This window comes from Actinomycetospora sp. TBRC 11914, from assembly GCF_012933465.1.
Taxonomy (GTDB): Bacteria; Actinomycetota; Actinomycetes; order Mycobacteriales; family Pseudonocardiaceae; genus Actinomycetospora.
The window spans coordinates 454461-511265 of record NZ_JABBND010000001.1; the positions used below are offsets into that span (position 1 = coordinate 454461).

The 56805-nt window shown below is 73.9% G+C and carries 55 protein-coding genes and 2 pseudogenes (1 of these 57 cut by a window edge); 24 read left to right on the plus strand and 33 right to left on the minus strand.

Going from position 1 to position 56805, the window contains the following annotated elements:
* Window positions 1–186, plus strand: partial view of a helix-turn-helix transcriptional regulator gene (locus tag HH311_RS02180; protein WP_169181926.1) — the 3' portion only. It extends 714 nt beyond the left edge of the window; only the last 186 of its 900 coding nucleotides appear in the window; its start codon lies off the left edge, out of view; the stop codon is at window positions 184–186.
* 276 nt (window positions 187–462) lie between these two features.
* On the opposite strand, the gene HH311_RS02185 is transcribed toward HH311_RS02180, so the two are convergent.
* Entirely contained in the window at window positions 463–924 is a 462-nt protein-coding gene (locus HH311_RS02185) for a nitroreductase family deazaflavin-dependent oxidoreductase (RefSeq protein ID WP_169181927.1), read from the minus strand.
* 182 nt (window positions 925–1106) lie between these two features.
* On the opposite strand from HH311_RS02185, the gene HH311_RS02190 reads away from it, so the two are divergent.
* From HH311_RS02190 to HH311_RS02220, 7 genes are all read left to right on the plus strand, one after another.
* On the plus strand, window positions 1107–1511 hold the full coding sequence (locus HH311_RS02190; protein ID WP_169181928.1) for a YciI family protein: 405 nt from the start codon (window positions 1107–1109) through the stop codon (window positions 1509–1511).
* Between the two features lie 11 nt (window positions 1512–1522).
* A complete protein-coding gene (locus HH311_RS02195; protein WP_169182605.1) occupies window positions 1523–2668 on the plus strand; it encodes an RNA polymerase sigma factor in 1146 nt (381 codons plus the stop codon).
* 61 nt (window positions 2669–2729) lie between these two features.
* Window positions 2730–4571: an HNH endonuclease signature motif containing protein gene (locus tag HH311_RS02200; RefSeq protein WP_169181929.1), complete on the plus strand. Its 1842-nt coding sequence runs from the start codon at window positions 2730–2732 to the stop codon at window positions 4569–4571.
* Between the two features lie 84 nt (window positions 4572–4655).
* Entirely contained in the window at window positions 4656–5897 is a 1242-nt protein-coding gene (locus HH311_RS02205) for a glycoside hydrolase family 1 protein (protein WP_169181930.1), read from the plus strand.
* Window positions 5898–5964: 67 nt separating this feature from the next.
* On the plus strand, window positions 5965–6753 hold the full coding sequence (locus tag HH311_RS02210) for an SDR family oxidoreductase (RefSeq protein ID WP_169181931.1): 789 nt from the start codon (window positions 5965–5967) through the stop codon (window positions 6751–6753).
* A gap of 15 nt (window positions 6754–6768) precedes the next feature.
* Entirely contained in the window at window positions 6769–7206 is a 438-nt protein-coding gene (locus HH311_RS02215) for an SRPBCC family protein (RefSeq protein WP_312029888.1), read from the plus strand.
* 94 nt (window positions 7207–7300) lie between these two features.
* Complete coding sequence (locus tag HH311_RS02220; RefSeq protein ID WP_169181933.1) at window positions 7301–8005, plus strand: RraA family protein; 705 nt, start codon at window positions 7301–7303, stop codon at window positions 8003–8005.
* An 18-nt stretch (window positions 8006–8023) separates the two neighbouring features.
* Here HH311_RS02220 and HH311_RS02225 read toward each other — a convergent pair whose 3' ends face one another.
* The 11 genes and pseudogenes from HH311_RS02225 to HH311_RS02275 form a co-directional block, all read right to left on the minus strand.
* Window positions 8024–8350, minus strand: coding sequence for a YrhK family protein (locus tag HH311_RS02225; protein WP_169181934.1), 327 nt, complete (start codon window positions 8348–8350; stop codon window positions 8024–8026).
* A 44-nt stretch (window positions 8351–8394) separates the two neighbouring features.
* Complete coding sequence (locus tag HH311_RS02230) at window positions 8395–8685, minus strand: gas vesicle protein K (RefSeq protein ID WP_211189471.1); 291 nt, start codon at window positions 8683–8685, stop codon at window positions 8395–8397.
* On the minus strand, window positions 8672–8893 hold the full coding sequence (locus HH311_RS02235) for a gas vesicle protein (RefSeq protein ID WP_211189578.1): 222 nt from the start codon (window positions 8891–8893) through the stop codon (window positions 8672–8674). Before HH311_RS02235 ends, HH311_RS02230 begins: the two co-directional genes overlap by 14 nt.
* 23 nt (window positions 8894–8916) lie before the next feature.
* Window positions 8917–9684, minus strand: coding sequence for a GvpL/GvpF family gas vesicle protein (locus tag HH311_RS02240; RefSeq protein WP_169181936.1), 768 nt, complete (start codon window positions 9682–9684; stop codon window positions 8917–8919).
* 194 nt (window positions 9685–9878) lie between these two features.
* Window positions 9879–10262 (minus strand): annotated as a pseudogene (locus tag HH311_RS31260) (gas vesicle protein); the annotation flags it as partial.
* Window positions 10263–10313: 51 nt separating this feature from the next.
* On the minus strand, window positions 10314–11561 hold the full coding sequence (gene gvpO, locus HH311_RS33050; protein WP_312029889.1) for a gas vesicle protein GvpO: 1248 nt from the start codon (window positions 11559–11561) through the stop codon (window positions 10314–10316).
* Entirely contained in the window at window positions 11558–11806 is a 249-nt protein-coding gene (locus tag HH311_RS02255) for a gas vesicle protein GvpG (protein ID WP_169181937.1), read from the minus strand. Before HH311_RS02255 ends, gvpO begins: the two co-directional genes overlap by 4 nt.
* A 2-nt stretch (window positions 11807–11808) precedes the next feature.
* Window positions 11809–12627 carry a GvpL/GvpF family gas vesicle protein gene (locus tag HH311_RS02260; RefSeq protein WP_169181938.1) on the minus strand — a complete coding sequence of 273 codons (819 nt, stop codon included), beginning with the start codon at window positions 12625–12627 and terminating at the stop codon, window positions 11809–11811.
* Window positions 12624–13007, minus strand: a complete 384-nt coding sequence (gene gvpJ, locus HH311_RS02265; RefSeq protein ID WP_169181939.1) for a gas vesicle protein GvpJ — start codon at window positions 13005–13007, stop codon at window positions 12624–12626. Before gvpJ ends, HH311_RS02260 begins: the two co-directional genes overlap by 4 nt.
* A gap of 68 nt (window positions 13008–13075) precedes the next feature.
* Window positions 13076–14299, minus strand: a complete 1224-nt coding sequence (locus tag HH311_RS02270; protein WP_169181940.1) for an SRPBCC family protein — start codon at window positions 14297–14299, stop codon at window positions 13076–13078.
* Window positions 14296–15360, minus strand: coding sequence for a hypothetical protein (locus tag HH311_RS02275; protein ID WP_169181941.1), 1065 nt, complete (start codon window positions 15358–15360; stop codon window positions 14296–14298). The genes HH311_RS02270 and HH311_RS02275 overlap by 4 nt, the downstream gene beginning before the upstream one ends.
* Window positions 15361–15813: 453 nt before the next feature.
* On the opposite strand from HH311_RS02275, the gene HH311_RS02280 reads away from it, so the two are divergent.
* A complete protein-coding gene (locus HH311_RS02280) occupies window positions 15814–16284 on the plus strand; it encodes a hypothetical protein (RefSeq protein WP_169181942.1) in 471 nt (156 codons plus the stop codon).
* 4 nt (window positions 16285–16288) lie between these two features.
* Here HH311_RS02280 and HH311_RS02285 read toward each other — a convergent pair.
* Window positions 16289–17086 (minus strand): annotated as a pseudogene (locus tag HH311_RS02285) (SDR family oxidoreductase).
* A 160-nt stretch (window positions 17087–17246) separates the two neighbouring features.
* Entirely contained in the window at window positions 17247–18092 is an 846-nt protein-coding gene (locus tag HH311_RS02290; protein WP_211189474.1) for an endonuclease/exonuclease/phosphatase family protein, read from the minus strand.
* 52 nt (window positions 18093–18144) lie between these two features.
* On the opposite strand from HH311_RS02290, the gene HH311_RS02295 reads away from it, so the two are divergent.
* Window positions 18145–18726: a nucleotidyltransferase gene (locus HH311_RS02295; RefSeq protein WP_169181944.1), complete on the plus strand. Its 582-nt coding sequence runs from the start codon at window positions 18145–18147 to the stop codon at window positions 18724–18726.
* On the opposite strand, the gene HH311_RS02300 is transcribed toward HH311_RS02295, so the two are convergent.
* The 4 genes from HH311_RS02300 to HH311_RS02315 all read right to left on the minus strand — a co-directional run bounded on the left by HH311_RS02300 (window position 18727) and on the right by HH311_RS02315 (window position 24080).
* Window positions 18727–19908, minus strand: a complete 1182-nt coding sequence (locus tag HH311_RS02300) for a zinc-dependent alcohol dehydrogenase (protein WP_169181945.1) — start codon at window positions 19906–19908, stop codon at window positions 18727–18729.
* 74 nt (window positions 19909–19982) lie between these two features.
* Window positions 19983–21002, minus strand: a complete 1020-nt coding sequence (locus HH311_RS02305; protein WP_169181946.1) for an NAD-dependent formate dehydrogenase — start codon at window positions 21000–21002, stop codon at window positions 19983–19985.
* Window positions 21003–21010: 8 nt separating this feature from the next.
* A complete protein-coding gene (locus HH311_RS02310) occupies window positions 21011–22267 on the minus strand; it encodes a hypothetical protein (RefSeq protein WP_211189475.1) in 1257 nt (418 codons plus the stop codon).
* A gap of 376 nt (window positions 22268–22643) precedes the next feature.
* Entirely contained in the window at window positions 22644–24080 is a 1437-nt protein-coding gene (locus HH311_RS02315) for a trehalose-6-phosphate synthase (protein WP_169181947.1), read from the minus strand.
* 109 nt (window positions 24081–24189) lie between these two features.
* Here HH311_RS02315 and HH311_RS02320 point away from each other — a divergent pair, with 109 nt between their 5' ends.
* The 3 genes from HH311_RS02320 (at window position 24190) to HH311_RS31265 (ending at window position 26042) form a co-directional block, all read left to right on the plus strand.
* On the plus strand, window positions 24190–24474 hold the full coding sequence (locus tag HH311_RS02320) for a hypothetical protein (protein WP_312029890.1): 285 nt from the start codon (window positions 24190–24192) through the stop codon (window positions 24472–24474).
* 150 nt (window positions 24475–24624) lie between these two features.
* Window positions 24625–25119, plus strand: a complete 495-nt coding sequence (locus HH311_RS02325) for a hypothetical protein (RefSeq protein WP_169181948.1) — start codon at window positions 24625–24627, stop codon at window positions 25117–25119.
* Between the two features lie 131 nt (window positions 25120–25250).
* Window positions 25251–26042, plus strand: coding sequence for a GAF and ANTAR domain-containing protein (locus HH311_RS31265; RefSeq protein ID WP_312029891.1), 792 nt, complete (start codon window positions 25251–25253; stop codon window positions 26040–26042).
* A gap of 34 nt (window positions 26043–26076) precedes the next feature.
* Here HH311_RS31265 and fdh read toward each other — a convergent pair whose 3' ends face one another.
* Entirely contained in the window at window positions 26077–29349 is a 3273-nt protein-coding gene (fdh, locus tag HH311_RS02335) for a formate dehydrogenase (protein WP_169182611.1), read from the minus strand.
* 318 nt (window positions 29350–29667) lie between these two features.
* Here fdh and HH311_RS02340 point away from each other — a divergent pair, with 318 nt between their 5' ends.
* On the plus strand, window positions 29668–30225 hold the full coding sequence (locus HH311_RS02340) for a hypothetical protein (protein WP_169181949.1): 558 nt from the start codon (window positions 29668–29670) through the stop codon (window positions 30223–30225).
* A 64-nt stretch (window positions 30226–30289) separates the two neighbouring features.
* Here the strand turns inward: HH311_RS02340 and HH311_RS02345 are convergent, their stop codons facing one another.
* Together HH311_RS02345 and HH311_RS02350 are read right to left on the minus strand one after the other, a co-directional pair.
* Window positions 30290–31177 (minus strand): oxidoreductase, encoded by an 888-nt coding sequence (locus HH311_RS02345; RefSeq protein WP_169181950.1) that lies wholly within the window; start codon window positions 31175–31177, stop codon window positions 30290–30292.
* 119 nt (window positions 31178–31296) lie between these two features.
* Window positions 31297–32259: an FAD-dependent oxidoreductase gene (locus HH311_RS02350; protein WP_169181951.1), complete on the minus strand. Its 963-nt coding sequence runs from the start codon at window positions 32257–32259 to the stop codon at window positions 31297–31299.
* 65 nt (window positions 32260–32324) lie between these two features.
* On the opposite strand from HH311_RS02350, the gene HH311_RS02355 reads away from it, so the two are divergent.
* Window positions 32325–32753 carry an SRPBCC family protein gene (locus HH311_RS02355; protein WP_169181952.1) on the plus strand — a complete coding sequence of 143 codons (429 nt, stop codon included), beginning with the start codon at window positions 32325–32327 and terminating at the stop codon, window positions 32751–32753.
* A 16-nt stretch (window positions 32754–32769) separates the two neighbouring features.
* On the opposite strand, the gene HH311_RS02360 is transcribed toward HH311_RS02355, so the two are convergent.
* Window positions 32770–33318, minus strand: coding sequence for a hypothetical protein (locus HH311_RS02360; RefSeq protein ID WP_169181565.1), 549 nt, complete (start codon window positions 33316–33318; stop codon window positions 32770–32772).
* A gap of 173 nt (window positions 33319–33491) precedes the next feature.
* Between HH311_RS02360 and HH311_RS02365 the strand changes: the two genes are divergently transcribed.
* From HH311_RS02365 to HH311_RS02390, 6 genes are all read left to right on the plus strand, one after another.
* Window positions 33492–34181 (plus strand): response regulator transcription factor, encoded by a 690-nt coding sequence (locus tag HH311_RS02365; protein WP_169181953.1) that lies wholly within the window; start codon window positions 33492–33494, stop codon window positions 34179–34181.
* The gene (locus HH311_RS33055) at window positions 34178–35656 is read left to right on the plus strand and encodes a cell wall metabolism sensor histidine kinase WalK (protein ID WP_169181954.1); all 1479 of its coding nucleotides are present in this window, start codon (window positions 34178–34180) and stop codon (window positions 35654–35656) included. Before HH311_RS02365 ends, HH311_RS33055 begins: the two co-directional genes overlap by 4 nt.
* Before the next feature lie 114 nt (window positions 35657–35770).
* A complete protein-coding gene (locus HH311_RS02375; protein ID WP_169181955.1) occupies window positions 35771–36433 on the plus strand; it encodes a PAS domain-containing protein in 663 nt (220 codons plus the stop codon).
* A gap of 108 nt (window positions 36434–36541) precedes the next feature.
* Complete coding sequence (locus HH311_RS02380; RefSeq protein ID WP_169181956.1) at window positions 36542–38515, plus strand: molybdopterin oxidoreductase family protein; 1974 nt, start codon at window positions 36542–36544, stop codon at window positions 38513–38515.
* A gap of 16 nt (window positions 38516–38531) precedes the next feature.
* The gene (locus HH311_RS02385) at window positions 38532–40373 is read left to right on the plus strand and encodes an NAD(P)H-dependent oxidoreductase subunit E (protein ID WP_169181957.1); all 1842 of its coding nucleotides are present in this window, start codon (window positions 38532–38534) and stop codon (window positions 40371–40373) included.
* Window positions 40370–41302, plus strand: coding sequence for a 2Fe-2S iron-sulfur cluster-binding protein (locus tag HH311_RS02390; protein WP_169181958.1), 933 nt, complete (start codon window positions 40370–40372; stop codon window positions 41300–41302). Before HH311_RS02385 ends, HH311_RS02390 begins: the two co-directional genes overlap by 4 nt.
* Before the next feature lie 397 nt (window positions 41303–41699).
* Here the strand turns inward: HH311_RS02390 and HH311_RS02395 are convergent, their stop codons facing one another.
* The 8 genes from HH311_RS02395 to HH311_RS02430 form a co-directional block, all read right to left on the minus strand.
* Window positions 41700–41921 carry a DUF397 domain-containing protein gene (locus HH311_RS02395; protein ID WP_169181959.1) on the minus strand — a complete coding sequence of 74 codons (222 nt, stop codon included), beginning with the start codon at window positions 41919–41921 and terminating at the stop codon, window positions 41700–41702.
* Between the two features lie 24 nt (window positions 41922–41945).
* A complete protein-coding gene (locus tag HH311_RS02400; RefSeq protein WP_169181960.1) occupies window positions 41946–42794 on the minus strand; it encodes a helix-turn-helix transcriptional regulator in 849 nt (282 codons plus the stop codon).
* A gap of 975 nt (window positions 42795–43769) precedes the next feature.
* On the minus strand, window positions 43770–43919 hold the full coding sequence (locus HH311_RS02405; protein ID WP_169181961.1) for a hypothetical protein: 150 nt from the start codon (window positions 43917–43919) through the stop codon (window positions 43770–43772).
* 656 nt (window positions 43920–44575) lie between these two features.
* Complete coding sequence (locus HH311_RS02410; protein ID WP_169181962.1) at window positions 44576–45172, minus strand: TetR/AcrR family transcriptional regulator; 597 nt, start codon at window positions 45170–45172, stop codon at window positions 44576–44578.
* Between the two features lie 9 nt (window positions 45173–45181).
* Window positions 45182–46237, minus strand: a complete 1056-nt coding sequence (locus HH311_RS02415) for a maleylacetate reductase (protein ID WP_169181963.1) — start codon at window positions 46235–46237, stop codon at window positions 45182–45184.
* Complete coding sequence (locus HH311_RS02420; protein ID WP_169181964.1) at window positions 46234–47112, minus strand: dioxygenase; 879 nt, start codon at window positions 47110–47112, stop codon at window positions 46234–46236. The genes HH311_RS02415 and HH311_RS02420 overlap by 4 nt, the downstream gene beginning before the upstream one ends.
* Window positions 47113–47165: 53 nt before the next feature.
* Entirely contained in the window at window positions 47166–48950 is a 1785-nt protein-coding gene (locus tag HH311_RS02425; RefSeq protein WP_169181965.1) for an FAD-dependent monooxygenase, read from the minus strand.
* A gap of 146 nt (window positions 48951–49096) precedes the next feature.
* Window positions 49097–49978 (minus strand): polysaccharide deacetylase, encoded by an 882-nt coding sequence (locus tag HH311_RS02430; protein ID WP_169181966.1) that lies wholly within the window; start codon window positions 49976–49978, stop codon window positions 49097–49099.
* A 366-nt stretch (window positions 49979–50344) separates the two neighbouring features.
* Between HH311_RS02430 and HH311_RS02435 the strand changes: the two genes are divergently transcribed.
* Entirely contained in the window at window positions 50345–51982 is a 1638-nt protein-coding gene (locus HH311_RS02435; protein ID WP_312029892.1) for an MFS transporter, read from the plus strand.
* A 21-nt stretch (window positions 51983–52003) separates the two neighbouring features.
* Window positions 52004–53206, plus strand: a complete 1203-nt coding sequence (locus tag HH311_RS02440) for a cytochrome P450 (protein ID WP_169181967.1) — start codon at window positions 52004–52006, stop codon at window positions 53204–53206.
* A 9-nt stretch (window positions 53207–53215) separates the two neighbouring features.
* On the opposite strand, the gene HH311_RS02445 is transcribed toward HH311_RS02440, so the two are convergent.
* The 3 genes from HH311_RS02445 to HH311_RS02455 form a co-directional block, all read right to left on the minus strand.
* Window positions 53216–53623, minus strand: a complete 408-nt coding sequence (locus HH311_RS02445) for a PPOX class F420-dependent oxidoreductase (protein ID WP_169181968.1) — start codon at window positions 53621–53623, stop codon at window positions 53216–53218.
* An 82-nt stretch (window positions 53624–53705) separates the two neighbouring features.
* A complete protein-coding gene (locus HH311_RS02450) occupies window positions 53706–54479 on the minus strand; it encodes an ABC transporter permease (RefSeq protein ID WP_169181969.1) in 774 nt (257 codons plus the stop codon).
* A complete protein-coding gene (locus HH311_RS02455; protein WP_312029893.1) occupies window positions 54476–55177 on the minus strand; it encodes an ATP-binding cassette domain-containing protein in 702 nt (233 codons plus the stop codon). Before HH311_RS02455 ends, HH311_RS02450 begins: the two co-directional genes overlap by 4 nt.
* A 162-nt stretch (window positions 55178–55339) precedes the next feature.
* Between HH311_RS02455 and HH311_RS02460 the strand changes: the two genes are divergently transcribed.
* Complete coding sequence (locus HH311_RS02460; protein WP_169181970.1) at window positions 55340–56710, plus strand: NAD(P)/FAD-dependent oxidoreductase; 1371 nt, start codon at window positions 55340–55342, stop codon at window positions 56708–56710.
* The last annotated feature ends 95 nt before the right edge of the window (window positions 56711–56805 follow it).

Sequence of the window (56805 nt, forward strand, 5' to 3'; positions counted from 1 at the left end):
ACCGTCGACGGCACTCAGGGACAGACCTTGTTCGTCACCACCGCGGCGCCCGGTAGCCCTGACGCGCACGCACTCGCCCGGCTGGCGTCGACCATCGACCACTTGGGCAACGGGATCGACCAGCAGAAAGGCGACGGGACATACCAACGCCGCCCGAACGGCAGGGGAAGCAGCCCGGGCGGATAGCGCGCGCTGATCCCTATTCACACGAAGACCGTTTCCTGAGTAGGCGGGTCGTCGGGAGCGCGTCACGCGTTGATCGGCGAGCGACTTCGCCGTCTTCCGTGGAGCGGGCCGATAGGACCGCGCCGGCGCCGAGTATGACGCCATCGGCGACCGAGATCAGGCCGGTCTCGGTGAGGCCAGCGCCGTCGTCGAAGATGCGGCGCCCGACCGTGGCGCCGAAGAGCCGGGTCAGTAGGAGGTTGGGGGAGAAGTAGGTGCCGCAGGCCGTGGTCGTCGTCAGGAAGCGACCTGCTGCTCCCGAGGCATGAGCAGGACGATCGGGATGACGCGGTCGGTCCGGCGCGCGTACTCGTCGTACAGCGGGAAGATCCGCGCCATCCGCGGCCAGAGCGCCTCGCGCTCGGCCGGGGACGCGACGCGGGCGCGGGCGGTGAACCGGCGGCTCCCGACCTGCACCCCGACGGTCGGCTCCGCCGCGAGGTTGGAGAACCAGTGCGGGTCGTCGTCGGCGCCACCCTTGGAGGCGACCACGACGAGGTCCTCGCCCCACGTGCCGTAGATCAGACAGGTCCGACGCGGCTGGCCGGTCCGGCGTCCGGTCGTGACGAGCACGAGCGTGGACACGCCGTCCGACTCGTGCCCCTCGGTCCCGCCGGACGCCAGGTACGTGCGGGTGTGCTCGGCGACCCAGTCCCAGCTCGAGTCGGTAGCGCGGTCGAGATCCTCGGCGACGGCCATGGCGGTGATCCTCTCCCTGCGGTGTGCGGTGCTTCGTGCGCCCGGGGGACGGAGCCGATGCTGGGTTCTCGACGTCGGGGTGGGTCGGCAGAATTCCTGCCCGTCGATGTCGAGGACGTCGGGGCGGCGCCGTCCCCGGGGTGCGAGCGGCCACGAGGGCCGCCCGAGAAGAGGAGGACCCCGTGAAGTACCTGCTGCTCAAGCACTACCGCGGCGCCCCGACGCCCGAGAACGACGTGCCGATGGACCGCTGGACCCCCGACGAGGTCGACGCGCACATGAGGTTCATGCGCGACTTCGGCGCCCGCCTCGAGGAGACCGGCGAGTTCGTCGACGCCCAGGCGCTGACCCCCAACGGCGCGTTCGTGCGCTACGACGGCCCGGGCCGCCCGCCGGTCACCGACGGCCCGTTCGCCGAGACCAAGGACCTCATCGCGGGCTGGTACGTCATCGACGTCGAGTCCTGGGACCGCGCCGTCGAACTGGCCGGGGAGCTCTCCGCGGCGCCCGGCGCCGGCGGACGGCCGATCCACGAGTGGCTCGAGGTCCGGCCCTTCCTCACCGGGGCGCCGGCGGAGCACGAGTGACCGAGGTCCCGGTGGACGTGTCGCTGCTGCGGGAGCTGGTGCCCGCGGTGATCGGCGTCCTCGTCCGGCGCGGAGCGGACTTCGCGTCGGCCGAGGACGCCGTGCAGGAGGCCTTGATCCGGGCGCTCGAGACCTGGCCGGACGACCCGCCGCGCGACCCCAAGGGGTGGCTGATCACCGTCGCGGGCCGCAAGTTCCTCGACGCCACGCGGGCGGAGACCTCGCGGCGGGGGCGGGAGCTCGCCGTCGACCTCGAGCCTCTCCCGGGCCCGGCACCCGCCACGGACGACACGCTGCGGCTGTACTTCCTGTGCGCGCACCCCACGTTACCGCCGGGCTCGGCCGTCGCCCTGACGCTGCGGGCGGTCGGAGGCCTGACGACGCGGCAGATCGCCACGGCGTACCTCGTGCCCGAGGCCACGATGGCGCAGCGGATCAGCCGGGCCAAGAAGCGCCTCGCGGGGCTGCCGCTCGACCGGCCGGGAGACCTGGCGACGGTGCTGCGCGTGCTCTACCTCGTCTTCAACGAGGGGTACGGCGGCGACGTCGACCTGGCGGCCGAGGCCGTGCGCCTCGTCCGCCAGCTCGCCGCGCTGACCGACGAGCCGGAGGTGGCGGGCCTGCTCGCGCTCATGCTGCTGCACCACGCGCGGCGCCCGTCCCGGACCGACCCCGACGGGCGTCTGATCCCGCTCGCGGAGCAGGACCGGTCGCGCTGGGACACCGGGCTGATCGCCGAGGGGGTCGGGATCCTGCAGTCCGCCCTGGCCCGCGACCGGCTGGGCGAGTACCAGGCCCAGGCCGCGATCGCCGCCCTGCACGCGGACGCGCCGAGCACCGCCGAGACGGACTGGGTGCAGATCGTGGAGTGGTACGACGAGCTGCTGCGCCTCACCGACAGCCCGGTGGTGCGGCTCAACCGCGTGGTGGCGGTCGGGGAGGCCGACGGACCGCGCGCCGGCCTCGCGGCGCTCGCCGAGGTGGACCCCGACCTGCCCCGGCACGCCGCGGTGGCCGCCTACCTGCACGAGCGCGCCGGCGACCTCGAGCACGCCGCCGACCTCTACGCCCGGGCCTCCCGTGCGGCCACCAGCGTGCCGGAGCGCGACCACCTCACCCGGGAGGCGGCGCGGGTGCGGCAGGCGCTGGGTCCGTGATGGACAAGGTTGCTCCGTTTGCCCGCTTCCGTGGTTCGAACATGTGTTCGATACTGGGTGCGTGGCCGCTCCTGCTGAGCCTCCCGGATGGGAGGACGACATCCCGGACTCGGTGCTCGACGCCGAGCTGGCGGCCTTCGACGCCTCGCTGCGCGGCCCGCTGCCCGAAGAGCAATGGGGCGGGTGGATCGACGACGAGCTCTCCGCGTTGATCGACGCCGAGCTCGACCGGTCCCAGGGCGCCGATCCCGGCTGGGCGGTGCCGGGGGTGTCTGCGGCCGACGACGATGACGGCGGGTTGTCGGCGGCGTCGCGGGCGGTGCTCGCCGAGCTCTCGGCGGCGTGGACGGCGCTGCGGCACGCGCACGCCCACTGCTACCGGGCCCTGGCGGCGTTGGCGGCGTCGGACGCGCTGGCCGAGTCCGGCTACCGGTACGCCTCCCGGCTGCTGGAGGACCAGCTGCGCATCGACCCCGCCGAAGCCACCCGCCTGGCCCGCCACGCCCGGGTCCTGACCGGCTCGGTGTCACCGTCCGGGGCGGTGGTGGCGGCGGAGCTGCCCGCGACCGCCGAACACGTGTGGGACGGGGTGATCGGTCCCGGCCACGTCGAGGTGATCCGCCGGAGCATGGACCGCCTCGGGCTCGTGCAACCCGCCCTGCCCGCCGAGGTGCTGGCCACCACCGAGGCCGAACTCGCTCAGCTGGCAGCCACCCACAGCCCCGCCGCGCTGGCCCAGGCCGCGACCGCGATCCTGGCGTTGCTCGACCCCGATGGCACCGCCCCCACCGACACCCCGGCCCCGGACAACGAGCTGCACTACCTGCGGCGGCGCAACGGCAGTCTGGTCGGCCGGTTCACCTACCGCGACCCCGCCGCCGCCGAAGCCCTGCACACCGCGCTGTCAGCGGCGACCCCACCACCGGACCAGGTCCCCGACGACCACCCCGCCCCCGACAGCGGTACCCGCGGCGGTATCGGCACGGGGCCGCGGGGCTACAGCGCCGACGAGGCCGCGCTGCACACCCTGCCCGCCCGCCGCGCCCACGCCCTGCTCGACCTCGCCACCGAAGCCCTCACCCGCGGCCTCAACATCAGCCCCACCGACGAGCCCAGCAACGGCGAGCCCAGCAGCGCCGAGCCCGGCACCGGTGAGCCGGAGGACACCACCGCCGCCGGCATCTTCCCCGACCTCGACGAGAACCCCGAAACCGACGCCGGGGCCGGTGCCGACGACGACGAGGACGAGGACGAGGACGAGGACGAGGACGAGGACGCCGCCGGGCACGCGGAAAACCCGGCCGACAGTCTCACCGACCCGCCATCCACGGCGCCGCCGCAGTGGACCCGCGCCGACGTCGAAGGCGGGGAACGGGTCGCGCTCACCCTCACCCTGAACTACCAAACCCTGCGCGCGGCGCTGTCGAGCCTGCCCGAGGCCACCACCAGCCCCGGCGACGGCCACACCGGCCGACTCGCCCTGCTCGGCGAGAACACCTGGATCCGCCCCGACACCGCCCGCCGACTGGCCTGCGACGCCGAACTGATCCCCCTCGTCCTCGGCACCCAGGGCGAACCCCTCGACCTCGGCCGCAGCCACCGCCTGGTCACCCGCGCCCTACGCCGCGCCGTGATCGCCCGCGACCGCCACTGCGCCCACCCCGGCTGCCGCCGCCGCGCCCGCCGCTGCCAGGTCCACCACATCCGCCACTGGGCCGACGACGGCGACACCAGCCTCGACAACTGTGTGCTGCTCTGCAGCTACCACCACAGCCTGATCCACCACTCCGGCTGGCACGTCCACACGGTCGACGGACTGCCGTGGTTCACCCCACCCACCTACATCGACCCCCAGCAAAGACCACGCCACAACCGCCCCTGGCACACCACCCCGGCCGCCTGACCCCCTGCTGGCGCGCCGGCGCCTCCCGACGGCAGGATCAGCGCATCCCGGACCGTCAGCGCGCCGGGCTGGGAGAGGAGCGCGATGCGGAGCTTCCCGGGCGACTTCCTGTGGGGCAGCAGCACCGCCGCCCACCAGGTCGAGGGAGGCAACCACCACAACGACTGGTGGGACTGGGAGCACGACCCCGCCTCCCCCGCCGTCGAGTCCTCCGGTGACGCGATCGACCACCTGCACCGGTACGACGAGGACTTCGCGCTGCTCGCGTCGCTGGGCCAGAACGCGCACCGGCTCTCGCTGGAGTGGTCGCGCATCGAGCCGGCGCCGGACGAGTTCTCGCAGGTCGCGCTCGACCACTACGCGCGGGTGCTGGACAGCCTCGCCGACCACGGGCTCACCGGGTTCGTCACGCTCTACCACTTCACCCTGCCCCGCTGGTTCGCCGCGCGGGGCGGGTGGCTGGCCGACGACGCCCTGGACGTCTTCGGGCGCTTCGTGGAGCGGGTGGCCGGGACGCTCGGCGACCGCATCCCCTACGCGTGCACGGTCAACGAGCCGCAGATCGTCGCGCTCGGGAGCTACCTCAACGGCGAGTTCCCGCCCGGCCACCGCGACGCCGGCGAGGCGATCGCGGTGAACGCGACGCTCGGGCAGGCGCACCGCACGGCCGTCGCCGCCCTGCGGGCCGGGCGCGGCACCCCGCGCATCGGGACCTGCCTGCACCTGCCCTACCTGGAGCCGCTGCGCCCGGGCGACGAGGCCGACGAGGCCGCCGCCGGGATGGCGCGCGCCGTGATGGTCGACCACCACCTCGACGACCTGCGGGCGGGTGGCGACGTCGGCGACTGGGTGGGGCTGCAGTACTACACGCGCACCCGCATGGACGCCTCCGGCGGCGCGCTCGACACGGCGCCACCACCGGAGGGCGCCGAGACCACGCTGATGGGCTGGGAGGTGTTCCCGGCCGGGCTCGGCACGATGTTGCGCCGGATCGCCGAGGCCGGGCTGCCCGTCGTCGTCACCGAGAACGGCATCGCCACCGCCGACGACGACCAGCGGGTGCGCTACCTCGAGAGCCACCTCGCCGAGCTCGCCCGGGTGCTGGCCGAGGGGGTGGACGTGCGCGGCTACCTCTACTGGTCCTCCTTCGACAACTTCGAGTGGGCCCGCGGGTACGCGCCGACGTTCGGCCTCGTCGGCGTGGACCGGGCCGACGGGTTCCGGCGGGTCCCGCGCCGCAGCGCGGAGCTGTTCGGCGAGGTGGCGCGCAGCGGGGACCTCGCAGCGCTGCGCGCGGCGAGCGGGACCACGCCCAGCCCCTCCTGAACCCCCGGACCCCACCCTGGCCAGGTTCGGTGTTTGGCGCCGGGCCGCCCGCCGGGTAGCTCCGGTCATGACTGACGACCGACCACTCGCCCTGGTCACGGGCGCCTCGCACGGGATCGGCGCCGAACTGGCGCGGGTGTTCGCCGAGCACGGGCACGACCTCGTGGTCACGGCCGAGGACACCGCCATCGGGGACGCCGCGGAGCGGCTGCGCCGCTACGGCACCGACGTGCAGGCCGTCCAGGCGGACCTCTCCGACCCGAAGGGGGTCGAGGAGGTCGACCACGCCGTCGTCGCGACCGGTCGCCCCCTGGAGGCGGCCGCGCTCAACGCGGGGGTGGGCAGCGGCGGCTCGTTCGTGGAGTCGAACCTCGTCGACGAGCTGCGCCTGGTCGACCTCAACGTGCGGTCCACCGTGCACCTCGCGCACCGGGTGCTCGGCCCGATGGTGACCCGCGGTCGCGGTCGGGTGCTGGTGACGTCGTCGATCGCCTCGACGATGCCCGGCTCGTACCAGGCCGTGTACAACGCCTCCAAGTCGTTCGTGCAGTCGTTCACCGAGGCGGTGAACGACGAGCTGCGCGGCACCGGGGTCACGATGACCTCGCTCATGCCCGGCCCCACGGCGACCGACTTCTTCCGCCGGGCCGGGAGCCTCTCCGAGAGCGTCATGGGTCGGATGCCCAAGGACGACCCGGCCAAGGTCGCCCGCCAGGGCTACGACGCCCTGATGGCCGGCCGGACCGCGGTCGTCGGCGGCTCGCCGCTCGTGCAGGCGCAGGCCGCGATCGCCGGGGTGCTCCCCGACCAGGTCAAGGCCGTCGCGCACCGGCTCGTCGCGCGGCCGCGGGGCTGAGCCGTGGAACCCGAGGTGGGACGGGACGTGCACACCGACGCCGGGTCGGTGTGGGAGGTGCTGGCCGACGGCTGGGCCTACCCGCTGTGGGTGGTCGGCGCGACGCACATGCGCGACGTCGACGACGACTGGCCATCGGTCGGCTCCCGCCTGCACCACAGCGTGGGCATGTGGCCGTTCCAGCTGAGCGACAACACCGAGGTCCTCGCGGTCGAGCCGGGCCGGCGCCTCGAGCTGCTGGCCCGGGCGTGGCCGGTGGGGTCGGCCCGGGTGCGGCTGACGATCGAGCCGCGCGGCCCCGAGGGCTGCCACGTGCGGATGTGGGAGGCGGCCGCCGACCCGCCGTGGCGGTGGGTGCCCGACTGGGCGCAGGCGCCCGGGCTGTTGCCGCGCAACACCGAGAGCCTCAGCCGGCTCGCGGACGTCGCCGAGCACCGCCACCGTCCCTGCTGACGCCGATCGCCCCGCGCCTGACCGGAGGAGGCGGACCCGGCCGCGCTACGGCAGGCTCGCGCGTGCCCTGCCCGCGGGAGAACCGGAGACGGCGATGAGCAAGTCGCACCCCCAGCAGTGGGAGATCGTGACCGACGACCACCGGCCGGACCCGTCGGCGGTCGCCGCGATCGCGGCCCTCCCCACGACCCAGCTGGCGGACTGCGGCGGACCGGTCGCGGTGGTCGGGCCCGGCATCGCCCGGGTCGCGGGCGGTGCCGAGTTCTGCGGTCCCGCGCTCACGGTGTGGACGAAGCCCGGCGACATCCTCTACGTGCTCAAGGCCCCCGACCTCGCCCGACCCGGCGACGTGCTCGTCGTCGACGGCGGCGGGCGCACCGACGCGGCCGTCCTCGGCGACATCGTCTCCGGGGTGCTGAGCCGGGCCGGCGTCGTCGGGACGGTCGTCGACGGGGCCGTCCGGGACGTCGAGGGCATCGACGAGGTCGGCACGCCCACGTTCGCGCGCGGCGCCCACCCCGCCACCGGCTCCAACGAGGGCCCCGGCGCGATCAACGTGACCGTGCAGGTCGGCGGCGTGACCGTGCACCCCGGCGACGTCGTACGCGGCGACGCCAGCGGCGTGGTCGTCGTGCCGCGCGAGCACCTCGACGAGGTCGCCGCCCTGAGCCGGGCCGTCGACCGGCGCGAGACCGCGTGGCTGGCCACGATCCGCGACGGCGCCACCCTCTCCGCCGCCACCGGCATCGACGAGGTCATCCGGCAGAAGCGGCAGGGTGCGGGGGTGGAGCTGCCCTGACGGGACCCGACCGCCGCGTCAGAAGTCGCGCGCGACCTCGGACGGCATGCCGCGCGTGACCCGTCGCAGCTGGACCCGCCGGGACAGCCGGATGGCGGGCCGGATGCCCAGCATCACGCTGCCGATCACGAACAGGGTGACGCCGAGGTTGAACAGCGACTCCCAGTAGAAGGCGACGCTGCCGACGGTGAAGAACACCGCGATCGCGATCTCGTTCGCGATGCTGATGATCTCGTAGCGCTGGCGCAGGACGATCTCGCGATCGCCCAGCTCCAGGGTGACCGCACCCCCGCCGCCTTCCTCGGGCCCGTCGTCCTGGTCGTCGGTGGTGGTCACCTCGCTCATGACGCGCCTGCTACCCGGAAACCGACGAACCGCACACCCCGACGTCAGCGGTCGCGCGGCAGGAGCGGTCCGAGCGGACCGAGGTCGAGGTTGAGGTCCTCCTGGGTGAGCCCGAACTGCTCGGTCAGCTCGTCCATCGCCTCCTGCAGGTGCATCAGCGCCATCCCGAGGTCCTCCTCCTGCTCCTCGGTCACGTCGCCGTTCTCGACGCGGCGGATGGCCTGGCGCTCCATCAGCTGCCGCAGCAGCTCGACGATGGTGAGGACGAGCTTCATCAGGTCGCGGCGCACCGCGTCCTTGTCGATCTCCACCCGTGACGGGTCACCGGAGGCCATCGCGCTCCTCGACCGCCAGCTCGCGCGGCCCCGGCGCCGGCGCGATCGAGGTGACGAGGGCCCGCAACGACACCCGCACCAGGTCGACACCGGCGAGCGAGATCGTGATGTCGCCGGTGAGGACCACCCCGCCCGCGAGGAGACGGTCGAGGATGTCGACCAGCGCGACCTCGCGGTCCCCGAACAACGACGTGGACCGGGGCTCCAGGACGGGCTCGAGCTCGGCACCCGTCACGACGTGCCCTCCAGCGCGGCGAAGGAGTACGGCACCCACGGCCCGGTGAGCTCGACCCGCACGCGGGGGTGCTCGGACCACGACCCGACCAGTGAGGTCAGCTGACCGGCCGCGCCGGCGTCGACGAGGTAGGCGCCGTTGAGGACCATCCGCTCGGACCGGCCCGTCAGCGACTGCTCCTGGGGGCGGTGGCGCCGCGACGCCACGGCCAGCGCCCGCACGGCCTCGTCGATCTCCTCGGCGTCGGCCTCGGCCCGCGCCACCGCCTGGTCGCCCTCGCGCAGCGCCTGCCGTCGGGACCGCAGGTACTCCGCGCCGGTCTTCGGACGCTCCGTGCCCGGCTGCTCGCGGCCGCCGCCGGAGCGCATCGAGACCTTCACGCCCCACTCGGCGCGACCCTCCAACCGATCGAGCACCGCGGTGAACGCGGCGGCGCCGTCGGTGAGCAGGGTGCGCACGCGGTCGTCGTCGAAGTAGACGGTCGCCAGCGAGAGCGGCGCGATCGTGCGGCGGCTGCCGATGGTGTCGACGACGTGGTGGTGGGCCCGCGCGGTCGCGGCGAGCCAGCCGAGGTCCTCGAGGCGGTCGTCGAGGGACAGGGCCTCGAACTCCTCGCGGGGCACGTCGCCGACGACGGCCTGCAGCCCGCCCGCGACGACGAGCCGGGGGTCGCCCTCGCCGACGCCGGCCCCGGCGAGACCCTCGAGGTCGGCGTCGCCGAGGTCCCGGCCGACCGCGTAGACGTAGCTCAGCGCGTCGCTCATCGCCGGCCCTCCGTGCGGCGGGCGGGACGACGCCGCGGGGCCGAGCGACGCGCACCGTTGCCACGGCGTGCGCGGGCCTCGTCCGGCTCGTCTTCCGCTTCGACTCCGTCGTCGGGCTCGTCGTCCGGTTCGTCGTCGGCGACCTCGGCGTCCTCGACCTCGTCGTCGGCCGGCTCGAGGGCGTCGTCGTCGACGGGCACGCCCTCGAGCTCGGCGTCGTCCTCGTCGCTCCCCGGGAGCCCGCGGCGCTCCAGGGTCTCGAGGCGCTCGCGCAGCCGGCGGTTCTCCTCCTCGAGCTCCTTGTGGCCGGAGGAGAGGGTGGGATCGCGCTCCCACCAGTCGATGCCCATCTCCTTCGCGCGGTCGACCGACGCCACGACGAGGCGCAGCTTGATCGTCAGCAGCTCGATGTCGAGCAGGTTGATCTGGATGTCGCCGGCGATGACGATGCCCTTGTCCAGGACCCGTTCGAGGATGTCGGCGAGGTCGGTGCCGCTGTTGCGCGGCTGCGGGCTCGCCGCCTGCTGCTGCTGGCGCGTCGCCGGCATCGAGCCGGTCCAGCGGACCGGGTCACTCATGGGTTCCCTCCGTCAGCCGGGGAGTGCGGGGAGCTCGGGAGGCGGGATGCGTCACTCGTCGTCGCCACGCCCGCGGTTGTAGCGCCGGGTCCGGCGGTAGCTGATGAGGTCGCCGTCGGCGTCCATCTCGACCTCGTAGCTCGCGAGCAGGTCCGTCGAGTCGGGGATGCGCCGGCTCTCCACGACCTCGAGCCCGACCGTCCAGCCGTCGGCCGACTTGTGCACCGACGTGACGCTCTCGCTCTCCTTGCCGGTCATCTCCATGACCTGCTCGGCGGCCATCCGGGCGACGGCACGGGCGGTGAGCTTCTTCGGCGGGGCCGGTTCGGGTTCCGGCTCGTCCTCGTACTCGTCGTCGTCGTACTCGTCGTCCAGGTCGTCGTCGTACTCGTCGTCCTCGGGCTCCGGTTCGGGCTCCGGCTCCCGACGACGGGTCCCGCGGCGGGACCGTCGCGACGTTCCTCCTCCGGAGTCCGCACGACGACGACGTGGCCGTTCCTGCTCGGGCTCCTCCGGCTCGTCGTCCTCGTCGTCCTCGTCGTCGAGGTCCTCGGGTTCGTCCTCGGGCTCGGGCTCGGGTTCCCGGCGGCGGGATCGGCGGCTGCGGGACGAGCCGTTGCTCGATGACGCGCGGCGGCGAGGCCGCTCCTGATCGGTGGCGGCGGGCTCGTCGTCCTCGTCGTCCAGGTCGTCATCGACGTCCTCGGGCTCCGGCTCCGTCCGACGGGACCGGCGACGGCGAGGCCGCTCCTGATCGGTAGCGGCCGGCTCGTCGTCCTCGTCGTCCAGGTCGTCGGGTTCGTCCTCGGGCTCCGGCCGACGGGACCGGCGACGGCGAGGCCGCTCCTGATCGGTGGCGGCCGGCTCGTCGTCCTCGTCGTCCAGGTCGTCGGGTTCGTCCTCGGGCTCGGGCTCCGGGCGGCGGGACCGGCGACTGCGGGACGAGCCGTTGCTCGATGACGCGCGGCGGCGAGGCCGCTCCTGATCGGTGGCGGCGGGCTCGTCGTCCTCGTCGTCGATGTCCTCGACGACGTCCGGTTCCGGCTCCCGCTCCGCCACGGCCGTGCGGGAGCCCCGCCGGCTGCGGCGGGACGAGCCCTCGCCCGACGCGGCGGCACGACGACGACGCGGCCGCTCCTGGGCCGCGTCGTCGCCGTCCGTCGCGCGGGAGCGCTCGTCGTCCGCCCCGTCCTCGGAGCGGTGCACGCCGTTGGTGCGCTGCGTGCCGTTCGTGCGGGAGCCGTGGCGACGCCGCCGGTCGGAGTCGGCCAGCGGGTCGCGGCGACCGGGTCGGGTCACGTCGGCCCTCCCCCACCGGACTCCCGCCCGGTGAGCCGCGCGAGGAGCTCGTCCTGCTGGGCGTCACGCTCCTCGGCGGAGATCTCTCCGCGCTCGTGCTGGGCGTCGAGGTCGTCGATCTGGGCGCGGATGACCCCCGGGTCGTTCATCTGGTGGTCGACCTGCTCCTCGATCTTCTCGGCCACCCACACCACGCCCCGGACCGGTGCCAGCGGCAGGAGCAGCAGTTCGCTGAAGAGCCCCACGCTCAGCCGCCCTCCTCGTCGGGTGCGTCGTACTCGGGCAGGAAGTCGAAGCACGCGGTCGGGCCGAGCAGACGCAGGTCGACCCGGCCGGACCATTCGTCACCGAGGTCGTCGACGGCGCGCTCGAAGTCGGTGCGGTGATCGCGCCGCACCAGGAACGCGACGTGCACCGCCCCGTTCTCGCCGCCGACCTCCTTGACGACGGTGGCCCGCGCGTACCGCTCGAGCGCGTCGAGCACGGCGTTCGCGTCGTTCTCGCGCAGCGTGTCCATCGCCTGGGAGATGGCTTCGCCGAGCTTGATGCGGTCGTAGTAGGACGCATCCTCGTCGACCCCGCGGATCCGCTCGCGCAGATCCTGGATCGCGGGGTTCTCCTCCACGATCCTGCCGATCACGACGTCTTCCTCGTAGTCGCCGCGCAGGGAGAACTGCACGTAGTCCGCGATCTCGTCGAGGGCCTGCACGAAGTAGTCCCGGTGCGGGTCGAGCAGTTCCTCCCGCACCGCGTCGTCGTCGCTGACGACCGCCCCGAACCGCATGGGCAGCACCGGGACCTCGGCCGCGATCGCGTTCAGCACCCGCTCGTGGGCGAGCAGGTCCTCCCGCCTGCCGAGCGGACGGTCCGTGGCGATGTCGCTGACCACCGCCGCGAGCGGTCCGGAGCTCACCAGCCCCAGCCCGTGCTCGGCGTCCTCGGCACCCGGTGGCACCGGGTCGAGGTCCTCCGGGATGCGCTGCCCGGAGCGCAGGATCCCGTAGACGTACGACCCGATGTTCTCCGGCTGGGTCTCCTCCGCCGACTCCTTCGTCTTCGCGCTCATCGCTCACTCTTCGAGGTCTGCCGCTCGGAGCGGATCTCGTCCCACTTCTCCTTGCCCGCGTCGAGCATGCCCTTCGTCTTGCCCTTGGCGCCGCCCTGCGTGGCGCCCTCGGTCATGCCGCCCACGACCTGACCGAGATCCTTGCCCCCCTTGGCGTGCAGGTCGAGCCGGTTGGTCGCCTCGGCGAACCGGAGATACGTGTCGACGCTGGCCACCACGATGCGGGCGTCGATGGTCAGGATCTCGATGCCGACCAGGGAGACCTTGACGAAGGCGTCGATGACGAGGCCCTTGTCGAGGATCAGGTCGAGCACCTCGGCCAGCCCACCTTGGGGAGCCTTCTGCACCCCGCCGCCGCCCTGCCGTTGACTGACGGTCACACCGCCTCCTCGGGTGAAACGCCCCGTCCCCGGCCGCCTGCGCGGCGACCGGGGGCGGAGCAGTGACTTCAGGCGTTCGCGCGCTCTGCTCGACGCGACCGCCTGCGGGCCGGACGTCCGTTCGAGCTGCCCGAATCCTCGGCGTCGCCGGCGTCCTCGTCCTCGTCGTCCTCGTCCTCGAAGTCCGCGTCGGAGTCGTCGACGTCCTCGACGTCGTCCTCGTCCTCCGCGACATCGTCGGCGTCCTCGACGTCGTCCAGGTCGGAGTCGTCGAGGTCGTCCTCGGCGACCGGCTCGTCCTCGGGCTCCTCGTCCTCGTCGAGCTCGTCGTCGTAGCCGTCCTCCTCGTCGGCGGCCTCGTCCTCGTAGCCGTCCTCGTCGTACCCCTCCTCGGCGGCCTGCTCCTCCTCCATGGCCTCCTCGTGGGTGCGGACGACCTCGCTGTCACGGATCTCGCCGCGCCAGCCCACGATCTGGTCGCGGTTCACGAGCGAATCCATCATCACGTGCCGGCAGAAGTGCTTGAACTCGAGCCGTGCACGGCGGCCGACTGCCCGCCAGATGTTCCCGGTCTTCTCGAAGAACCCCTGCGGGTAATACTCCATGATGAGCACGATCCGGGTGAGGTTCGGCGCGAGCTCGCTGAACGTCACGATTCCGGAGGCATGGCCCTTGGCGCCCGACGACGTCCACAGGATGTGGGAATCCGGGATCTGCTCGACGATGGTGGTTTCCCACGTCCGGTGCGACCAGAAGACCTGTGCCTTCCACGTCACCTTCTCGTCGGAGCTCTGGTCGACGTTCTCGACCTTCTTCATGAAGCTCGGGAAATCGGCGAACTGCGTCCACTGGTCGTAGGCCAGCCGCAGCGGGACGCCGACGTCCTGCACCTCGAAGATGTTGAGGAACTTGAACTTGCCGCGGGCGCTCTTGTTGCCGCCACCGCCGCCCGAACCGCCGCCCTCGCCCTCCTCGTCGTCGTCGTCCCCGCCGCCGAGGCCGGGCACGACATTGCCGAGCGCACCCTTGAGCTTCGAGCCCGCAGAGGACAGGGCACCGCCGATGCCACCACCGCCGCCGCCCTCGCCGTCGCTTCCGCCGCCGAAGACGTTCGAGAGGCCCTCGCCGCCGTTCTCGGCGACGTCACCGAGGCGGTCGGTGATCCCGTCGACCTGGTCGAGCGCGGCACTCACCGCGCGGTCGATCAGGGTCTTGAGGAGGTCCTGCCCGGCCGACTTCAGGCGGTCGACCGGCAGGGCGTCGAGGGGGGAGGACTGTGCTGTCTGCGTCATGCTCCGTCACCCGCCTTCCTGGACGTGGACGTGCTCCGCCGTGACGAGGTGCCCGACGACGACTTGGTCCGGCTCGACGAGCCCGACCCCGAGCCCGTCGCCCGGCTGCGCCCGCCCGAGGACCCCGACGAGGACCGGGACCCCGACCCGGACCCGGACCCGGACGTGGAGCGCCGCGTGGTCGAGCGCCCGCTGCTGCCGGAGCCGGTGCCGTTGGTGCTCGAACCGCTCGAGCTGCTCGAACCACCCGAGCTGCTCGAACCACCGGAGCTGCCGGTGGCGCGGCGCGCACGCCGTGGGCGCTCCTGGTCGGTGGGCGCGGACTTGCCGTTGCCGGACGAGCGCGACGACGACCCACCACGCGCCGAGCCGTTGCCGGAGCTACCGGAGCGGCCGGACCGGGAGCGCGTCGAGCCGGTGTCCTGGGGCTCCTCGGGCTCGTCGGCGTCCGCCGCGCCCTCGGCGTCGGTGTCCTCGACGTCGTCGGCGTCGTCCACGAGCGCCGCGTCCTCGCCCAGCTCGTCGGAGAGGTCGCCCTCGTCGCCGGCCTCCTCGGTGTCCTCCGGCTCCGGCTCGGGCTCGGCCTTGCGACGACGGCCGACCTTGCTGCGCACCCCGCGCGTCGCCCCGCCCACGGTGCGGCCGGCCGCCCCGACGGTCGAGGTGGCGGCGCCGCCGGCGGCGCTGCCCGCCTTGCCGACGGTCTCACCCGCGGTGCCGGCGGCCTCACCGGCCATGTTCGCGGCGCCGGCGGCGGGCTTGCCGAAGTTCTCGACCCGGTCGACGAGCGAGTCGGTGAGCGACTCCATCCGCGAGCTGGCGACCGCGATCGCGGCGTCCTTGCCGGCCTCCATCAGCCGACCCCGCACCGCGGCGTCGAGACGCTGCAGCTCCGGCGACGCGTTGACGAGCTTCGTCGCCTGACCGAGCAGCGCGGCCGGATCGGTCGGGATCTTGGTGCCGGCGAGAGCGCCTCCCAGCATGATCGCCAGCTTCATCTTCTTCGTGCGACCCAGCAGATATCCGCCGATGACGGCGAGGGCCAGTTTCGCACCACCCATGAGGCGCTACCCCGCTTCCTGGTCTGCAGCCGTCCGACCCGGGCGGCCTCGCGACACGACCCGCAGCCGTGCGTTGACCTCGTCTTTCCCTGGCCGGAATCGGCCGCAAACAGGCGCCCGTAACTTTTCCGCGACGATCTCGGACGCGTTGATCACGGTGATCATCTGCGCGCGGTGCGCCGACCTGCGACATGATCGGATGCGCGGGAACCGCTCAGCCGATCGACCGCGGGAAATTGTGCCGAGCGCTGCCCGAGAAACGTCCGGAAAGTGCAGGGAATGCACGCCCGAACGCCACAGCCTATTAGGCCGTGTGGGTGAAGCAGATCACAGGGCTACGTCTCAGTACGGGCGGGGCAGCCGCCGGCACCGCGCGAGTGCCGCTGCCCGGGGAAGGGAACCCCGCTGCTCGAGCCGCCGAACGGCCGTGCGACGAGCCCCGTGGAGGAAGCGATGAGCGGTCCGACCGACGTCCCCGCCGACGTCCCGCACGTCCCCACCGACGTCCCCGACGACGCCCCGCCGCGACCTCCCGGGTACGGCCCCCACGGGGGCCGGCCCGTCGACCGCGGCCCGCAGGCCGACACCGGGCTCGGCGACGAGGCCCTGGGCCCGGTCGGCGATCCCCGCGACGCCTGGCTGCGCGAGCGCGGTGACGAGCTGCGCTGGGGCGGCCGCCTCGACGTCCCGGCCGGGGCCGCCGGGGCCCCGGTCGGCACGGAGGTCGCGGACCCCGCCGGCCGCACGTGGGCGGTCGAGGGGGACGCGCGCACGATCGGCGAGCGCGGCGTGGTGCTCGAGCCGGAACCGGACCCGTCGTCCCCCGCCGCCGAGCGGCTCGGGGTCCACGGACCCGGCGAAGACGGCGACGGCGGGCCGGGCGGGCCGGGCGGGCCGGGCGGGCCGGGCGGATCCCGACCCTGACTCCTCAGCCGGGCAGGGTCTCCCCGCCGAGCGGCGCGAGGACCTCGCCGCTGTAGTACGACGACAGCCGGTCCGCGGCGAAGAAGACGAACGACGGGGCGATCTCGTCCGGGTCGGCGACGCGCCCGATCGGGGCCTGGGCGCCGAACGAGTCGACCTTGTCCTCCGGCATCGTCGCCGGGATGAGCGGGGTCCAGACCGGTCCCGGGGCCACGCAGTTCACACGGATGCCGCGCGGGAGCAGGACCTGCGACAGCGAGTAGGTCAGCGTGTGCACGCCGCCCTTGGCCGCCGACTAGTCGATGAGCGACTTGTTGCCGCGCAGCCCGTTGACCGAGCCGGTGTTGATGATCGACGAGCCCTCCCCGAGGTGGCGCAGCGCCTGCTTGGTGATCCAGAACACGCTGTGCAGGTTCACCGTGAGGGTGCGTTCCCACTGCTCGTCGGAGAGGTCCTCGAGGTCCGAGACCGGCTCCTGGGTGGCGGCGTTGTTGACCAGGAGGTCGAGGCCGCCGAGCTCGTCGGCGGCCCGGTCGACCATGCGCTTGCAGTGGTCGCGGTCGGCCACGTCGCCGGGCAGCAGCACGCAGCGGCGCCCGCGCTGCTCGACCAGCTTCCGGGTGTGCGTCGCGTCGTCGTCCTCGTCGAGGTAGCTCAGCGCGACGTCCGCGCCCTCCTCGGCGAACGCGACCGCGACCGCACGCCCGATCCCGGAGTCGCCGCCGGTGATCAGCGCCTTGCGCCCCGCCAGCAGGTCGCGCCCGACGTAGCCGGCCATCTCGTCGCGCGGTTCCGGGTCCATGCGCCCGGTGCTGCCGGGGTAGGTCTGGGTCTGCGGGGGCGGCTGCTCGGTCACGGGGAACCTCCGGAACGGGGTGCGGGCAGGGCGGGCACGGCGGGCCGGCGGCTACCCGGCGCGCGGTCGCACGGACACGTCCGTCCCGACGACGGCGGGCGTGGCCTCACGCCCGGCGCAGCGTCACCCCGAGCGCGCGGTGGTCGGAGACGGGCAGGTGGCGGACCTCGCCGTCGGACGCCCGGACCTGCCGCCCGAGCACGTGGTCGAGCTGGGCGCGGGGCTGCGCGGCCGGGAAGGTCGGCCCGGCGGCGAGCCCGGTCAGCCCGCTCACCCACGCCGCGCGGCGCGGTCCGGTGTTGAGGTCCCCCGTGAGCACGAGCGGCCCGGGGCCGACCTCGCGGTCGAGCGCGCGCACGAGGCGGCGCAGCTGCACCAGGTTCCAGCCCGGGATGAACGAGAGGTGGGTGGTGGCGACGGTGACCTCGCCGTCGTCCGTGGCCACCCGCGCCGCCACCGCGACCCGCGGCTCGTCGTGCACCACCGCGGGGTGCAGCGGCCGGCCGACCAGCAGGGGCATCGGCCGGGGCAGCGGCGGGACGCGGACCGCGCGCCACGAGAGCACCGGCAGCCGCGAGATCAGCGCGACGCCGTACGCCGGCTCGCGGGGCGACGGGTCGACGAGGGCCTCGATCCGCTCGGGCGCGGTGGCGGGCAGGGCGGCGGTGGCGTCGGCCGCGGCGTCGCCCGGCCCGCCGGCCCGGTCCTCGTCCGGCGCCGCCGACCACGCGCCGGGCGGCCCGACCAGCGCGGCCGCGAACCGGTGGTCGTCGGCCCCCATCGCCTCGGCCGCGATCCCGGCGAGGTCGGCTCCCCCCGAGCGCTCCTGCCCGCGGTCGACCTCCTGCAGGGCGAGGACGTCCGCGTCGAGCGCGCGGACGGCGGCGGCGAACCGGCCGGGGTCGACCCGGCCGTCGTCGGGGGAGCAGCCGTGCAGCACGTTCCAGGTCACGAGGCGCACGCCCACCGGGTTCCCCGAATGCGACGTCGGGTACCGGTCAGCGGTGATCAACGCACGGGCGGGTCAGCAGGAAGCGCTGAAGCGGGTCGCGGTCGCCCTGCAGGAGGGCGGCGTGTCGTTCGCCCTCGCCGGGGGGTACGCCGCATGGGCCTACGGCGCCCCGGAGCCCGAGCACGACGTCGACGTCGTCGTCGCCGAGGACGAAGCCGCGAGGGCCGCCGAGGTGCTCACGGCGGCCGGGCTCGATGTCCAGCACCCGCCCGAGGACTGGCTGTTCAAGGTCTACACCGACGGCGCCATGGTCGACGTGCTGCACCGGGTCTGCGGACACTCCGTCGGCCCGGAGATGCTGGGCCGGGCGCAGCGCAAGGAGGTCCTCTCGGTCTGGATGCCGGTCAGCGACATCACCGACGTCCTCGTCGGCAAGCTCTGCGCGCTCAACGAGCAGCGCGCCGACCTCAACACCGTGCTCCCGGCGGCCCGGGCCGTGCGCGAGCAGGTCGACTGGGAGCGCGTCGCCGACGAGATCGCCGGCAACGACCTGGCGGTGGCCTGTCTCTACCTGCTGCGCCGGCTCGGGGTGGTGCCGGAGGGCCCCGTCGTCGAACGGACCCTCCGGCTGTGATTAGGGCTTGAGGACGACCTTGATCGCGCCGTCGGCCTTGCGCTGGAAGATGTCGTAGCCGTGCGCGGCCTCCTCCAGCGGCAGCGAGTGCGTCTCGAGGTCCATGACGCCGAGCGGGTCGGACTCGTCCTGCACCAGCGGCAGCAGGTCCGGGATCCAGCGCTTGACGTGGGCCTGCCCCATGGCGAGACGGATCCCCTTGTCGAACATCTTCAGCATCGGCAGCGGGTCGGCCTGCCCGCCGTAGACCCCGGAGAGCGAGACGACGCCGCCACGGCGCACGGCGTCCACGCACCCGATGAGGGCCGCGGTGCGGTCGACACCGGCGACCGACATCAGCGGCGCCGAGATCGCGTCCGGCAGCTTGTTGACGAGCTTCTGCGCGACCTGCGGGATCGGCGAGCCGTGCGCCTCCATCCCGACGGCGTCGATGGCCGAGTCGGTGCCGCGGCCGTCGGTCATGTCCCGCACGGCCGTGGTGACGTCCTGCACGCGGTTCGAGTCGATGACCTCGATGCCGTGCCGGCGGGCCATGGCGAGCCGCTCGGGCACCGAGTCGACCGCGATGGCGCGGTGGCCGAGGTGGCGGGCGATCCGCGCCGACATCTGGCCGATCGGGCCGAGCCCGAAGACCACGACGCTGCCGCCCTTGGGGATGTCGGCGAACGCGACGGCCTGCCAGGCGGTCGGGAGCACGTCGGACAGGTAGAGGTAGCGCTCGTCCGGCCCGGTCTCGGGGACCTTGATGGGCCCGAACTGCGCCTGCGGCACGCGCAGGTACTCGGCCTGACCGCCCGGTACCTGCCCGTAGAGCTTCGTGTAGCCGAACAGCGAGGCGCCCATGCCCTGGTCACGGTTCTGCGTGGTCTCGCACTGGGCGTTGAGCCCGCGCTCGCACATCCAGCAGTGACCGCAGGAGATGTTGAACGGGACGACGACGCGGTCGCCCACCTCCAGCTCGCCGGTCTCCGAGCCGACCTCCTCGACGACCCCCATCGGCTCGTGCCCGAGGATGTCGCCCCGGTCGAGGAACGGCCCGAGCACCTCGTAGAGGTGCAGGTCGGACCCGCAGATCGCGGTGCTGGTGATGCGCACGATCGCGTCGGTCGGAGCCTGGATCTTCGGGTCGGGGACCTCCTGGACCCGGACGTCGCTCTGTCCCTGCCACGTGAGTGCCTTCATGTGTTCCTTACCGTCGGTGGGGGTCTGTCGGTGGGGGTCTGTCGGTGGGGGTCTGTCGGCGGTCCCGGCCCGGCTCAGGCCGAGGGGTCGACCACGACGAAGTCGTCGGGCATCGGCGTGCCGTCGAAGTGGGCGGCGAGCATCTCGTGCACGCCCTCGGCGATCCGGTCCTGCGCCTCGAGGGTCATGCCCGAGCAGTGGATCGTCATGGCCTCGGAGCCCTCGGGCAGCGAGCGCCACGGGTGGTCGGCCGGGGCCGGCTGCGGGTACCAGGTGTCGCCCGCGTAGCCGGCGAGGTGGCCGGACTCGAGCGCCTCGACCAGCGCGTCCCGGTCGACGATCGCGCCGCGCGCGGTGTTGACCAGCCACGCGCCCTGCTTCATGGCCTTCAGCCGCTCCGGGCCGAAGAGCGCCTGGCTGCCCTCCATGAGCGGCAGCGCGAGGCAGACGACGTCGGACTCGGCCACGAGGGTGTCGAGCCGGGCGTACCGCACTCCGAGCGAGGCCTCCTCGCCCGCGGTGCGCCGGTGGTTGGCGTAGTAGAGCATCCGCACGTCGAAGCCCCTGAGGCGCAGCGCGGTACGCGCCCCGATGGCGCCGAGCCCGACGATGCCCACGGTCTTGCCCTCGAGGTCGTGCGAGTGCGCGGCGATCTTCGCGACGTCCCAGCCCCCCTCGCGGGCTTCGGTGTGCGCGGGGACGAAGTTGCGGACCAGCGCGAGGATCTGCAGCACGTTGTGCTCGGCGACGCTGACGACGTTGCTGCCGGTCACCTCGGCGACGGTGACGCCGCGCGCCTTCGCGGCCTCGGGATCGGTGTGGTCCGAGCCGATCCCGGCGGTGAGGACCAGCCGCAGGTTCTCCGCCTTCTTCAGCCGGTCCTCGTCGAGGTAGACCGGCCAGAACGGCGTCGTGATCAGGACCTCGGCGTCGGTGAGCTCGCGGTCGAGCTCGTCACCGGTGTCGGAGGTCGTGACGAGCGTGTGGCCCTGCGACTCGATCCACGGGCGCAGTCCCAGCGCGTTGTCCGCGCTGGCGGGCACGTCGGCGTCAGCGGTGTCGGAGGGCGGGTAGGACACGTAGACGACCTTCATGGGCGCGGCTACCCGTGTCCGGTCGCGCGCGACACGTCGTCCGGGCCGTCGGGGGCGCCCCCGTCCGCGCCGCCCTCGTCCGCCTGGCTGTTGGGCTCGTCGTCGTCGATCAGCGCCCGCCGCTGCTGCTCGCGGGTGCTGTACGCGGCCTGGCGCACCGCGTCGGCGCTGGTGAGCTTGGAGCCCAGGGCCCCGGCGACGATGCCCATCGCCCCGGCGAGCACCCCCAGGCGCAGGTAGGCGACGGCGGCCGTGGCCCCGTCGGTGCCGCCCGGGAGCAGGTGCAGGGGGATGACGACGGCCGCGGCGGCCGTCGTCAGGACGATCAGCAGCACCGCCATGCACGCGACGCCGAGCCCGATGGTCGCGGCGGTGGCGGCGTTGAACAGCGTCGCCTCCTCCCGGTGCTCGCGCGCCGCGGGCCGCTCCCAGAGCCCGTTGTCGACGATCAGCCACACCGCCATCGCGACGACGGCGAGGACGGCGACGACGCCGAGGCGCACCGGGGAGAGCGCGGCCGAGAGGTCCCAGATGTTGGAGTAGAAGACCCCGAAGGCGGCACCGGCGGCGGCCGCGGTGAGCGCCGGGGAGAGCGAGGGCACCAGCCGCCACGGCCGGTTCGCCCGCACCAGCCCGCCGAGCAGCCGGATCGTGCCGCGCGTGCCCTGCAGCGCGAGGTGGGCGTCGATGCCCTCGTCGGCCGAGGCGATGCGCGCGACCGGCGGCGAGAGCGGATGGGACCACCGGCGCGGCGCCGGGACCGGTGCGGTGCCGCGGTGGGCCAGGAGGCCGTCGGCGACGAGGTCGACGACCGCCCGCCGGAGCCGGCGACGCAGCGACACCGCCCCGAGCGCCGGCAGCGAGACCAGCCCGACGCCCTCGTCGGAGCCGTAGTCGGAGACGAGCGGCTGGGCCCCTGCGCGGCGGGGCAGGTCGGTGACCAGGACGACGACGTCCCAGCCGTGGCGGCGGCGCAGCGCGCCGCCGTGGCGCAGCATCGGCAGCAGGCCCTCGGAGTCGAGGCCCACCGGGCCGCGGGCGGTCTCGACCTGCCAGCGGTAGCCGGAGATGGCGCCGTCGAGCGCGGCGGGGAGCTCGGTGGCGACGCGGGCGACGAGGTCGCTCGCGAGGCCCGGGTCGGCGAGCAGCCCGACGACGAGGTCGCGGGGGCCGTCCGCGGTGTCGGGCCTGGGCGTGGGGTCTGGGTCGGGGTCGGGGTCGGTGGGGAGGTGGGTCGGGGACGCCGGGGGGTCGACGGTGGTCATGCGTGGTGCTCCTGCGGGACGCGGACGATCCACGCGTACGACGCCAGCTGCCCAGGGGGCGACCGGCCGCGGGGCGGCCGGTGCGGTGGGGAGGACGTGCGGCGCGGGATCGTGGTGCTGTTTCGGGGATGGCCCGCGTCGTTCTCCACGGGCGGACGGCGCTCGCGCCGCCCACGGTGGGCCGGTCATCCGGGACGGATGCCGACGCGGACGGGGCGTGCCCGCCGGCGCGCGGATTCACACGTCGGCCTGGGGAGCGCGCGTGCCCCCGCCCGCCGCCGCAAGATCACCAGCACACCAGGCAGGCCCAGCACGCCTCAGTCCTGCGCCACGTGCCCCTCGCGGGCCCGCGCGACCCGCACGAGCAGCCGCGTGATCACGCCCCACCCAATGCGGCGAGGAACGCCTCGGCCCAGCGCGCGACGTCGTGCTCCCCGACCTGGGCCCGCAGCGCCGCCATCCGCTCCCGGGCGCCCTCGTCCCGGGACCGCACGGCCGCCGCGGCCTCGGTGATCGCGTCCGCGACGCCGTCGAGGTCGTACGGGTTGATCGTCCAGGCCGTCGTGAGCTCCTCGGCCGCGCCGGTGAATTCCGAGAGCACCAGGGCGCCGCTGTCGTCCGGGCGGGTCGCGACGTACTCCTTGGCCACCAGGTTCATGCCGTCGCGCAGCGGCGTCACCAGCATGACGTCCGCGGCGAGGTAGAGCGGCGCGAGCTCGGCCGGCGGCAGCGAGCGGTGCAGGTAGTGCACCACGGGGTGGCCGAGGTCGGCGTGGTCGCCGTTGATCCGCCCCACGGTGCGCTCGACCTCGTCGCGGGTGCGCCGGTAGGCGTCCACGCGCTCGCGGCTGGGCGTGGCCACCTGCACCAGCACCGTCGTCGCCGGGTCGAGGCGCCCGGCGTCGAGCAGTTCGCCGACCGCCTCGAGGCGGACCCCGATGCCCTTGGTGTAGTCCAGCCGGTCGACGCCGAGCAGCACCGTCTCCGGGTCGCCCAGCTCGCCGCGCAGCGCGGCCGCCCGCTCCGCCGTCGCCGGGTCCGCACCGCGCTCGGCGAGCGTCGCGGACTCCACCGAGATCGGGAAGGCACCGACGCGGGTGGTGCGCCCGCCCACCCGGATCTCGCCGGGGGCCTCGCGCAGCCCGATCTCGGAGCCGTCGACGTCGGCGCCGCAGAGCCGATGGGCGAGCCACCGGAAGTTGCGGGCCCCGCCGGGGGTGTGGAACCCGACGAGGTCGGCCCCGAGCAGGCCCTCGACGACCTCGGCGCGCCAGGGCAGCTGCAGGAACAGTTCCACCGGCGGGAACGGGATGTGCAGGAAGAAGCCGATCCGCAGGTCGGGCCGGCGCTCGCGCAGCAGGCGCGGCACGAGCTGGAGCTGGTAGTCCTGCACCCACACCGTCGCGCCCTCGGCGGCGACGCGGGCGGTCGCGTCGGCGAACCGCTCGTTGACCCGGCGGTGGACCTCCCACCAGCCCCGGTCGTACACCGGGGCGGCGATGAGGTCGTGGTAGAGCGGCCACAGCGTGGCGTTGGCGGCTCCCTCGTAGTGCGCCGCGACCTCGTCGGCGTCCAGCGGCACCGGGTGCAGCACGACGTCCTCGCCGACGGTGGCGTCGGAGAACGGTTCCGGGGCCGCGTCGGGCACGCCCGGCCACCCGACCCACGCCGCCGACTCCCGTCCCCGCAGCGCCGGGGCCAGCGCGGTGACCAGCCCGCCGGGGGCCGCCTGCCACCGCTGCTCGCCGTCGGGGCCGGTGACGAGGTCGACGGGGAGGCGGTTGGCGACGACGACGAACCCGGCAGCATCCACGCCCGGGCGCTACCCGGACCGGGGGCGCGGGGACACGTGCCACCGGGCGCGGTTCGCCGTGGGCGACCGGCGGTACCCGGTGATCACACCCGACGAGAGGAGCACCACCGTGGCGCTCTCCGACGCGCTCTCGCGTCTGTCACGCAAGGTGCGCGGCGAGGACGGCCCGCTGGGGCAGCCCGACGTCGCGCAGGGCTCGGAGTCCGACGTGGGCGAGGACCCCGCCGTGGCGAGCAGCCGCCCCGGCGGCGGCGGGCACGACGACCACCCGGGCGACTCGGGCTCCGTGACCGGCACGGGCAGCACCGACGTCTTCGTCGGCCGCGCCGCGGGACTCGACGAGGGCTACGCCGGGGAGACCGGGGCGGAGGCTCGCCGCGAGGCCCAGGAGTGAGCCCCCAGGAGTGAGCCTGCGGCAGCGAGCCCTGGCCGTGGGCCCGGGGCGCGCTCCCCGGGCCCGCGTGGGCCGCGGACCGGCTGCGCGCCACCTGACGTGCGACGATGACCGTCACGGCGCTCGGACCGGAACGAGCGGAGGGACGCCATGCCCGTCGTACGACTCGTCGCCGTGGCCCGCCGCGCCCTCTTCGACGAGCCCTGTGCGGTGCTCTCCGACGACCGGGACCTCCCCACCCTGATGTCCGTGCCCCTCGCGCCGGGGGACGGTCCCGGCCTCGCACGGGTCCTGTCGCCCTGGCTGGGCGCGCCCGTCGGCCACCGGGAGGTCACCATCTCCCTGGTCGCCGGGTTCGACGGGAGTCTGCACGCGGAGGTCACCCCGCTCGGGTCCGACGGGGGGCCGACGACCGTCGACGCCGCACCGACGGTGTCCGTGGTCGACGCCCTGACGCTCTCGCACCGCACGCGCGTGCCGATCCGGGTCGCGGCCGGCCTGCTCGAGGTGCACCGGGTCGAGCCGTGCGACATCGACCGGGTCGTCCCCATCGCCGACCGGCCGCCGCTGATGCCCACCGCGGAGCAGCACGAGCGCCTCGCGCGCGCCTTCGCCGAGCTCGCGGATCCCGACCCGGAGCGGTGACGGGCCACGGGGTGGTTCGTCCCGGCCGGTCGAGGACGGTGGCCTAGAATGTCCGGGTCCCGTTTCACCAGCGAGGCGGACGTCCCGAGAAGACCCATGGATCCCGGGGGCGGCCGATGGCAGGTGAGGACGTGGAGCGTCACGCCGAGGTGCTCGCACGGAGCGCCGCCGACATGACCGGCGTGCTGAGCGTCGATGCCGACGTCCTCGAGCGGACGTCGCGTTCCATCGTCCGCGCGGCGGCCTGCGTGGCCGACGTCGACCACGTGGGGTTCGCCCTCGCCCTCCGCGGGCAGTTCGTCGCGCAGCCCACCACCGACCCCGTCGTCGAGGAGCTCGACGGCCTCCAGGCGTCGTCGGGCGCCGGGCCCGGGGTCGAGGTCGTGAGGGGGAGCGGCACCCTCGACGTGCCGGACCTCGCCGCCGTCCCCCGCTACGCGGGCCTGGCCGAGGCCGCGGCCCGCCACGGTGTCCGCGGCGTGCTCGCGGTGGCCCTCACGGCGCACGACGGGGTCCTGGGCGTGCTGACGCTCTACACCCGGTCGACGATCGGCGCCGCGGGCCGCGCGCTGGCCGACGCCCTCGCCCCGCAGGCGACCGTCGCCCTGTTCGGGGCGCAGCGCATCGCGGGCCTCGCGCGGGCGGTGACGTCCCGCGACGTGATCGGGCAGGCCAAGGGCGTCCTCATGCATCGCGACGGGGTCGACGACGAGACCGCCTTCGGGATGCTCGTCGAGGCCTCGCAGACCACGAACATCAAGCTCGTCGACGTGGCCGCCTGGCTCGTCGCCCAGGCCACCACCGGCACCGCCCCCGACACCGACACCGCCACCACCGACGGCGCTCCCCCACTGCCGGCCCCCGACCGCGTCCGGCCCACCCAGGCCCGACAGGGCACGGGCCGGGGCGGCACGCGCCGCTGACGGGCTCCCCCCGGCGCCCGTCAGCGGCGGTCCGTCACTCCCCGGTGATCCCGATCCCGGCCCGGCGGCGGTAGGACTCCACGAACTCCGGCAGCGCCGGCCCGCGCGGCCGCCGTCCCGCGACCACGTCGCAGGTCCCGGTCTTGGTGTCCATGATGTGGACGTTGGGGTCCAGCGAGATGCCGATGATCTCGTTGGCGGCGTCCCCCGTGACCAGTCCGTTCGGGCCCCAGTGCCACGGCAGCCCGATCTGGTGGACGACGCGGTCGTCGATGCGCAGCGGCTTCATCCGCTCCGTCACCACCACCCGGGCCTCGATCGCCGAGCGCGCCGTGACGATCGTGGCCCACCCGGTGTGCTCCAGGCCCCGCTCCGCCGCGAGCGCCGGGGACACCTCGACGAACATCTCGGGGGCCAGCTCCGCCAGGTAGGGCGTCCAGCGGCTCATGCCCCCCGCCGTGTGGTGCTCGGCGATGCGGAACGTGGTGAAGGCGTACGGGTACACCTCGGCGCCGGGCTCGTGGTCCGGCGGGTTGTAGCGGTTGTCGGGCCGGTCGAACCGCTGCCGCACCGGGTTGGCCCGCGCCCCGGGGTACAGCGCGTTGCGGCTCGGGGCCTCCTCGGGCTCGTAGTGCGTCGGGAGCGGCCCGTCGGCGAGGCCCGTCGGCGCGTAGAGCCACACCCGCCCGTCGGCCTGCATGATGAACGGCTCGTCCCCGCCGATCGCGTCCTGGGCCTGCGCGCCCTCGGGGGGCCGGTAGGACGGCGGCTTCTCCGCCTCGAAGTCGGGGACGTCGTGCCCGGTCCACCGCCGGGCCTCCTCGTCCCACCAGACGTAGGCCTTCCGCTCGCTCCACGGCCGGCCCTCGGGGTCGGCGGAGGCGCGGTTGTAGAGCACCCGCCGGTTCATCGGCCAGGCCCAGCCCCACTCCAGCGCGGCCGGGCTCTCCCCGCCCGCGGGCTCGCGCCGGGCGGCCTGGTTGACGCCGTCGGCGAAGACCCCGGAGTAGATCCAGCACCCGCAGGACGTGGACCCGTCGTCGCGCAGTTCGGTGTAGCCGTCCACGGGCGTGCCGTCCGCGCGGAACCCGGAGATCTCGGCGAGCACCGCGTGCGCGTCGGGGTCCCCGTGCGGGCCCTCGGTCGGGTAGTCCCAGGTGAGCTGCCGGATCCCCGCGTCCCGCGCGTGCGGGGAGTCGGCGAGGCGCTCGCGGATGCGGCGCCCCAGCTCGTGGACGAACCACAGGTCGCTGCGCGCGTCACCGGGCGGCTCGACCGCCTGGTGGCGCCATTGCAGGAGCCGCTGGGTGTTGGTGAACGAGCCCGCCTTCTCGATGTGCGTCGCGGCGGGGAGCAGGAACACCTCGGTGTCGATGTCCTCGGTGCGCATCTCCCCGGTCTCGATCTCGGGCCCGTTCTTCCAGAAGGTGGCGGTCTCGATCTCCTGGAGGTCCCGGACGACGAGCCACTTGAGGGCCGCGAGCCCGTGGCGCTGCTGCTTGGAGTTGGTCGTGCCCACCGCCGGGTTCTCGCCGAGGACGAGGTAGCCCTCGCAGCGCCCGTCGATCATGTTGAGCACCGTCGTGAAGGTGCTGTGGTCGTCGTCGATGTGCGGGAGCAGGCCGAAGCAGTACTCGTTGTCCGCGGTGGCGGCGTCGCCGTACCAGGCCTTGAGCAGGCTGACGACGTAGGCGCGCATGTTGCCCCAGAAGCCCTTGGTCGCCGAGTCGGCCTCGACGAAGTCGTCCAGGCTCATCCGCGTGTGCTTCGGGGGCATCGGGATGTAGCCCGGCAGCAGGTCGTAGAGGGTCGGGATGTCGGTGGAGCCCTGGATCGTGGCGTGCCCGCGCAGCGCCATGATCCCGCCACCGGGACGGCCGACGTTGCCGAGCAGCCCCTGCAGGATCGACGCGCAGCGGATGTACTGCACGCCCACGGTGTGCTGCGTCCAGCCCACCGAGTAGACCCACATCGTGGTGCGCTCGCGGCCGGAGTTCGCGCAGACGGCCTCCGCGACCTGCCGGAACTGCTCCGGGCTCATCCCGCACACCCGCGAGACCATCTCCGGGGTGTAGCGGGCGAAGTGCCGCTTGAGCACCTGGTAGACGCAGCGCGGGTGCTGCAGGGTGTCGTCGCGGACGGGGTCCCCGCGGAACCGGGCCCCGCCCGATCCGGCGGACTCGGACTGGCCGAGCAGGTGCGTGACGCGGTGGGACTCGATGCGCGCCGACGGCGCGTGCTCGTCGGAGTCCCACTTGTCCCGGTCCCCCGAGGCGGCCGCCACGTCGGCGCCCTCGTACTGCCACGTCGAGGTGTCGTAGGCGCGCGCGTCCGCATCCCAGCCGGAGAACAGCCCGTCGTCACCGGCGTCGACGAACTCCTCGCGCACCAGCATCGGGGCGTTGGTGTAGGCGAGGACGTACTCCCGGAAGTCCTGCTCGTTCTCGAGGACGTGGCGGATCAGGCCGCCGAGGAACGCGATGTCCGTCCCGGGCCGGATCGGCACGTGGGTGTCGGCGACGGCGCTGGTCCGGGTGAACCGCGGGTCCACGTGGATGATCTTCGCGCCGCGGGCCTTGGCCTCCATGACCCACTGGAAGCCCACCGGGTGGGCCTCCGCCATGTTCGAGCCCTCGAGGACCACGCAGTCGGCCTGCGCGATGTCCTGCTGGCTGTTGGTGGCGCCGCCGCGCCCGAAGCTGGACCCCAGACCGGGGACGGTGGAGGAGTGTCAAATGCGCGCCTGGTTCTCCACCTGGACGGCGCCGAGCGCGGTGTACAGCTTCTTGAGGAGATAGTTCTCCTCGTTGTCCAGCGTGGCCCCGCCGAGGTGCGCGAGGCCGAGCGTGCGGTTGAGCACGCGGCCGTCGTCGTCGGTGTCCTGCCAGGTGCGGGCACGGGTGTCGACCACCCGGTCGGCGATCATGTCCATCGCCGTGTCGAGGTCGAGGTCCTCCCAGTCGGTGCCGCCGGGCCGCCGGTAGCGGACCTTGGTCACGCGGGTCGGCGAGGTCACCAGCGACAGGCTCGACGAGCCGCGCGGGCAGAGCCGGCCGCGGCTGATCGGCGAGTCGGGGTCGCCCTCGATGTGGGTGACCCGCCCCTCACGGGAGTAGATCCGCTGCCCGCAGCCCACCGCGCAGAACGGGCACACCGAGCGGGTCACCGTGTCGGCGTCCTCGGTACGCGCCCGCCACGGGTCGGGGGCGTTGGACCGCGCCGCCTCCCCGCGCGCGAGCGGGTCGGGGCCGGTGGCCTGGCGGACGAGCGGCCAGCGGCGCAGGGCGGCCGCGAGCGGCCGGGGCATCTCCACTTCGAGACCTCCGCGAGGGACGTCCGGGTGTCGCCGGGGCGACGAGGGTCCCGGCTGGGGAGGTCAACCGTGGGCGCGGACGCTGCCACCGGGCCCAGCTCCCCGCAAACCGGAGCGGCCCGGGGACCAGGGGTGTCGTCCTCCGATCCCGTCACACCGCCGCGGCGTTTCGAGGCGGCGTCGCCGCGTCGACCCGATCCGTGCGGTCTGACTCGCCAGCCCGTGGGAGCGCCTGGTCGCCGCATGTGCGCGACCGGGCGACGTGCCGGGCGCCCCGCGCGTCCGGAGGATGCAGAGGAGGTCCCGCCCCTCATGACCGAGACCACGACGTACCGGCCGACCGGCACCGACGACGCGTCCCTGCGCGACGGGTCGATACCGGCCGCCACGCCGGAGCCCGGGCTGCGCTGGCGCGCCCCGTGGCTGGGCGCCATCGTCGCCCTGCCCGTCTACCTCGTCCTCCAGCTGCTGTGCCTCGCCTTCGGCTGGCTCGGGCCGGAGCGCGGGGACGCGACCAGCGGCATCGTCAGCGCCGTCCTCGGTGTCGTCGCCCTGCTCGTGGGCGGCGCCGCGTGCGGCGCCACGTCCCACACCCGCACGGCGCCCGGAACGGCGCTGCTCGAGGGCGCCGCGACCTGGGCGCTGACCGTCCTCGCCGTCGTCGGGCTCGGCCTGGCCGGCGCGGGGTCGCTGGTCGGCAGCCTCGGCGGCGCCGCGACCACCCTCGGGACCGGCGCGGCCCCGACGGCGGAGGGCGTGCAGCACGCCGCCGGCTGGGCCGCCCTCTGGCTCGGCGTCGCCTTCGTCGCCGCCATCGCGGGGTCGCTGGCCACCCGGGAGGCCGGGGCCGCCGTCCGGCGCCGGCACTGAGCCGAGCGCGCCACCACGCGTCATCGGGCCCGCCGCGTAGTGCCGCGGCGGGCCCCGGTGCGCGTCAGGCGCCGATCGCGTCCAGCTCGGCGATCGCGTCGTCGGGGAGCTCGAGCCCGGCGCCGGCCACGTTCTCGCGCAGGTGCTCGACCGACGAGGTGCCGGGGATGAGCAGGATGTTCGGCGAGCGCTGCAGCAGCCACGCCAGCGCGACCGACATCCGGCTCGCGTCGAGCCGCTTCGCCACGTCGTCGAGGGCCTGCGACTGCAGCGGCGAGAACCCGCCCAGCGGGAAGTACGGCACGTACGCGATGCCCTGTGCGGCGAGCGAGTCGACCAGCGCGTCGTCGTCGCGGTGGGCGAGGTTGTAGGCGTTCTGCACGCACACGACGGGCGCCACGCCCTGCGCCTCGGCGACCTGCTCGGCCGAGGCGGTGCTGATCCCGAGGTGGCGGATCTTGCCCTGCTGCTGCAGCTCCGCCAGGACGCCGTACCGCTCGGCCACCGGCTGCGCCATCGGCGCCATGTGGTTCGCGTGGTCGGCCTCGAGGCGCAGGTTGACGACGTCGAGGGTGTCCAGGCCCAGGCGCCGCAGGTTGTCCTCCACCGCCTGCCGCAGCTGGTCGGGCTCGAGCGCGGCCGGCCACCCGCCCTGGTCGTCGCGGAACGCCCCGACCTTCGTGACGATGACGAGGTTCTCCGGGTAGGGCGCGAGGGCCTCGCGGAGGATCTCGTTGGTGACGTACGGACCGTAGAAGTCCGAGGTGTCGATGTGGTTGATGCCGAGGTCGACCACGGTCCGCAGCACCCGGACCGCCTCGTCGCGGTCCTTCGGCGGGCCGAACACCCCGGGCCCCGCGAGCTGCATCGCGCCGTAGCCGACGCGGGTGACCTCGAGGTCGCCCAGGCGGGCCGTGCCGCCGGGCAGGTCGTGCGTGGGGAGAGAGGGCATGAGCGCCTTCCGGGATCGTCGTGGAACCGTGCGGTCTCCACCGTGCGTCGCCGACGGGATCCGCCGCGAGGGACCCCTCATCCTGGGACCGGCGGAACCAGGCTGCGCGATGGGCGCGCTCAGGGGCCGGCGGACCGGCGGACCACCTCGTCCGCGCAGCCCCAGGACAGCGTGATCCCCGAGCCGCCGTGCCCGTAGTCGTGGACCACCGGTGTCCCGTCGGCGAGTGTCCCGCGCTCGAGCCGCACGGTGGGGCGCGCGGGCCGCAGGCCGGCGACGCTGCCGAGCACCGCGGCGTGGGCGAGCTCCGGCACGAGGTCGGTGCAGCGGGCGACGATCGCCGCCTCGGTGGCCGGGTCGGGAGTCGCGTCCCAGACGCCCTCGTCGAGCGTCCCGCCGAGGATCACGTCGTCCGTGCGCGGGTGGACGTAGGCCCGCCCGCCCGGGTGGCCCTCGTCGCGGACCGAGAGCGTCAGCCCGGGATTGGTGACCCGCACGATCTGCCCCCGGACCGGCACGACCGCCGCGTCCGGCACCAGCTCCCGGGCGGAGAGCCCGGGGGCGGCGACGACGAGGTCGGGGCCACCGGTGACCGACGGGGCGTCGTCGAGCCGGTCCAGGCGGTGGGTGACGAACCCGGCCCCGCGGGCGAGGAGGTCGTCGGTGAGCCACGGCAGGTGCACCGGCATCTCGACCAGTGGGACCGCGAACCGCAGGCCGTGGGCGTAGCCGGCCGGCAGCTCGTCGGGTCGTGCCGGGCGCAGGTCGGGCACCGCGGCCGCCCACCACGGCGTCCCGGGGTCCTCCCGGTAGAGCGCGAGGCTCTCCCGCATGAGGACGCCCGGGACCCCGCGGCGGGCCTGGTCGGCGAGCTCGGCGAAGGTCGCCGCGCCCCAGGCGAGCACGCGGTCGCGGGGGTCGGCCCGGGTCGGGAACCAGACGGCGGCCGCGAGGTGGGAGGTCGACGCGGCCGTGGGCCGGTCCGCGAGGACGGTCACCCGCCAGCCCGCGTCCAGCAGCCGGGACGCGGCCGCGAGGCCCACGATCCCGGCCCCGACCACCGTCGCGCGAGGTCCGGTCACCCCGGCATCGTCGTCTCCGCGCGCGGCGGCCGCAGCGCTGCGGGGTGGTGGCAGGATCGGGCGCCGTGACCAGCACGGACACCGATGCCGGAACCCGACACGTCTCGCGGGTGATCGCCCGGCCGTGGCGGGAGGTCCACGCCTACGCGGCCGACCCGCGGAACCTCGTGCACTGGGCGTCCGGGCTCGCGACGGCGACGGTCACCCCGCTCGACGACGGGTCCTGGTCGGCGTCCTCCCCCTTCGGCGACGTGACGGTGCGCTTCGTCCCGCCCAACGACCTCGGGGTGCTCGACCACACCGTCCGCATGCCCGACGGCACCGAGGTGCTGAACCCGCTGCGCGTGCTGCCCCACGACGACGGCGCCGAGGTCGTGTTCACGGTCCGCCGCCGCCCGGGCATGACCGACGACGACGTGGCCCGCGACGCCGCCGTGGTCGCGACCGACCTCGAGACGCTGCGCGGTCGCTGCGAGGCGGCCGCCGCGGGCTGAGCACGCCGCCGCGGGCTCAGCCGGTCGGTGCCGGGGCGGCCGGCGCGGGGGACGCCGGTGCGGGGGCGGCCGGAGCCGGAGCCGGGGACGCCGGAGCCGGGGCCGCCGGGGCCGGGGCCGCCGATGCCGACGGGGCGGCCTGCTGCACGGTCGCCCCCGGCTGGACGATCACGGTGCCGCCGGGCTGCACCTGGATGACCGGGCCGCCCGCACCGGGGGCGGCGCGGCCCGGCCCGGCGTCGGGGCCCCCACGGCCACCCGGACCACCCGAGCCACCGGGACCACCCGGGCCGCCGTGGACCCGCCCCGGCCCACCCGGGCCGCCGTCGGGACCCCCGCCCCGGCCGCCGCCGTGGTCGCCCAGGGGCGTGGCCAGCACCAGGACGCCCGCGACGACGAGGCCCAGCACGAACCCGCCGACGCCGACGAGGACCGTCCCCGTCCGGCCGCGGGGCCGCAGCCGCGACCAGCGCGACCCGCGCGGGGCCGGGTCCGGGGCGGTCCCGGAGGCGGCGTCGTGCGGGGTCGGCGTCGCCGGGGTGGTCGGCGGCTCGTTCTCGCTCATCTGGGTCCTTCCGCTCACGGTCGGTGGGCCCCGGGTGGGGCACGGCACCGACCGTGGACGGCCGAGCTGAAGCGTCCCTGAGGTCCGCGCCGCCGCCCGCGTTCCTCAGCCACGCTTCAGGGACGGCCCCGGCTTCAGGCACCGTTCAGCCCTGCCTGGTCTGATGGGTCGTGATGAGCAGCGGACCCGGCCCGCGGGTGCTCGTCGTCGAGGACGAGACGACGATGCGGGAGTCGATCGTGCGCGCGCTGGACCGCTCCGGATACGCCGCGCGCGGCCTGGCCGACGGCTCGGCGCTGGAGGACTCGCTCGACGGGTTCCGGCCCGACCTCGTCGTGCTCGACGTCATGCTGCCGGGGCGCGACGGGTTCACGCTGCTCGAGGTCGTCCGCGACCGCACCGACGCGGGCATCGTCATGGTCACCGCCCGCGACGCCCTCGACGACCGGCTGCGCGGGCTCGACACCGGCGCCGACGACTACGTCGTCAAGCCGTTCCTGCTCGAGGAGCTCACCAGCCGGGTCCGCGCGGTGCTGCGCCGCCGGGGACGCACGCCGACCGCCCTCGTCGTCGGGGACCTGGTGATCGACGAGGAGGACGGGATCGCGACCCGCGCCGGGGCGCCGCTGGGGCTCACCGCCACCGAGCTCCGGCTGCTGCGCTACCTCGCCGAGCAGCGGGGCCGGGTGGTGAGCAAGAACCAGATCCTCACCCAGGTGTGGGGCTACGACGCGTACGACCCGAACCTCGTCGAGGTCCATCTCTCCGCGCTGCGCCGCAAGCTCGAGGCGCACGGCCCGCGCATCGTGCACACCAGCCGCGGGCTGGGCTACACGCTGCGCCCCGCCGGGGACCGGACGTGAGGGGCGGGACCCGCCGCATCGTCCCGGTCCGCTCGCTGCGCTGGCGGGTGACCGCGACGGTGGTCGCCGTCGTCGCGGTGACCCTCCTGGTGGCGGGCCTCGTCGTCGACCTCGCGCTCACCGCGGCGCTCGACCGCGACCAGCAGACCCGGCTGGCCGAGCGGTCCTCCCGCCTCGACGGCCTGGTCGCGCAGGGGGTGCCCGCCGACCAGCTCGTCGCGCTGCTCGACGGGCAGGGCGTGCGGGCCGTCCGGCTGTCGCCGACGGGGACGGTGCTGCAGGGCGTCGCGGGCCCGCCGAAGCCGCCCCACGCCGGGCCGGACGGCCCCGGCGCGGATCGTCACGACTCGGACGGTCCCGACGGCGGGCCGGGGCGCCCGGGACCGCGCGCCCCGGGCCCGGGGGTCGACAAGACGCTCGCCGACGGCACCGTCGTGCACCTGTCGGTCGACCCGGGCGAGGTCGACACCGTGGTGCACCGGCTGCGCGGGGTGCTGATCGGGGTCGGGCTGGTCGGGCTGGCGATCTCGGCGGTGGTGCTCTTCAGCGGCGTGTCCGCGGCACTGCGCCCGCTCGACGCGATGACGCGGGTCGCCCGCGCGATCACCAACGGCGACCGTGACCGGCGGCTGCGTCCCACCACCACCGATACCGAGATCGGGCGCACCGCCGCCGCGTTCGACGAGATGCTCGACGCGCTCGACGCCGCCCGGCAGCGCGCCGAGGCCTCGGCCCGCGAGGCGCTCGACGCCGCGACGTCGGCCCGGGCCGCCGAGCAGGAGGCCCGCCGCTCGGAGGCGACGACCCGGCGCTTCCTCTCCGACGCCGCCCACGAGCTGCGCACCCCGCTGGCCGGGATGCAGACGCTGGCCGAGACCCTGGTGCGCGACTCCGACGAGGACCGCGAGACCCGCGAGGAGCTCGCGATCGCGCTGGTGCGGGAGACCTCGCGGGCCTCGTCGCTGGTCACCGACATGCTCGACCTCGCCCGGATCGAGGGCGGGGCGGAGCTCGACCGCCACCCGGTGGACCTCACCGCGCTCGCCACCGACCAGGTGGGACGGCTGCGGCTCGTCGACCCCGGGCTGGACGTCGCGGTGGTGGCCGACGGACCCGTCGTCGTGCCCGGGGAGGAGGACAAGCTGCGGCGGGTGCTGGTGAACCTGCTCGACAACGCGCGGCGCCACGTGCGCGGCGGCGGGGCGGTCCGGGTGACGGTCGGGGCCGGGGACGACGCCGGCGCGCGGCTGGTGGTCCACAACGACGGCGAGCCGGTGGCCGAGGCCGACCGCGAGCGCATCTTCGACCGGCTCGTGCGTCTGGACTCCGCCCGGGCCCGCGACTCCGGCGGCGCCGGGCTGGGCCTCGCGATCGCCCGGGCGCTGGTGCGCGCCCACGACGGCGAGCTGACCTACCGCGCGGCGGCCGACGGGTCGGACCTGGTCGTGGAGCTCCCGACCGACGCCCCCGGCTGACGCAGGCCCAGATACCGGCCGACCGCCGGTACCCCGGTAGGGGACGGCCTCCCCCGATCAGTGGGCGCCCCGCTACCCTCCGCTCGTCCGGGCCCACAACCGTCGGGGGGTGCCATGGACCGGGTCGGCGCCTACACCTGGCATCCCAGCTCGGACCGGTGGGTCTGGAACGACACCATGTTCCACCTGCTCGGATACCCCGCCGGCGGCGTGCGGCCGAGTCGCGCGCTCGTCATCTCCCACAAGCACCCCGACGATCGGGCGCGCGTGGAGCACGTGATGGCCGATGCCGTCGCCCACCGATTGGCCTACACCTGCCGGCACCGGATCGTGTCGGTCGACGGGACGGTCCACCAGGTGGTCGCGGTCGGGCACCCGGCCGATCCGGACGAGCGCTGGCCGGCCGGGCTGCTCCTGCGCGGCTACCTGGTCCACCTCGCGACGTCCCCGGCCCCCGCGGCCGCGGAGCCTGCGGCCGCCACGTCCCGGGCCTCGCCCTTCCCCCCGATGTCGGCCCCGCGCGACGGGCCGCCGCCGCCGGGCTGGCCGTCCTGGTCCGCGGTGGAGCACGACCGCCACCTCGGACGGGCGGTCGACGTCCTCGCCGACGCGATGGAGCTCACCCCGGACGCGGGCGCGGCGCTGCTGGCGCACCTGGCCAACACCGCGGCCGAGCCGCTGATCGTGGTCGCCGAGCGGGTGATCGCGGTGAGCCTGGACCCCGACACCCGTGGCCTGGCCGGACTCCTCGCGGGGATCTCCGTTCCGCAGAGGTGAACGGTGAGGTGAACGCGGTGTGATCACGCCTGTGAGGCGGGTCGCACTTGATCTCCACGGCGTTTAGCGTGAGCCACGACACGTCCGTCACGTCGGAGGTCGATCCCCATGCGCGCTCCGCGCCACGTCCGCCTCACCGAGCCCCTCGTGCGCGAGCACGGCGAGCTCCGTCCCGCGAGCTGGGACGAGGCACTCGAACGCGCCGCCGCGGGCTTCCGCGGGGTCCCGGGGAGCGCCTACGGGATGTTCTCCTGCTCCAAGGCGACGAACGAGATGAACTACGTCGCCCAGAAGTTCGCGCGGGTGGTGATGGGGTCCAACAACGTGGACTCCTGCAACCGCACTTGACACGCTCCCAGCGTCGTCGGTCTGACGGCAGTGTTCGGCGCCGGTGGTGGCACCAGCGCCTACCAGGAGGTCGAGGAGACGGACCTCGTCCTGCTCTGGGGCTCCAACGCGCGCGAGACCCACCCGATCTACTTCCACCACGTGCTCACCGGCATCCGCCGCGGCGCCGGGCTCTACGTGGTCGACCCGCGGCGCACGTCCTCGGCGAAGTGGGCGCGGGGGCACCTGGCCCTCGACGTCGGGACCGACATCGCGCTCGCGCACGCCATGGGCCGGGTGATCCTCGACGAGGGTCTGGAGAACCGGGCGTTCATCGAGCGCGCGACCACAGGGTTCGACGAGTACGCCGCGGCGGTCGAGCCGTGGACGCTCGAGCGGGCGCAGGAGGTCACCACGGTCGACGCCGGCCTGATCCGCGACACCGCGATCGCGTACGCGACGGCCGACCGCGCGCAGCTGTGCTGGACGCTCGGGATCACCGAGCACCACAACGCCGTCGACAACGTCCGCGCCCTCATCGACCTCGCGCTGCTCACCGGGCACGTCGGGCGCTGGGGCTCGGGCCTGGTCCCGCTGCGCGGGCAGAACAACGTGCAGGGCGGCGGCGACATGGGCGCCATCCCGAACCGGCTGCCCGGCGGCTACGACGTGGAGGACGACGTCGAGCGGGCCCGCTTCGAGCAGGTCTGGGGCGCGCCGATCCCGCGGTCCAAGGGGCTGCACCTCTCGCAGATGTTCGAGTCGATGGAGCGCGGCGAGGTCCGCGCGGTCTACGTCGTCGGGGAGAACCCCGCCGAGTCCGAGGCCGACGTCGCGCACGCCCGGAAGCTGCTCACCGGGCTGGACCACCTCGTCGTCCAGGACATCTTCCGCACGGCCACCGCCGAGCTGGCCGACGTGGTGCTGCCGAGCTGCGCGGACTGGTGCGAGTACGAGGGCACCGTCACCTCGTCGGAGCGGCGGGTGCAGCGGGTGCGCAAGGCGATCGACCCGCCGGGACTCGCGCGGCCGGACACGCACATCCTCTGCGCCCTCGCGACGCGGCTCGGGCACGACTGGGGCGAGCCGAGCGCCGAACAGGTGTGGGACGAGCTGCGGTCGGTGTCGCTGAACTGGCACGCCGGGATGTCGTACGCCCGCCTGACCGAGCACGGCGGGCTGCAGTGGCCCTGCCCGTCCGAGGACCACCCGGGGACCCCGACGATGCACACCCGGCTCTGGGAGCGCGATCCCGCCGCGCGCGGCACGCCCGCCCCGTTCGCCGGGGTGGAGCACGCCGGCCCGCTGGACGTGCTCACCGCGGAGTTCCCGCTGCGGCTGACGACGGTGCGCCGGCTCGACTCCTACAACTCCGGGGTGCAGACCGGCGGGTACTCCTCGCCGCTGCGCCGGGACGAGGCGCTCTGCGTGGACCCGGCCGACGCGAAGGCGCTGGGGGTCGACGACGGGGAGCTGGTGCGGGTGGTGTCGCGGCGCGGCGCCGTCGAGGCCCCCGTCCGGTTCGACGAGGCGGCCCGGCCGGGGCTGGCGTTCATCACGCCGCACTTCTCCGAGCAGGTCGACGTCAACCTCATCACCAACGAGGCGTGGGACCCGAAGTCGGGGACCTCGGAGTTCAAGGCGACGGCGGTCCGGATCGAGAAGCTCCCGGGACGTCCGGAACGCCTCGTGGCAGACGCCGAGCGGCAGGAACGCCCCGTTCCCGACACGCGGGTGCCGGTGGCCGGATCGTGAGCAGAGGAGTCACCGGGTGGACCTAGCGCTGCTGCCCGACGCGCCCACCGACACCGAACGGGCGGCGATCGACGCGGTCGTCCCGGCCGACCCGGACACCCCGGGGCCCCTCCCGGCCGGCGAGCGGCGCGACCTCCTCCTGCCCGCGTTCCACGCCGTCATGGACGCGGTCGGCTGGATCAGCCGCGGCGCCCTCGGGCACGTGTGCGCCCGGCTCGGCGTCCCGCCGGCCGAGGCCTACGGCGTCGCCACGTTCTACGCGCTGTTCTCGGTCACGCCGCGGGCGCCGCGCACCGCGCACGTGTGCGACGACGTCGGGTGCGCCGCGTTCGGCGGCGAGGCGCTCTGCGCCGCCCTCGAGGACCGGCTCGGCCCGCCGGGGGCGCGCGAGGACGTCACCTGGACCCGCAGCCCGTGCCTGGGGATGTGCGAGCGGGCGCCGGCGGTGTTCCTGCAGCGGGCCGAACCGGAGGCCGGCGACGGGCTCGGGGACCACCAGCAGATCGCCCCGGCCGACGTCACCACCGTGCTCGAGGGCCTCGGCGGCGCGGACGTCCCGGGCCCCGACCCCGTCGTCTCCACCCCGCAGGCCGGCGCCGACGGGCTGCACCTGCTCGCGCGGGTCGGGGTCGCCGACCCGGCCGACCTCGACGCGTACCGCGCGGCCGGCGGGTACGCCGGGCTGCGGCGCGCCCTCGCCGTCGGGGCGGCCCGCGTCGTCGACGAGGTGACCACCGCGTCGCTGACGGGACGCGGCGGGGCCGCGTTCCCGACCGGCACGAAGTGGGCCGCCGTCGCCGGGTCGCCCGAGCCGGAGAAGTACCTGGTCTGCAACGCCGACGAGTCCGAGCCCGGCACCTTCAAGGACCGCGTGCTTATGGAGGCCGACCCGTTCGCCCTCGTCGAGGCGATGACGGTCGCCGGGATCGCCGTGGGGGCGCGCACCGGCTACCTCTACATCCGCGGCGAGTACCCGGCCGCCGAGCGCGCGGTCCGCCACGCGATCGACGAGGCCCGCCACCACCGGCTCCTCGGGGACGACGTCATGGGCTCCGGCCGGGTGTTCGACCTCGAGGTCCGCCGCGGCGCCGGCGCCTACATCTGCGGCGAGGAGACCGCGCTGATGAACTCGCTCGAGGGCCGCCGCGGCGAGCCCCGGGCAAAGCCGCCGTTCCCGACGGTCGCGGGCCTGTTCGGCAAACCGACTGTGATCAACAACGTCGAGACGCTGGTCAACGTGCTGCGGATCATCACCGAGGGCGGTCCGGAGTTCGCCGCCGTCGGGTCGGGGCGCTCGACGGGCTCGAAGCTGTTCTGCCTGGCCGGCACCATCGCCCGGCCCGGTGTCTACGAGGTCGACATGGGCACGACGCTGCGCGAGCTCCTCGAGCTCGCCGGCGGCGTGCCGCCCCGGCTGCGGGCGATCCTGCTCGGCGGCGCCGCGGGCTCGTTCGTCACCCCGGACCAGCTCGACGTCCCGCTCACCCTCGAGGGGACGCGGGAGATCGGCGCCAGCCTCGGGTCCGGCGTCGTGCTGTGCTTCGACGACGACACGGACTTCGCGCCGGTGCTGCGCCGGATCGCGGGTTTCTTCCGCGACGAGTCGTGCGGGCAGTGCGTGCCCTGCCGCGTCGGGACGGTGCGCCAGGAGGAGGCGCTCGCGCGGATCGTGCGCGGGCGCGAGATCGGCGGGCGCACCACGGAACTGCAACTGCTCACCGACGTCGACCGCGTGATGACCGACGCCTCGATCTGCGGCCTCGGGCAGACCGCGGCGTCGGCGGTGCGGTCGGCCCTGAAGCTCGGACTCGTCGGGGCGAGCGGAGCGACGGGAGGAAACGGGGTGGAGTCGTCATGACACTCGTGGACCTGGGCACCATCCGGCGGCTGGTCTCGGTGACCGTCGACGACGTCGAGCACCGCGTCCCCGAGGACGCGACGATCCTGGACGTCCTCGACCGGGCCGGGTGCGACACCCCGCGCCTGTGCCAGGCCCCCAACCTCACCCCGGTGAACGCGTGCCGGGTGTGCGTCGTCGAGGTCGAGGGCTCGCGCCCGCTGGTGCCCTCCTGCGCGCGGCGGGTCGAGGACGGGATGGTCGTGCGCACCGACACCGAGCGGGTCGCGCACAGCCGCAGGATGGTGCTCGAGCTGCTCGGGTCGGCCAACGACATGTCCCAGGCCGGCGACGACGTGGCCCGCTGGTCGGTCGAGTACGGCGCCGACCCGGAGCGCTACGGCCCCGTCGGCCCGCCCGCCGCGGCGGGCGAGCGCGGCAACCGCCACCCCGGACACCACGCCGAGCCCGACGGCGAGACCCGCGCGACCGTCGCGCAGCCGGTCACCGTCGACAACGACCTCTACGTGCGCGACTACGCCCGCTGCATCCTCTGCTACAAGTGCGTCGAGGCGTGCGGCACCGACGCGCAGAACACGTTCGCGATCGCCGTCGCCGGTCGGGGCTTCGACGCGACGATCTCGACGGAGTTCGCGGTGCCGCTGCCCGAGTCGGCCTGCGTGTACTGCGGGAACTGCATCGGCGTGTGCCCGACGGGCGCGCTGAAGTCGGTGGCCGAGCACGAACTGCGCGAGGCCGGTGAGTGGGACCCCGAGGACGAGACGGTGACGTCGACGATCTGCTCGTTCTGCGGTGTCGGCTGCACGCTGGACCTGCACGTGCAGCACAACACGATCGTCAACGTGACCTCCCCGCACGACCACTCGGTGACCCACGGGCACCTGTGCATCAAGGGCCGGTTCGGGTTCCAGCACGTGCAGAACTACTAGGTGGGCGGAGCCCTCGTGAGCACTTTCTGGTGTTATAGCCCCAGAAAGTGCTCACGGGCGAGCTCGGCGAGCACCTTCCTCCCTGGCTGACTCCTTGAGACCCGAGGAAGTTTGGCGCAAGTACTCAGAACATGAGCTATCGTCGAATGTCGGTAGCCCAGGACGAGCGCTCCACGCGACCCCTACCGTCCTTCAGCGAAGGATCCGGTCAAATGAGGCGACAAATTGCGGCGCAACTCGATGACAGCTTGCTGCGCCGCCACACTATGACGCAGGCTCCAGCGGACGTAGCCACCGAAGACTCACTGTTCTGTGCCGACGCATCCCGATGCGAGCAGCCGTGTGGACTTCAGAATTGCAGCGCGAGAGCCTCCTGGATCCCGAGGGAACGCTCCCGCTAACCGGGCGCGAGATGATCAAATTCGCCAAGCTTGACGGCTTCCACGAATGCGACCCACTCACCGGCTGTATAGGTCAATGCTGGACCGTCTGGCTCTTTGGAGTCGCGGACCGCGATGATGCTATCGCAGCGCGCCACCTCGACACACTGGCCGTTTGCCATGCTGGAGCTGGCCTTATGCCAACTCAGTCCGGGGCGGTCCTTGCTCGAGAACGACATCTTCAACCTTTCTCTCGTGCTGGACTAACGGGGAGCGAGACGCCTTAGATGCTTCTCGAGTAGGACCCTTGATTCGCGAGGTCCATTTCCGATCGAACGGAGTTCGTTGAATAAGCGTCGATATTTGGAAGTCTCATCGCCGCGCTCAAGGTAGAGGTCTCCGGACTGTCCTTCGACATAAACAACCGGCCTCATGTCTTCTTGGCTAAATTCATGGAGGGTAAAATGGAAAGGATACCCCTGGTACAAGCCTTCGGTTACAGGGATAATCTGGAGGTGTACATTTGGCAGTCGCGATATCTCAATTAGATGCTCGATCTGCCTCTCCATGATCGTTTCACTGCCAACTACCCTAAAGAGAGCTAGCTCGTCGATTATCGACCACAGGTCTGGCGGGTCATTCTGCTCCAGGATCTCCTGCCTGGCTATGCGAGCTTTCGCACGATCCTCGACGACCAACTCCGTCAGGCTAGGCTCGAGTGTACTGACCACCGATTTCGCAAAATCATAAGTTTGGAGCAGTCCGGGGACTATGAGCGTTGCGTATTCCGAGATAGTCTCCGCTGATTGCTCGAGGCCAATGAAAGTTCCATAGGTAAGGCTATAGCTCTGCCACCAGGAGCTCTGGTGGCTCTGCCTAGCGAGCTCCTCGAGTTCGGCGATCTCATTGTCTGCCAACTTATAGAATCCACAGAGATCGCGCACGTCTCGCACACTCGCTGAACGCGTCCCACTCTCCAAGCGACTGATTTTGGCAGTCGAGCAATGTAGCACTCTGGCTGCATCTTCCATAGTCCACGATCCGGCGGTGCGCAGCTCGCGAAGCCGTCGACCCAGCTCTTTCCTGCGAAGGGTCGCAGTCGTCCGCTCCACTTCACCTCACCTGCTGAAGGTCCGGCCCGGGCTCGTGGCTAGGACGCCAGAAGCACGTGCCGAAAGCATCTGCCCCTGGCATGTGCCAGGCTCGCTCTCCGCGAGGGTATCGCAGTACCTGCTCGATCGTTACGAGACCCCCTCAGCGTGTCGTACTCGTAAGCGTGTCGTCGAAGGCCCTGGACATCGGCTCTTCAACGCTGCCGAGGCCGGCAAGGTTACGGGACAGGTTCAAGATCGAACACGAACGAGCCCAAGGTTCTCGGGCAAGTGACAGAGGCACTTGCTTGCCTTCCCGCAGGTGGTCCCTCATCCTCATTACTGTCAGGTTCGCTAGCCGGTCGTCCGACTACGCAGAGTTGAAAGCGATCAGGAGGTAGACATCGCGAGCTGAAGATGACAGGTCGCTGACCCTCTCGTGGGTGGCGACGAGCGCCACAGCCGGTGCCTTGGGAGCACCAGCTGCGGCGCTCTACTGCGCCGAAGGTATGCATCAAGCACGCCGTCGAGCAGTGTGCCCCGGACTCTTAGCAGGACCCTGGGACGACGCTCGACTCTAGACCTCTTGGCAAGCCCCCAGCAGGGCTAAGCCGGATGCTCTCGTGCGCGACGGGTCTTGATCTGGCCCCGCTCTGACTGCAGCCCTTCCATCGGACCTCCTGCGGTCCGACCAGCACGCACGTCGACGAGTGGTCGGCGATGCATCCGTCTTTGTCAGGACGTCTAGCCGCCCTTAGGCGGCTAGGTACTGCTCTTGGGAGCCCCAGTGTTGTCTCCAAGCCTCGTTCAGCTCGTCAGCGTCCATCCAGTCTCCTTCTTCTTCGCAGTAGCCGCGCTCGTGTACGCCGTGCGCGGCGTGCTGTTGCCCGTCGCCCTCGCCATCTTCATCGCGATGGTCCTTGTGGGAGGCGTTACGTTGATCGCGGCCCTGTAGCTGGCGGCTGGTCCGGTCCCGGTGGCTGGACCAGCTCTCTCTCAGTCGACGGATGGACAAATCGGCCGACGGTGCTGATGGGCGAGCGCAGCGAGCACCTTCTTCCGGACCTTAAGACCATGGGTGCTCGACGTCGTCGGCATCTCGTCGAGCACCTGCTCCGAGGCGGGCACCTTGAACGGCGCCAGCACCTCGGCGCACCACGCCCGCAGGTCGCCCGGGTCGGCGACCCCGTCCTCCAGTCAGGAACCCGACCGCCACCGTCGCCCCGTCGTTCCCCTCGACCCCGTCGCTTTCGCCGTGTGCACCGCCGGGTGCGCCGCGAACCGGACCTCGATCTAGGTGGGGTCGACGAGGAAGCCGCGCAGCCGCATCGCGTCGCCAGCTCGCCATCGGTGTCGAACGCCGGCTCGAGCAACACCGAGGTGGCGGCTGTCTACGGGTCGTCGGAGGGCCCCGCGCCCCGCGAAGGGCGACACGGGGTACGGCGGCGTCGTCGTCCCGGTCCCGATGGTCATGTCCAGCACGGTGCACCGTGCGCCGGCGATGCGCGAGGGCGGCCCCGGCACCGTCGAGTGGACCTCGAAGGTCACGGCCGCAGCCATGCGAGCCCACTCGGGAGCGGGCGGCCGGCTACGGCACCCGCCGAGTGGACCCCGAGGGTCACCGCCGCAGCCATGCGAGCCCACTCGGGAGCGGGCGGCCGGCCACGGCACCCGCCGAGTGGACCCCGAGGGTCACCGCCGCAGCCATGCGAGCCCACTCGGGAGCGGGCGGCCGGTGCGCTGCGCGCTCGTGAGCACTGAAGGTCGGTATACAGACATGTCGCTATACCGACCTTTAGTGCTCACAAGCCGGAGGCACCGGGCACGTGCGCGCGCCACCCCTGCTCGAGCAGCACGAGGATCCGGTCGAGCGCCGCGACGGGGTCGGGCTCGCCGGCGAGGAGCCCGAGGGACTCGAGGGCGAAGTGGGCGAGCGCCCCGCACGTCGTGGGGTGCACGCGGTCGCCGCACTCCGCGACGATCGCCGCCGTCAGCGCGGCCTCGTGCCGCAGCCACCGCCGCCGCGCGTACTCGCGGAGCGCCTCGGAGCTCTGGACGAGGTCGAGGAAGCGCCGGACCTGCGGGTCGTCGGCGTCGAGGGCGGCGACCACCCCGCGCAGGTGGGCGTGCAGGGCGCCGACGATCCCCTGCCCGGCGGGCCGGTCCCGGACGGCGGCGACCAGCGCGGCCCCGGCGTCGCCGTCCTCGTCGAAGACCAGCGCCTCCTTGCCGGGGAAGTGCTTGAACAGCGTCGCGGTCGACACGTCCGCGGCCTCGGCGACCTCGCGGACCCCCACCGCCTCGAACCCGCGCTCGGTGAACAGCTCCAGCGCGGCGTCGGCGATCGCACGGCGGGTGGCCGCCTTCTTGCGCTCGCGTCGTCCGAGGGGCTGGGCCATCCCGGCAACCTAGCCGCGCCGGGCCTCCTCGAGCAGGGTCCGGACGTCGGACGCCGTCGGGACCCTCGGGTGCGCCGGCGGCGGCGACACGGCCCGCTCGGCCAGCACGTCGAGCTGACTGGTCCAGCTCCGCTCCTCGTCCGCGCCCAGCTCCGCCAGGGTCGTCGGCGCACCCAGGTCCGCGAACGTCCGCCGCAGCACCGCCACGGGCTCCCCGCCCAGCGCCCGCTCCAGCGCCGCGGCCGCCTCGGGTGCCGCCGGGAGCGTCCAGGCCAGAACGTGGGGCAGCAGCACGGTGTGGGTGCCCGCGTGCGGCAGGTCCAGCCCGCCGCCGAGCACGTGGGCCAGCCGGTGGTGCAGCCCCATCGTCGTCACCGCGAGCCCCGCCCCGGCGAGCCACGCGCCGTAGAGCAGGTCGGCGCGGGCGTCCGGGTCGGCCGGCGCGGCCGCCACCCGTGGCAGCGCGTCGACGAGCGCCCGGGCCGACTCGGTAGCCTCGAGCCGTGTCACCGGCGTCGCGTCGGAGGCCCACAGCGCCTCGACGGCGTGCGCGAGCGCGTTGCCCGCGCTGGTCGCCGACGTCGCGACCGGCAGCGACGTCGTCAGCTCCGGGTCGTACACGACGACGGCGGGTCGCACCCGCTCGTCCCGACCGGTCGTCTTCACCCCGTCCTCGGTCCGGCCCCAGACCGGGGTCATCTCCGAGCCGGAGTAGGTCGTGGGCACGGCGACCAGCGGCACCCCGGTGTCCCGGGCGATCGCCTTGCCGAGCCCGATCGCCGAGCCGCCGCCGACCGCGACGCACCCGTCCGCGCCCAGCTCCCGTGCTCGGGCGACCCCGGCGTCGGCCACCTCGGCCGGCACGTGCTCGACGGCGTCGGGCAGCACCCCCGCGCACCGCTCCCCGAGGGACCCGGCGGCCCGCTCCCCCAGCGCCTTGCGGCCCGGGGTGGTCACGACGACGACCCGGCGCGCCCCGAGACGCGCGACCTCCTCGCCCAGCTCGGCGAAGCGGCCGGCGCCGAAGACGACCCGCGTCGGACGCGGCAGCTCGGTGAACCTCACCGATCGGCCCCCGCGGCCGGCTGCAGCACGACGTCGAACCGTGCCCGGCGGAACGGGTTGGGCAGGCCCAGCCGTGCGGCCGTCGCGGCGTCGTCGGAGGGCGCGAAGTCCCGCACCAGCGACTGCTTGACGGCGAACACCGCGTCGGAGTCGAGGTAGGCGCTGCCCTGAACGAACACGTGCGTGGTCACCGGCACGTAGCCCGGTGCCTCGACGATGAAGTGCACGTGCGCGGGCCGGTACGGGTGGCGCTTCGTGGCGGCCAGCAGTGCGCCCACCGGCCCGTCGGTCGGGATCGGGTAGTGCGCCGGGACGATCGAGCGGAACCAGAACCGGCCCTCGTCGTCGGCGGTGAACAGGCCGCGGCCGTTGCCGAGCGGCTGGGCGTCGGGGACCTGGACGTCGTAGTAGCCGTGGTCGTCGGCCTGCCACACGTCGATCCGCGCTCCCGGCACCGGGCTGCCGTCCGGGTCGGCGACCGAGCCCTCGATCAGGCACGGCTCGCCGGTGCCGACCGAGTCGATGGTGTCGCCGAGGGCCCGCTCCGGGCTGCGCACCACGTGGAACGGCCCGAGCACCGTCGACGCCGTCGCGTCCTGCGCCTGCCGCTGCGCCTCCATCGTCTCGACGAGCATCGAGGCCCCGAGCACGTCGGAGAACAGGATGAACTCCTGACGGTGCTCGTCGCACTTCTGCCCGATCGCGGTGAGGAACTCGATGCCCCGCTCCCACTCGGCGATGCTCGGGCGGGTCTCGCGCAGGAACCCGTGCAGGTGGCGCACGAGGCTCTCCACCACCTCGCGCAGGCGCGGGTCGGGCGTGTCCGCGAAGCTCGCGAGCACGGCGTCGACGGAGTCCTTCTCACTGAAGTCCATGGGGCCCTCCGGGCCATGTGAACGAATCTGGTCGTCCTGACGACCAGATTCGTTCACGTGCGCGACAGCGCTCGGTCGAGCGTGGTGGTCAGGGTGGTGGCGGGGTCGGCGGGCAGGGTGGCGAACCGGGCCGCGACGTGGTGGTCGGGACGGACGAGCACCGCGCCGGTGTCACCGATCCCCTCGGCCTCGAGCAGCGCGGCCCAGTCACCGTACGGGTCCTCCACCGCCTGCCCGGGCCCGACGACGACGAGGGCGACGAGTCCCGACGCCACGTCGGGCGCCGCGCCCCACCCCTCGCCGCCCGGCGCGGTGAAGAGGGTGAACCGCCCGTGCCCGGCCAGCTGGATCGAGGAGACCTCCCGCCCGGGCAGGGCCAACCACGCGTGCGGCAGCCGGGCGCCCGGCGTGGTCGACGGCGCGTAGGTCAGCTCCGGGTCCTCGACCGCGGCGAGCGGGTCCGGGGCGAGGTCGTCGGGCACGACGGCGCCCGACACGTAGCGGTGGTTGAGCTCCACCCCGTGGGCGTCGAACTCGTAGGCCTTGAACCGCACCGCCTCGCGCAGCGCCCGCCGCTGCTTCTCCGCCCCGGCCCCGGCGTGCTTGCGCGCGTCCATGTTCGCGCGCATGACGTCGGGGGCGTCGGTCCCGCTGACCCCGAGCGCGTCGAAGATGCGGCCCGTCTCGGCGATGGAACGGTTCGCCCGGTCCACGACCTGCCGGCCGATCGGGGCACGCTCGGCGCTGTAGGAGTCGAGCAACCCCGGTCCGGCGTCGCCGCGGAGCACCAGCGCGAGCTTCCAGGCGAGGTTGAACGAGTCCTGGATCGAGGTGTTCGAGCCCAGCCCGTTCGACGGCGGGTGCCGGTGCACGGCGTCGCCGCCGCAGAACACGCGGCCCGCGCCGTAGTGCTCGGCGGCCATGTGGTTGACCGTCCAGGCGGAGCTGCCGACGATCTCGACGTCGAGGTCGTCCACGCCGACGAGCCGGCGCACCAGGCCTTTCGTGAACTCCTCGGAGAGGTCCGGTGGGCCCTGCGCGGCGTCGTAGCCCCAGACCGTGAGCCACTCGTTCCACGGGCGCACCATGCGCACGAGGCCCATCCCGATGCCGCCGACGTCGGAGCCGGGCTGCAGCACCCAGTAGAGGACGCTCGGCCGGTGGGCGACCCACGGCGAGAGGTCCGCGCGGAACACGATGTTGAGCGAGCCGGCCACGCCCATCTCGCCGCGCATCGGCAGCCCGGCGGCCTCGGCGACCCGGCTGCGCCCGCCGTCGGCGCCGTAGAGGTAGCGCGCCCGGACGTCGTACTCGGCGCCGTCGTCGGACCGTGTCCGGTCCCGGACCGTGACGGTCACCCCGTCGTCGTCGACGGTGTGGGAGACGTACTCGGTCCCGTAGCGGACCCGCGACCCCTGCGCCGTCGCGGCGTTGACCAGCACCGGCTCCATGAGGTTCTGCGGCATGTCGCAGACGCGTCCCGGGCTCGCCCGCACGTGCGCGGCGTGGGTGTCGGGGTCGGTGCCCCAGGAGCGGACGCGGCCGAGCTCCTCGCCGGCGATCGCGGTGCAGAACGTCGTCGTGCCGATGAGGTGCTGCGGCGTGGCCTGCGCGATCACCGCGTCGGCGACGCCGAGGTCGTCGAGCACCTCCATCGTGCGCTGGTTGGTGATGTGCGCGCGGGGCTCGGCGGCCAGCGAGTCGTAGCGGGTGACGACGAGGTGGTCGACCCCCGACCGCGCGAGTGCCAGGGCCATCGCCGCGCCGGCGGGCCCGCTCCCGACCACGACGACGTCGGTGGTGACGGCGGGCGGGCGGGATGCGACGGGCTCGGCCATGGCGCTCCTCGGGGTCGGCGGCGACCGCCTCATCCTGATCCTCGCCGGACGCCGGGGGAAGAGGGTCGCTGAATATTCAACGACGTCCCGCGCCGGGCTCGGCGACGCGCCGGTCGGCACGGCGCGGCGCCGAGCCACACCCGCCGTCAGGACCGCCGCGGCGACCTCCGCAGGAAGTCCTGCGCGATCTCGTCGAACGTCAGCCAGCGGGCACCCTCGTGCGAGTTGATGTACTCGATGAGCCGCTCGTGCATGAGCAGCACCTGCGGGCGCCCCGAGACGTCCGGGTGGATCGTCATCGTGAACACCGCGTAGTCCAGCTCGCGGTGGACCCAGTCGAACTGGTCGCGCCAGAGCTGCTCGATGTCGCGCGGGTTGACGAAACCGTGGGAGTTCGGGCTGCCCTTGACGAACATCATCGGCGGGAGGTCGTCGAGGTACCAGTTCGCGGGCAGCTCGACGAGGTCGGTCTCCTCGCCGCGGCGCAGCGGCTGCATCCAGTCCGCGGCGGACGCCGACAGGTCGATCCTGGTCCAGGAGTCGCCGACGCGCACGTAGTAGGGCGTGAAGTCGTCGTGCATCAGCGAGTGGTCGTAGGTCAGCCCGCGGTCGAGCAGCAGCTCGTTGGTGATCTCCGAGAACTCCCACCACGGCGCGACGTAGCCGGTCGGGCGGGTCCCGGCGCGCTTCGTGATGAGCTCGATGCAGTGGTCCAGGACGTCGGACTCCTGCTGGCGGCTCATCGCGATCGGGTTCTCGTGGCTGTACCCGTGCACCCCGATCTCGTGGCCGGCGGCCACGCACGCGTCGAACTGCTCGGGGAAGGTCTCCACGGAGTGGCCCGGCCAGAAGAAGGTCTGGCGAATGCCGGCGCGACGGAAGAGCTCCAGCACGCGCGGCACCCCGACCTCGCCGGCGAACAGGCCGCGGGAGATGTCGCCCGGCGAGTTCTCCCCGCCGTAGGACCCGAGCCACCCCCCGACGGCGTCGATGTCCACCCCGTAGCTGACGAGGATCTCCTTGGGCATGGGGCGGCCTCCCTGTCGACGCTGACCTACCGGACGTACGTGTCGGTCCGGGCCAGCTTGGACGACATCCGCGCCACGGGGAACGACCGCGCGGTGCGCTCGAGCTCGGCGGACCCGCGCCACCGCGCGACCGTCTCGACGGCGTCCCGGAGCCGCAGCGCGTCGTCGCCCGACGGCGGGGCTCCCGGGCCCGCTCCGACTTTTTCTGGCAGTATCTGCCATTATTGCTCGGTCGAACCGGACATCCCTCCCGGAGCTGCCCCATGCCCCCCGCGACCACGCCGACCCGGTCCCCCGCCTTCGTCGCCGCGCTCGCCCTCGCCGGCATCACGGTGTCGCTGCAGCAGACCCCTCGTGGTGCCGCTGGTGCCGCAGTTCCCGCGCCTGCTCGGTGCCTCCGCGGCCGACACGGCGTGGATCGTCACCGCGACGCTCCTGACGGCGGCCGTGGCCACACCCGTCGTCGGGCGCCTGGCCGACATGGTCGGCAAGCGCCGCATGATGTTCTTCTGCCTGGTCATGCTCATCGCCGGCTCCGTGGTGGCCGCCCTCGCCGGCTCCCTCGTCCCGTTAATCGTCGGACGGGCGCTGCAGGGACTCTCGACCGGACTGATCCCGCTGGGCATCAGCCTCATGCGCGACGAGCTGCCGCCCGAGCGGCTCGGGTCCGCGACCGCGCTGATGAGCGCCTCCCTCGGCGTCGGCGGCGCGCTCGGTCTCCCGCTCGCAGCGCTGGTCGCGCAGGCCGCGGACTGGCACGTGCTGTTCTGGGCCGCGGGCGGGCTCGGGGTCGTCGTGCTCGTGCTGGTGGTCGCGCTCGTGCCCGAGTCCGCGCAGCGGGCGGGCGGCCGGTTCGATGCCGTCGGCGCCCTCGGGCTCGCCGTCGCCCTGGTCTGCCTGCTGCTCGCGGTGTCCAAGGGCTCGAGCTGGGGCTGGGGCAGCCCCACGACCGTCGGACTCGTCGTCACGGCCGTCGTCGTCGCCCTGGCGTGGGGCGCCTGGGAGCTGCGGGCGCCGCAGCCGCTCGTCGACCTGCGGGTGAGCGCCCGACGGCAGGTGCTGCTCACCAACCTCGCGTCCGTCGTGTTCGGCTTCTCGATGTTCGCGATGTCGCTCGTCTACCCGCAGCTCCTGCAGCTGCCCGCGAGCACCGGGTACGGCCTGGGGCAGTCGATCCTCGTCGCCGGGCTCGTCCTGGCCCCCGGCGGGCTCTGCATGATGGTGATGTCGCCGGTCTCGGCACGGATCAGCGCCGCCTCGGGCCCGCGGACCACGCTGATGGTCGGCGCCGTCGTCGTCGCCGCCGGGTACGGGATCGGCGCCGCGTTCCACGGCTCGGTGTGGGAGCTGGTCGTCAGCTCGGTGGTCATCGCCTGCGGCATCGGGCTCGCCTACGGCGCGATGCCGTCGCTGATCATGGCGGCCGTGCCGGTGGCGCAGACCGCCGCGGCGAACAGCCTGAACAACCTCATGCGGTCGTTGGGCACCTCTTTCGCCAGCGCGATCGCGGGCGTCCTGCTCGCCTCGCTGGTCTCGGCGGCCGGCGTCCCCACCGAGGCGGCGTTCGTGCTGGTCATGCTGCTCGGCGCGGCCGCCGCGGTCGTCGCGCTGGTCATCATGGCGTTCGTGCCGCGGCGCCCGGCGGCGGACGCCTCGGCCTCCCCGGTGCCGAACCCGATCCCGGAGCGCGCCGACACCGCGCCCATCCCGACGGCGGCCGCGCCCGTCCTCGTCCGCGGGGTGGTCCGCCGCGGGGGCGCCCCGGCGACCGGAGCGACCGTGACCGTCGTCAGCGACGCGGCGGCCCAGCTCGGCCGGGCCACCGCCGGCGCGGACGGGCGCTACGCCGTGGTCGCCACCGGCCGAGGCCGCCCGTACCTGCTCGTCGTGCGGGCGGACGGGGCGTCGCACGCGGAGCACCTCGGCGGGCAGGGGCCGCTGCTCCGCGACCTGGACCTCGAACGGCCCGCGCCGGCGCCCCGCTCCCCCGCCCCCGTCGCCTGACTTCCCACCACCGGAGGAACCGTGAGCGCACCCGCCGACCCCCGCCCGATCACCACCAGCCGCGACGGCTTCGGCCCCGCGCCCGACGTCGTCGCCGTGCGGGAGGGCGAGGGCGTCGTGCGCGTCCCGACGCCGTTCGGGCCGCCCGCCTGGTTGCTGACCCGCCACGCCGACGTCCGGCGCATGCTCGGCGACACCGACGGCTTCGCCAACGGTTGGACCCCGGCCGACCTCGGGCAGGGCGAGCACCGCGACCCGCGGCAGCTCTCCGGCGAGCGGGCCGGCAACCTGCTCGCGCTCGACCCGCCCGACCACACCCGACTGCGGCGGCTCCTCACCGGCGAGTTCACCGTGCGCCGGATGCGCCGGCTCGAGCCGCGCATCGCCGAGGTCGTCGACGACCACCTCGACGCCCTCGAACGCCAGGGCCCGCCCGCGGACCTGGTCGCCGGCTACGCGCTGCCGATCCCCTCGCTGGTGATCTGCGAGCTGCTCGGCGTGCCGCTCGCGGACCAGGACGAGTTCCAGACCCGCACCGCCCGCCAGCTCGACACGACGCTGCCCGAGGAGCAGAAGGTCGCGCTCGCGGCCGAGGCGCTCGCCTACATGCAGGGCCTCGTGGCCCGGGCCCGCCGCGACCCCGGCGAGGATCTGCTGGGCATGCTCCTGCGCGAGCACGCGGACGACCTCGGCGACGACGAGCTGGTCGGCGTGGCGAACCTGCTGCTCGTGGCCGGGCACGAGACGACGTCGAACATGCTCGCCCTGGGCACGCTGGCCCTGCTGCGCCACCCCGACCAGCTCGCGCTCGTGCGCGACGAGCCCGGGGCGGTCCCGGCAGCGATCGAGGAACTGCTGCGCTGGCTCGCGATCGTCAACTCCGGCTCACCACGCCTCGCCCGCGCCGACGTCGAGCTCGACGGGGCGCAGATCCGCCGCGGCGACCTCGTGGTCTTCAACCTGCCGGCGGCCAACCGCGACCCGGAGCTGGTCGCAAACCCGGAGCGCCTCGACGTCGCCCGCGAGGCCGTCCCGCACCTGGCGTTCGGGCACGGCATCCACCACTGCCTCGGCGCGCCGCTGGCGCGACTGGAGATGCGGGCGGCGTTCCCGGCCCTGCTGCGGCGCTTCCCGGGCCTGCGGCTCGCCGTACCCGACGACGAGGTGCGGTTCGCCTCGCACCGCGCCATCCACGGGCTGGTCGAGCTACCGGTCACCTGGTGACCGGGCCGCTTACATCGGGGTGAGGCGCAGCACGACACGGGTGCGCGGCGAGGTGGAGCGGCGCACGAAGCGCTCGGCCTGCTGGAGGAGCCGGATCCCGCCGAACTCCCAGCCGTACTTGGCGCGCAGGAGGCGCTCGGTGAGGTCCACGCCCTCGGCGGACTCGTCGACGACGGCCGTCGCCGGCACCACGGGGGTGCCCTCGGCCACGCGGCCGCGGCGGTCGCAGGCCCGGAGCTCGACGTGGGCGTCGCGGCGGATGCGCCCGACCTTGCCGCTCTCGGCGACCGTGTAGACGACGAGCGTCGCGCCGTCGCGCACGACCCAGACCGGGGTCGCCACCGGCTCGCCGGTGCGGCGGAACGTGGTGAGCGAGACGAAGCGCTCGTCCCCGAGCGTCACGAGTGAAGCGGTCACGTCATCGCTCGTACCCGCGTCCTCGTCGTCACGCACGGCAACGATCCTCACACGGCGGCGTCGATCACAGTCGATCAACCGCTCACGACGCCGCGCGGGCCAGCCGCACGAGGCGGTGGTCCGGGGTGAAGAGCCGGCGGGAGAGCCCGAGCGCCATGACGGTCGTCGTCGTGGACGCCGCGGCGAGGACGAGGAACATCACGACGATCTGGACGAGCACCGCCGACACCGGGTCCGCCCCGCCGAGGATGAGCCCGGTCATGGCACCGGGCAGGAACACCAGCCCGGTCGCCTTCGTCGTCTCGATCTGCGGGGAGAGCGCCGAGCGCAGCACCCCGCGCACGTAGGGGCGGGCGGCGTCCCGCGCCGGCTGGCCCAGCGCCAGGCGGGCCTCGATCTCGTCGCGCTTGTCGGTGAACTCCTCGACCATCCGCCGGCCGGCCAGGACCGTCGCGGTCATCGCGTTGCCGATGATGAGGCCCGCGAGCGGCACCAGGGTGCGGGCGCCGAGCGGGAACACGCCCAGCCCGAACAGGACCGCCAGCGACAGCGCCGTCGCCACCACGAACGCGGTGAGCGCGAGCGGGACGATCCGCGGGACGCCGGGCGCGCGCTGCTTGGCCGTCCACGCCGCGTAGCCCAGCATCGCGGCGACCCACAGCCACGACCACCACAGCGACGTCTGCGGACGCAACAGCAGCACGAGGATCCCGCCGACGAGCAGGAGCTGGACCCCCGCGCGCACCGCGGCCCACACGATGCTGCGCTCGAGGCCGAGGCCCCACCACAGCGACAGCCCGGCCGCGACGGCGACCAGGATCAGCGAGAAGGCCGTCCCGGCCCAGTTGACGGTCACGCCTGGTCCTCCAGCTCCTCCAGGTCCTGCGCCCCCCGGGGCCGGACGCGGCCCTCGGCGACCTCGAGCACACGGTCGGCCACCCGGCGGACCTGCGCGGCGTCGTGGCTGACCCACACCACGGTCAGCCCCGCGGCCGCCAGGTCGGCCACGGTCCGCTCGAAGGTGCGGGTCGGCTCGGCGTCGAGGGCGGACGTCGGCTCGTCGAGCAGCAGCACCCGGGGCTCGACGACGAGCGTGCGGGCCAGGCACATCCGCTGCAGCTCGCCGCCGGAGAGGGTGTCGGCGTCGCGGTCGAGCACGTCGGTCGGGAGCGACACCCGCGTGAGCAGGTCGGTGAACCGGTCGTCACCGGCGTCCGGGGCGGCCACCCGCAGGTTGTCCCGCACGGTGCCGGCGAACGGCGTGGGGCGCTGGAAGACCATGCCGACCTCGCGGCGCAGCGCCAGCGGGTCGAGGTCGTCGAGCGGGGTGCCGCGGTAGCGGACGACGCCCTCGTCGGGGACGTCGAGGCGGTCGAGCAGCCGGAGCAGGGTGGTCTTGCCCGCTCCGGACGGTCCCCACAGCACCGTCGTGCCCGGCACCGGGACGTCGGCGTCGACGGCGTCGAGCACCGCGCGCGGTGGCCCGCCGTCGGGCGCGGGCCGGTGCACCGTGACGCCGCGCAGGGTGAACGCGGGCGCATCGCTGTCCTCCACTCGGGACTCCCTACCCCGGCGCGGTCGCGCACATGCCGGGCCCGGACCGCGCTCCGTGGAACGGCCCGCCGCGCACCGAGACACGGTCGTCACGCGAACGACACACGGACATCACTCCGCGCCGTTCCGTGGCCACCGACCGTTGCGGCACCCTCTGGCGACATGGACGTACCGGGGACCGACGGCCGACGCGACGGACAGGGCGACCGGCCACCGCGCGTGGTGATCATCGGGAGCGGCTTCGCCGGGTTCCACACCGCGCGCTCGCTCGCGCGGCGGACTCGGGGCAGGGTGGAGATCGTCGTGGTGAGCCCCACGAACTACTTCCTCTACCTGCCGCTGCTCCCCGAGGTGGCGGGCGGGATCCTCGAGCCCCGGCGCATCGCGGTGGCGCTCTCCGACGCGCTCCCCTCGTGCGTGCACCACGCGCCGGGCGAGGTGGACGCCATCGACCTCGAGGGCCGCGAGATCGGGTGGCTCGACCCCGAGGGGGTGTCGCACCGCACCACCTACGACCGGCTCGTCCTGGCGGCGGGCAGCGTCCACAAGGTGATGCCGATCCCCGGCGTGAGCGAGAACGCGGTCGGCTTCCGCGGCGTGCCCGAGGCCTTCTACCTGCGCGACCACCTCGTGCGGCAGATCGACCTGGCCGAGATGTGCGACGACCCGGTCGAGCGCGAGGCGCGCTGCACCTTCGTCGTCGTCGGCGCGGGCTACACCGGCACCGAGGTCACCGCCCAGGGCCAGCTGTTCACCCGGGCCCTGGCGCGCAGCCGCGGGCTCGACCCGGACGACATGCGCTGGGTGCTGGTCAGCCGGAGTGAGGTCCTCGCCGGGCTCGACGAGCACCTCTCCCGCACCGCCGACGCGGTCCTGCGCCGCCGCGGCGTCGAGGTGCACACCCACACGACGATGGAGGAGGCCGGCGACCGCAGCGTGCGCCTGAGCTCGGGGGAGTCGATCCCCACCCGCACGCTGCTGTGGTGCGTCGGGGTGCGGGCCGACCCGCTCATCGAGAACCTCGACATCGAGCTGGACGGCGGCCGCGTGGTGGTGCACGAGACGCTGCAGGTGCCCGGCCGCCCCGAGCTGTACGCATGCGGCGACGTCGCCGCGGTCCCCGACCCGAGCCGTCCGGGCGAGCACACCGCGATGACGGCCCAGCACGCCGTGCGTCAGGGCGCGCTCGCCGGGCGGAACCTGGCCGCGTCGCTCGGCTACGGGTCGGTCCGTCCCTACCGGCACCGCGACCTCGGGTTCGTCGTGGACCTCGGCGGCTTCCAGGCCGCCGCCGCGCCGCTGCACCTCCCGCTGTCCGGGCTGCCGGCGAAGATCGTGACCCGGGGCTACCACCTCGCGGCGATGCCGGGGAACCGGCTGCGCACCGCCGTCGACTGGGCGCTCGAGGCGGTCCAGCCCCGGCAGAGCGCGCAGCTCGGTCTGGTGCGCTCCCCCGCGATCCCGCTCGACACCGCCTCGCCGGAGGTCCCCCAGCACCACCTCGGTTTCCCGCACGCCTCCGCGGAGAGCTGATCCGATTCCGAAAGACAATGGCGACACCGGCGGTACCTGTTCCACTATTCCGGAAGGCGGGATGCGGGAGAGATCCCGCATTTCCGCCGGGAGGG

What these genes read in the sequence shown, in the direction of transcription:
- HH311_RS02260 (WP_169181938.1), bottom strand. Translation starts at nt 12,627, where the DNA reads ATGAGCGCGAAGACGAAGGAGTCGGCGGAGGAGACCCAGCCGGAGAAC.
- HH311_RS02395 (WP_169181959.1), bottom strand. Translation starts at nt 41,921, where the DNA reads ATGTCGTTCTCGAGCAAGGACCGCCCCGGACTGAGTTGGCATAAGGCC.
- HH311_RS02425 (WP_169181965.1), bottom strand. Translation starts at nt 48,950, where the DNA reads ATGGCCGAGCCCGTCGCATCCCGCCCGCCCGCCGTCACCACCGACGTC.
- HH311_RS02280 (WP_169181942.1), top strand. Translation starts at nt 15,814, where the DNA reads ATGAGCGGTCCGACCGACGTCCCCGCCGACGTCCCGCACGTCCCCACC.
- HH311_RS02375 (WP_169181955.1), top strand. Translation starts at nt 35,771, where the DNA reads ATGGACCGGGTCGGCGCCTACACCTGGCATCCCAGCTCGGACCGGTGG.
- HH311_RS02270 (WP_169181940.1), bottom strand. Translation starts at nt 14,299, where the DNA reads ATGACGCAGACAGCACAGTCCTCCCCCCTCGACGCCCTGCCGGTCGAC.
- HH311_RS02185 (WP_169181927.1), bottom strand. Translation starts at nt 924, where the DNA reads ATGGCCGTCGCCGAGGATCTCGACCGCGCTACCGACTCGAGCTGGGAC.
- HH311_RS02340 (WP_169181949.1), top strand. Translation starts at nt 29,668, where the DNA reads ATGACCGAGACCACGACGTACCGGCCGACCGGCACCGACGACGCGTCC.
- HH311_RS02410 (WP_169181962.1), bottom strand. Translation starts at nt 45,172, where the DNA reads ATGGCCCAGCCCCTCGGACGACGCGAGCGCAAGAAGGCGGCCACCCGC.
- HH311_RS02430 (WP_169181966.1), bottom strand. Translation starts at nt 49,978, where the DNA reads ATGCCCAAGGAGATCCTCGTCAGCTACGGGGTGGACATCGACGCCGTC.
- HH311_RS02360 (WP_169181565.1), bottom strand. Translation starts at nt 33,318, where the DNA reads ATGAGCGAGAACGAGCCGCCGACCACCCCGGCGACGCCGACCCCGCAC.
- HH311_RS02230 (WP_211189471.1), bottom strand. Translation starts at nt 8,685, where the DNA reads ATGGCCTCCGGTGACCCGTCACGGGTGGAGATCGACAAGGACGCGGTG.
- HH311_RS02240 (WP_169181936.1), bottom strand. Translation starts at nt 9,684, where the DNA reads ATGAGCGACGCGCTGAGCTACGTCTACGCGGTCGGCCGGGACCTCGGC.
- HH311_RS02205 (WP_169181930.1), top strand. Translation starts at nt 4,656, where the DNA reads ATGCGGAGCTTCCCGGGCGACTTCCTGTGGGGCAGCAGCACCGCCGCC.
- HH311_RS02310 (WP_211189475.1), bottom strand. Translation starts at nt 22,267, where the DNA reads ATGACCACCGTCGACCCCCCGGCGTCCCCGACCCACCTCCCCACCGAC.
- HH311_RS02275 (WP_169181941.1), bottom strand. Translation starts at nt 15,360, where the DNA reads ATGGGTGGTGCGAAACTGGCCCTCGCCGTCATCGGCGGATATCTGCTG.
- HH311_RS02390 (WP_169181958.1), top strand. Translation starts at nt 40,370, where the DNA reads ATGACACTCGTGGACCTGGGCACCATCCGGCGGCTGGTCTCGGTGACC.
- HH311_RS02345 (WP_169181950.1), bottom strand. Translation starts at nt 31,177, where the DNA reads ATGCCCTCTCTCCCCACGCACGACCTGCCCGGCGGCACGGCCCGCCTG.
- HH311_RS02460 (WP_169181970.1), top strand. Translation starts at nt 55,340, where the DNA reads ATGGACGTACCGGGGACCGACGGCCGACGCGACGGACAGGGCGACCGG.
- HH311_RS02305 (WP_169181946.1), bottom strand. Translation starts at nt 21,002, where the DNA reads ATGAAGGTCGTCTACGTGTCCTACCCGCCCTCCGACACCGCTGACGCC.
- HH311_RS02300 (WP_169181945.1), bottom strand. Translation starts at nt 19,908, where the DNA reads ATGAAGGCACTCACGTGGCAGGGACAGAGCGACGTCCGGGTCCAGGAG.
- HH311_RS02225 (WP_169181934.1), bottom strand. Translation starts at nt 8,350, where the DNA reads ATGAGCGAGGTGACCACCACCGACGACCAGGACGACGGGCCCGAGGAA.
- HH311_RS02325 (WP_169181948.1), top strand. Translation starts at nt 24,625, where the DNA reads ATGCCCGTCGTACGACTCGTCGCCGTGGCCCGCCGCGCCCTCTTCGAC.
- HH311_RS02220 (WP_169181933.1), top strand. Translation starts at nt 7,301, where the DNA reads ATGAGCAAGTCGCACCCCCAGCAGTGGGAGATCGTGACCGACGACCAC.
- HH311_RS02365 (WP_169181953.1), top strand. Translation starts at nt 33,492, where the DNA reads ATGAGCAGCGGACCCGGCCCGCGGGTGCTCGTCGTCGAGGACGAGACG.
- HH311_RS02210 (WP_169181931.1), top strand. Translation starts at nt 5,965, where the DNA reads ATGACTGACGACCGACCACTCGCCCTGGTCACGGGCGCCTCGCACGGG.
- HH311_RS02420 (WP_169181964.1), bottom strand. Translation starts at nt 47,112, where the DNA reads ATGGACTTCAGTGAGAAGGACTCCGTCGACGCCGTGCTCGCGAGCTTC.